This window comes from Gammaproteobacteria bacterium (assembly GCA_029882975.1).
GTDB lineage: Bacteria > Pseudomonadota > Gammaproteobacteria > SZUA-152 > SZUA-152 > JAJDNG01.
Genome location: JAOUJW010000011.1, coordinates 1 through 57,671, shown reverse-complemented (window position 1 = coordinate 57,671; position 57,671 = coordinate 1). Strand labels below are relative to the sequence as shown.

At 45.1% G+C, this 57,671-nt stretch carries 61 protein-coding genes (1 of these 61 running past the window's edge); 51 read left to right on the top strand and 10 right to left on the bottom strand.

The window, feature by feature from the left end; translation table 11 throughout:
- The 42 genes from rpsA to truD form a co-directional block, all read left to right on the top strand.
- On the top strand, positions 1-1,177 hold the 3' portion of the coding sequence (rpsA, locus tag OEY58_10010; protein ID MDH5325784.1) for a 30S ribosomal protein S1. 503 nt of this gene lie to the left of the window's left edge; 1,177 of the gene's 1,680 nt are visible here — the last part of the coding sequence; its start codon lies beyond the left edge, outside the window; the stop codon is at positions 1,175-1,177.
- Between the two features lie 121 nt (positions 1,178-1,298).
- Positions 1,299-1,625: an integration host factor subunit beta gene (gene ihfB, locus OEY58_10005; protein MDH5325783.1), complete on the top strand. Its 327-nt coding sequence runs from the start codon at positions 1,299-1,301 to the stop codon at positions 1,623-1,625.
- Between the two features lie 161 nt (positions 1,626-1,786).
- Positions 1,787-2,080 carry a LapA family protein gene (locus OEY58_10000; protein MDH5325782.1) on the top strand — a complete coding sequence of 98 codons (294 nt, stop codon included), beginning with the start codon at positions 1,787-1,789 and terminating at the stop codon, positions 2,078-2,080.
- The gene (gene lapB / locus OEY58_09995; protein MDH5325781.1) at positions 2,077-3,252 is read left to right on the top strand and encodes a lipopolysaccharide assembly protein LapB; all 1,176 of its coding nucleotides are present in this window, start codon (positions 2,077-2,079) and stop codon (positions 3,250-3,252) included. Before OEY58_10000 ends, lapB begins: the two co-directional genes overlap by 4 nt.
- Positions 3,253-3,350: 98 nt before the next feature.
- Positions 3,351-4,076, top strand: a complete 726-nt coding sequence (pyrF, locus tag OEY58_09990; protein MDH5325780.1) for an orotidine-5'-phosphate decarboxylase — start codon at positions 3,351-3,353, stop codon at positions 4,074-4,076.
- Positions 4,073-5,551, top strand: a complete 1,479-nt coding sequence (locus OEY58_09985; protein MDH5325779.1) for a mannose-1-phosphate guanylyltransferase/mannose-6-phosphate isomerase — start codon at positions 4,073-4,075, stop codon at positions 5,549-5,551. The genes pyrF and OEY58_09985 overlap by 4 nt, the downstream gene beginning before the upstream one ends.
- A 274-nt stretch (positions 5,552-5,825) precedes the next feature.
- Positions 5,826-6,986, top strand: coding sequence for a methionine adenosyltransferase (gene metK, locus OEY58_09980; protein ID MDH5325778.1), 1,161 nt, complete (start codon positions 5,826-5,828; stop codon positions 6,984-6,986).
- A gap of 81 nt (positions 6,987-7,067) precedes the next feature.
- Positions 7,068-8,468, top strand: coding sequence for an adenosylhomocysteinase (gene ahcY, locus OEY58_09975; protein MDH5325777.1), 1,401 nt, complete (start codon positions 7,068-7,070; stop codon positions 8,466-8,468).
- Positions 8,469-8,630: 162 nt separating this feature from the next.
- Complete coding sequence (gene metF / locus OEY58_09970; GenBank protein ID MDH5325776.1) at positions 8,631-9,482, top strand: methylenetetrahydrofolate reductase [NAD(P)H]; 852 nt, start codon at positions 8,631-8,633, stop codon at positions 9,480-9,482.
- Positions 9,483-9,575: 93 nt separating this feature from the next.
- Positions 9,576-10,643, top strand: coding sequence for a dTDP-glucose 4,6-dehydratase (rfbB, locus tag OEY58_09965; GenBank protein ID MDH5325775.1), 1,068 nt, complete (start codon positions 9,576-9,578; stop codon positions 10,641-10,643).
- Positions 10,640-11,521 carry a glucose-1-phosphate thymidylyltransferase RfbA gene (gene rfbA / locus OEY58_09960; protein MDH5325774.1) on the top strand — a complete coding sequence of 294 codons (882 nt, stop codon included), beginning with the start codon at positions 10,640-10,642 and terminating at the stop codon, positions 11,519-11,521. The genes rfbB and rfbA overlap by 4 nt, the downstream gene beginning before the upstream one ends.
- Entirely contained in the window at positions 11,518-12,084 is a 567-nt protein-coding gene (gene rfbC / locus OEY58_09955) for a dTDP-4-dehydrorhamnose 3,5-epimerase (GenBank protein MDH5325773.1), read from the top strand. The genes rfbA and rfbC (OEY58_09955) overlap by 4 nt, the downstream gene beginning before the upstream one ends.
- Entirely contained in the window at positions 12,081-12,980 is a 900-nt protein-coding gene (gene rfbD / locus OEY58_09950; GenBank protein ID MDH5325772.1) for a dTDP-4-dehydrorhamnose reductase, read from the top strand. Before rfbC (OEY58_09955) ends, rfbD begins: the two co-directional genes overlap by 4 nt.
- A 47-nt stretch (positions 12,981-13,027) precedes the next feature.
- Positions 13,028-13,795 carry a glucose-1-phosphate cytidylyltransferase gene (gene rfbF / locus OEY58_09945; protein ID MDH5325771.1) on the top strand — a complete coding sequence of 256 codons (768 nt, stop codon included), beginning with the start codon at positions 13,028-13,030 and terminating at the stop codon, positions 13,793-13,795.
- The gene (gene rfbG, locus OEY58_09940) at positions 13,792-14,865 is read left to right on the top strand and encodes a CDP-glucose 4,6-dehydratase (GenBank protein MDH5325770.1); all 1,074 of its coding nucleotides are present in this window, start codon (positions 13,792-13,794) and stop codon (positions 14,863-14,865) included. The genes rfbF and rfbG overlap by 4 nt, the downstream gene beginning before the upstream one ends.
- A gap of 8 nt (positions 14,866-14,873) precedes the next feature.
- The gene (gene rfbH / locus OEY58_09935; protein MDH5325769.1) at positions 14,874-16,187 is read left to right on the top strand and encodes a lipopolysaccharide biosynthesis protein RfbH; all 1,314 of its coding nucleotides are present in this window, start codon (positions 14,874-14,876) and stop codon (positions 16,185-16,187) included.
- A 30-nt stretch (positions 16,188-16,217) separates the two neighbouring features.
- The gene (locus OEY58_09930; GenBank protein ID MDH5325768.1) at positions 16,218-16,943 is read left to right on the top strand and encodes an FkbM family methyltransferase; all 726 of its coding nucleotides are present in this window, start codon (positions 16,218-16,220) and stop codon (positions 16,941-16,943) included.
- Entirely contained in the window at positions 16,940-18,154 is a 1,215-nt protein-coding gene (locus tag OEY58_09925) for a WcaI family glycosyltransferase (GenBank protein ID MDH5325767.1), read from the top strand. The genes OEY58_09930 and OEY58_09925 overlap by 4 nt, the downstream gene beginning before the upstream one ends.
- A gap of 91 nt (positions 18,155-18,245) precedes the next feature.
- Entirely contained in the window at positions 18,246-19,247 is a 1,002-nt protein-coding gene (gene pseB / locus OEY58_09920; GenBank protein ID MDH5325766.1) for a UDP-N-acetylglucosamine 4,6-dehydratase (inverting), read from the top strand.
- 18 nt (positions 19,248-19,265) lie between these two features.
- Positions 19,266-19,898, top strand: coding sequence for an imidazole glycerol phosphate synthase subunit HisH (gene hisH, locus OEY58_09915; GenBank protein ID MDH5325765.1), 633 nt, complete (start codon positions 19,266-19,268; stop codon positions 19,896-19,898).
- Complete coding sequence (locus OEY58_09910) at positions 19,898-20,650, top strand: imidazole glycerol phosphate synthase cyclase subunit (protein MDH5325764.1); 753 nt, start codon at positions 19,898-19,900, stop codon at positions 20,648-20,650. Before hisH ends, OEY58_09910 begins: the two co-directional genes overlap by 1 nt.
- On the top strand, positions 20,647-21,774 hold the full coding sequence (locus tag OEY58_09905) for an N-acetyl sugar amidotransferase (protein ID MDH5325763.1): 1,128 nt from the start codon (positions 20,647-20,649) through the stop codon (positions 21,772-21,774). The genes OEY58_09910 and OEY58_09905 overlap by 4 nt, the downstream gene beginning before the upstream one ends.
- A gap of 11 nt (positions 21,775-21,785) precedes the next feature.
- Positions 21,786-22,400 (top strand): pseudaminic acid biosynthesis-associated methylase, encoded by a 615-nt coding sequence (locus tag OEY58_09900; protein MDH5325762.1) that lies wholly within the window; start codon positions 21,786-21,788, stop codon positions 22,398-22,400.
- 4 nt (positions 22,401-22,404) lie between these two features.
- A complete protein-coding gene (pseC, locus tag OEY58_09895) occupies positions 22,405-23,562 on the top strand; it encodes a UDP-4-amino-4,6-dideoxy-N-acetyl-beta-L-altrosamine transaminase (GenBank protein ID MDH5325761.1) in 1,158 nt (385 codons plus the stop codon).
- Positions 23,559-24,260 (top strand): pseudaminic acid cytidylyltransferase, encoded by a 702-nt coding sequence (gene pseF / locus OEY58_09890; protein ID MDH5325760.1) that lies wholly within the window; start codon positions 23,559-23,561, stop codon positions 24,258-24,260. Before pseC ends, pseF begins: the two co-directional genes overlap by 4 nt.
- On the top strand, positions 24,260-25,777 hold the full coding sequence (gene pseG, locus OEY58_09885; GenBank protein ID MDH5325759.1) for a UDP-2,4-diacetamido-2,4,6-trideoxy-beta-L-altropyranose hydrolase: 1,518 nt from the start codon (positions 24,260-24,262) through the stop codon (positions 25,775-25,777). The genes pseF and pseG overlap by 1 nt, the downstream gene beginning before the upstream one ends.
- A 78-nt stretch (positions 25,778-25,855) precedes the next feature.
- Positions 25,856-26,902 (top strand): pseudaminic acid synthase, encoded by a 1,047-nt coding sequence (gene pseI, locus OEY58_09880; GenBank protein ID MDH5325758.1) that lies wholly within the window; start codon positions 25,856-25,858, stop codon positions 26,900-26,902.
- 55 nt (positions 26,903-26,957) lie between these two features.
- Positions 26,958-28,226 (top strand): hypothetical protein, encoded by a 1,269-nt coding sequence (locus OEY58_09875; GenBank protein MDH5325757.1) that lies wholly within the window; start codon positions 26,958-26,960, stop codon positions 28,224-28,226.
- On the top strand, positions 28,186-29,058 hold the full coding sequence (locus OEY58_09870; GenBank protein ID MDH5325756.1) for a hypothetical protein: 873 nt from the start codon (positions 28,186-28,188) through the stop codon (positions 29,056-29,058). The genes OEY58_09875 and OEY58_09870 overlap by 41 nt, the downstream gene beginning before the upstream one ends.
- A gap of 34 nt (positions 29,059-29,092) precedes the next feature.
- The gene (locus OEY58_09865; GenBank protein ID MDH5325755.1) at positions 29,093-30,055 is read left to right on the top strand and encodes a glycosyltransferase family 2 protein; all 963 of its coding nucleotides are present in this window, start codon (positions 29,093-29,095) and stop codon (positions 30,053-30,055) included.
- Positions 30,056-30,251: 196 nt separating this feature from the next.
- Positions 30,252-30,797 carry a dTDP-4-dehydrorhamnose 3,5-epimerase gene (gene rfbC, locus OEY58_09860; protein MDH5325754.1) on the top strand — a complete coding sequence of 182 codons (546 nt, stop codon included), beginning with the start codon at positions 30,252-30,254 and terminating at the stop codon, positions 30,795-30,797.
- 11 nt (positions 30,798-30,808) lie between these two features.
- Entirely contained in the window at positions 30,809-31,708 is a 900-nt protein-coding gene (locus OEY58_09855; protein MDH5325753.1) for an NAD(P)-dependent oxidoreductase, read from the top strand.
- A 103-nt stretch (positions 31,709-31,811) separates the two neighbouring features.
- Positions 31,812-33,167, top strand: coding sequence for an undecaprenyl-phosphate glucose phosphotransferase (locus tag OEY58_09850; protein MDH5325752.1), 1,356 nt, complete (start codon positions 31,812-31,814; stop codon positions 33,165-33,167).
- 15 nt (positions 33,168-33,182) lie between these two features.
- Positions 33,183-33,569: a VanZ family protein gene (locus OEY58_09845; protein ID MDH5325751.1), complete on the top strand. Its 387-nt coding sequence runs from the start codon at positions 33,183-33,185 to the stop codon at positions 33,567-33,569.
- 54 nt (positions 33,570-33,623) lie between these two features.
- The gene (locus OEY58_09840) at positions 33,624-34,124 is read left to right on the top strand and encodes a hypothetical protein (GenBank protein MDH5325750.1); all 501 of its coding nucleotides are present in this window, start codon (positions 33,624-33,626) and stop codon (positions 34,122-34,124) included.
- Between the two features lie 152 nt (positions 34,125-34,276).
- On the top strand, positions 34,277-35,926 hold the full coding sequence (locus OEY58_09835) for a CTP synthase (GenBank protein ID MDH5325749.1): 1,650 nt from the start codon (positions 34,277-34,279) through the stop codon (positions 35,924-35,926).
- Between the two features lie 30 nt (positions 35,927-35,956).
- Positions 35,957-36,784, top strand: coding sequence for a 3-deoxy-8-phosphooctulonate synthase (gene kdsA, locus OEY58_09830; protein MDH5325748.1), 828 nt, complete (start codon positions 35,957-35,959; stop codon positions 36,782-36,784).
- Between the two features lie 79 nt (positions 36,785-36,863).
- On the top strand, positions 36,864-38,156 hold the full coding sequence (eno, locus tag OEY58_09825) for a phosphopyruvate hydratase (GenBank protein ID MDH5325747.1): 1,293 nt from the start codon (positions 36,864-36,866) through the stop codon (positions 38,154-38,156).
- 190 nt (positions 38,157-38,346) lie between these two features.
- Positions 38,347-38,652: a cell division protein FtsB gene (gene ftsB, locus OEY58_09820; protein MDH5325746.1), complete on the top strand. Its 306-nt coding sequence runs from the start codon at positions 38,347-38,349 to the stop codon at positions 38,650-38,652.
- Positions 38,653-38,668: 16 nt separating this feature from the next.
- Complete coding sequence (gene ispD / locus OEY58_09815; GenBank protein ID MDH5325745.1) at positions 38,669-39,418, top strand: 2-C-methyl-D-erythritol 4-phosphate cytidylyltransferase; 750 nt, start codon at positions 38,669-38,671, stop codon at positions 39,416-39,418.
- A gap of 33 nt (positions 39,419-39,451) precedes the next feature.
- Positions 39,452-39,931 (top strand): 2-C-methyl-D-erythritol 2,4-cyclodiphosphate synthase, encoded by a 480-nt coding sequence (ispF, locus tag OEY58_09810; GenBank protein MDH5325744.1) that lies wholly within the window; start codon positions 39,452-39,454, stop codon positions 39,929-39,931.
- Positions 39,924-40,970, top strand: coding sequence for a tRNA pseudouridine(13) synthase TruD (gene truD, locus OEY58_09805; protein ID MDH5325743.1), 1,047 nt, complete (start codon positions 39,924-39,926; stop codon positions 40,968-40,970). The genes ispF and truD overlap by 8 nt, the downstream gene beginning before the upstream one ends.
- Positions 40,971-41,093: 123 nt before the next feature.
- On the opposite strand, the gene OEY58_09800 is transcribed toward truD, so the two are convergent.
- A complete protein-coding gene (locus OEY58_09800) occupies positions 41,094-41,663 on the bottom strand; it encodes a Smr/MutS family endonuclease (protein MDH5325742.1) in 570 nt (189 codons plus the stop codon).
- A 165-nt stretch (positions 41,664-41,828) separates the two neighbouring features.
- Between OEY58_09800 and surE the strand changes: the two genes are divergently transcribed.
- The 5 genes from surE to rpoS all read left to right on the top strand — a co-directional run bounded on the left by surE (position 41,829) and on the right by rpoS (position 45,832).
- Positions 41,829-42,587, top strand: coding sequence for a 5'/3'-nucleotidase SurE (gene surE, locus OEY58_09795; protein MDH5325741.1), 759 nt, complete (start codon positions 41,829-41,831; stop codon positions 42,585-42,587).
- A complete protein-coding gene (locus OEY58_09790) occupies positions 42,584-43,249 on the top strand; it encodes a protein-L-isoaspartate(D-aspartate) O-methyltransferase (GenBank protein ID MDH5325740.1) in 666 nt (221 codons plus the stop codon). Before surE ends, OEY58_09790 begins: the two co-directional genes overlap by 4 nt.
- Positions 43,246-43,827 (top strand): DedA family protein, encoded by a 582-nt coding sequence (locus OEY58_09785; GenBank protein MDH5325739.1) that lies wholly within the window; start codon positions 43,246-43,248, stop codon positions 43,825-43,827. The genes OEY58_09790 and OEY58_09785 overlap by 4 nt, the downstream gene beginning before the upstream one ends.
- A 158-nt stretch (positions 43,828-43,985) precedes the next feature.
- Positions 43,986-44,789: a peptidoglycan DD-metalloendopeptidase family protein gene (locus OEY58_09780; GenBank protein MDH5325738.1), complete on the top strand. Its 804-nt coding sequence runs from the start codon at positions 43,986-43,988 to the stop codon at positions 44,787-44,789.
- A 26-nt stretch (positions 44,790-44,815) separates the two neighbouring features.
- The gene (rpoS, locus tag OEY58_09775; GenBank protein ID MDH5325737.1) at positions 44,816-45,832 is read left to right on the top strand and encodes an RNA polymerase sigma factor RpoS; all 1,017 of its coding nucleotides are present in this window, start codon (positions 44,816-44,818) and stop codon (positions 45,830-45,832) included.
- An 18-nt stretch (positions 45,833-45,850) separates the two neighbouring features.
- Here the strand turns inward: rpoS and OEY58_09770 are convergent, their stop codons facing one another.
- Genes OEY58_09770 through OEY58_09760 form a run of 3 tightly spaced genes read right to left on the bottom strand, consistent with a single transcriptional unit; the run spans position 45,851 to position 48,216 of the window.
- Complete coding sequence (locus OEY58_09770; protein MDH5325736.1) at positions 45,851-46,252, bottom strand: Mth938-like domain-containing protein; 402 nt, start codon at positions 46,250-46,252, stop codon at positions 45,851-45,853.
- A gap of 24 nt (positions 46,253-46,276) precedes the next feature.
- Positions 46,277-46,702, bottom strand: a complete 426-nt coding sequence (locus OEY58_09765; GenBank protein MDH5325735.1) for a DNA polymerase III subunit chi — start codon at positions 46,700-46,702, stop codon at positions 46,277-46,279.
- Positions 46,699-48,216, bottom strand: a complete 1,518-nt coding sequence (locus OEY58_09760) for a leucyl aminopeptidase (GenBank protein ID MDH5325734.1) — start codon at positions 48,214-48,216, stop codon at positions 46,699-46,701. The genes OEY58_09765 and OEY58_09760 overlap by 4 nt, the downstream gene beginning before the upstream one ends.
- Before the next feature lie 198 nt (positions 48,217-48,414).
- Here OEY58_09760 and lptF point away from each other — a divergent pair, with 198 nt between their 5' ends.
- Both lptF and lptG read left to right on the top strand, forming a co-directional pair.
- On the top strand, positions 48,415-49,548 hold the full coding sequence (gene lptF / locus OEY58_09755) for an LPS export ABC transporter permease LptF (protein MDH5325733.1): 1,134 nt from the start codon (positions 48,415-48,417) through the stop codon (positions 49,546-49,548).
- A gap of 2 nt (positions 49,549-49,550) precedes the next feature.
- The gene (gene lptG / locus OEY58_09750) at positions 49,551-50,615 is read left to right on the top strand and encodes an LPS export ABC transporter permease LptG (GenBank protein MDH5325732.1); all 1,065 of its coding nucleotides are present in this window, start codon (positions 49,551-49,553) and stop codon (positions 50,613-50,615) included.
- Positions 50,616-50,706: 91 nt separating this feature from the next.
- Here lptG and soxB read toward each other — a convergent pair whose 3' ends face one another.
- The 6 genes from soxB to OEY58_09720 form a co-directional block, all read right to left on the bottom strand.
- Positions 50,707-52,428 carry a thiosulfohydrolase SoxB gene (soxB, locus tag OEY58_09745; protein ID MDH5325731.1) on the bottom strand — a complete coding sequence of 574 codons (1,722 nt, stop codon included), beginning with the start codon at positions 52,426-52,428 and terminating at the stop codon, positions 50,707-50,709.
- A 202-nt stretch (positions 52,429-52,630) separates the two neighbouring features.
- Positions 52,631-53,467 carry a sulfur oxidation c-type cytochrome SoxA gene (gene soxA / locus OEY58_09740; protein ID MDH5325730.1) on the bottom strand — a complete coding sequence of 279 codons (837 nt, stop codon included), beginning with the start codon at positions 53,465-53,467 and terminating at the stop codon, positions 52,631-52,633.
- Positions 53,468-53,527: 60 nt separating this feature from the next.
- Positions 53,528-53,845, bottom strand: a complete 318-nt coding sequence (gene soxZ / locus OEY58_09735; GenBank protein MDH5325729.1) for a thiosulfate oxidation carrier complex protein SoxZ — start codon at positions 53,843-53,845, stop codon at positions 53,528-53,530.
- Between the two features lie 40 nt (positions 53,846-53,885).
- Positions 53,886-54,350 (bottom strand): thiosulfate oxidation carrier protein SoxY, encoded by a 465-nt coding sequence (soxY, locus tag OEY58_09730; protein ID MDH5325728.1) that lies wholly within the window; start codon positions 54,348-54,350, stop codon positions 53,886-53,888.
- 33 nt (positions 54,351-54,383) lie between these two features.
- Positions 54,384-54,761, bottom strand: a complete 378-nt coding sequence (gene soxX / locus OEY58_09725) for a sulfur oxidation c-type cytochrome SoxX (GenBank protein MDH5325727.1) — start codon at positions 54,759-54,761, stop codon at positions 54,384-54,386.
- Between the two features lie 377 nt (positions 54,762-55,138).
- Positions 55,139-56,554 carry a M48 family metalloprotease gene (locus OEY58_09720; protein MDH5325726.1) on the bottom strand — a complete coding sequence of 472 codons (1,416 nt, stop codon included), beginning with the start codon at positions 56,552-56,554 and terminating at the stop codon, positions 55,139-55,141.
- A gap of 299 nt (positions 56,555-56,853) precedes the next feature.
- On the opposite strand from OEY58_09720, the gene OEY58_09715 reads away from it, so the two are divergent.
- Entirely contained in the window at positions 56,854-57,084 is a 231-nt protein-coding gene (locus OEY58_09715; GenBank protein MDH5325725.1) for a sulfurtransferase TusA family protein, read from the top strand.
- Between the two features lie 38 nt (positions 57,085-57,122).
- A complete protein-coding gene (locus OEY58_09710; GenBank protein MDH5325724.1) occupies positions 57,123-57,590 on the top strand; it encodes a DsrE/DsrF/DrsH-like family protein in 468 nt (155 codons plus the stop codon).
- Positions 57,591-57,671 lie beyond the last annotated feature (81 nt).

Sequence of the window (57,671 nt, the reverse complement as noted above, 5' to 3'; positions counted from 1 at the left end):
ACGCCGTGCAGTCGTAGAAGCAGAGAGCAGCGAAGAGCGTGAAGCGCTGATCGAAAGCTTGCAGGAAGGCCAAGTGGTCAAGGGTATTGTTAAGAACCTGACCGATTACGGTGCATTTATCGACTTGGGCGGCATCGATGGCCTGTTACACATTACCGATATGTCTTGGAAGCGTATTAAACATCCTAGCGAAATCGTTAATGTCGCCGATGAGATTGACGTCAAGGTGCTGAAGTTTGATCGCGATAAAACTCGCGTTTCTTTGGGGCTGAAGCAAACCGGCGAAGATCCTTGGGAAGACATTACCCGACGTTACCCCGTGGGCACCCGCTTGTTTGGCAAAGTGACCAATTTGACTGACTACGGCTGCTTTGTGGAAATCGAGGAAGGCGTTGAAGGTCTGGTGCACGTGTCTGAAATGGATTGGACCAACAAAAACGTCAGTCCCGGTAAAGTGGTACAAGTGGGCGAAGAAGTGGAAGTGGTGGTTCTGGATATCGACGCCGAACGTCGTCGCATTTCCCTGGGCATGAAGCAGTGCAAGATGAATCCTTGGGAAGGATTTGCGGCCGGCAACAACAAAGGCGATCGCATTGTGGGTACCATTAAATCCATTACGGATTTTGGTATTTTTATCGGTCTGGACGGCGGAATTGATGGCCTGGTGCATTTGTCGGATATTTCCTGGAACGAAACCGGCGAAGATGCCGTACGTAATTATAAGAAAGGCCAGGAGATCGAAACGGTCATTTTAGCTATCGATCCGGAGCGGGAACGCATTTCGCTGGGCGTCAAACAGCTGGAACAGGACCCATTTACCAATTATTTGGCCGAACATACTAAAGGAAGTATCGTAAAAGGCGATATAATTGAAGTAGATGCAAAAGGTGCTGTGGTTCGCTTGATGGAAGGCGTGGAAGGTTATCTCCGGGCTTCCGAAATCAGCCGGGATCGCATTGAAGATGCGCGTACCGTGCTCAAAGAAGGCGAAGAGGTCGAAGCTAAATTTGTTGGTGTTGACCGTAAAAACCGCACTATTAATTTGTCCATTAAAGCTAAGGACAGTGCCGAGGAAGCGGAAGCCATTGAGGATTACACCCGTAATTCGGACCAGGGTGGTACCACCACATTGGGTGATCTCCTTAAGGAACAAATGGAAAATAAAGAAAGTTCGTAGCAAAATCTCGGAAGTGTTCTACAGTTAGTAATTATGGATAAGGTTATAGCTGTTTAATTATTAAGCTTCGTTGATTTGGCACCCTGTGGGTGCCAAATCAGCTCATCTGAGGGCTGATGAGATGACAAAATCTGAACTCATAGAACGAATCTCGAAAAAGCAACCGCATTTGCCGTATAAGGATGTGGAGTTGTCTGTTAAAACGCTGATTGAGCAAATGGCGCAAAAACTGGCAACGGGAAACCGGATTGAAATTCGCGGTTTTGGCAGTTTTTCATTGCATTTTCGCCCACCTCGCATTGGGCGGAATCCAAAGACCGGTGAAGCGGTAGCCCTGTCTGGCAAATATGTTCCCCATTTCAAACCCGGTAAGGAATTGCGTGAGCGGGTCAACAATGTGGAGCAAAAGTCTACGAGCGAAACGCCGGTGGCACAACCGACTATTTAAGAATTCCCTTAATCGGGTTTTTGAGACGGTACAAGGGAATCCTTGTACCGTTTTTTTTTATGGTGTCTGCAGTTATTGTTCCTGGGGAAATATAGTTTCCCGGCAAGTTACATTATAATGTCAATCTCGGGTAAGTTATCGGAAAATAGTGACCAGATAAAATGAAGCGGATAATTCTGTTATTTGTACTGTTAGTGATAGCCATAAGTACCATTTCTTTTACTTTAACCAACTCGCAACCGGTTATGCTGAAGTATTATTTTGGAGAAAAAGAAACCGACCTGTTGGTGGTGATTGTATTCAGCGTGGCAATAGGTGCCGTGCTGGGGGTTTTGGCCACGATGGGTTTGGTGTTGCGGTTGAAGCACGATTTGGTTAAATTGAAAAAAACCGTCAGGGTCACAGAGAAAGAAGTGGAAAATTTACGCTCATTGCCTCTTAAGGACCCGCATTGAGCATAGAGTTACTGCTGTTATACCTGCTGTTACCCGTGGCGGCTTATTCGGGTTGGCGAATCGGTCGTCGCAAGCAAAATCCTATCCCGGCCCAAAAATCCAACGTATTTTCCGCTGAATATTTTACAGGCTTGAATTTTCTACTGAACGAGCAGCCGGATAAGGCGGTGGATGTCTTTATCAAAATGCTGGAGGTTGACAGCGAAACGGTGGAGACCCATCTGGCTCTGGGCAATTTATTCCGCCGTCGAGGGGAAGGGGATCGCGCCATTCGCATTCACCAAAATCTCATTGCCCGGCCCACACTAAGCAAAGAGCAAAGAGCCCAGGCACTATTCGAATTGGGCAACGACTACATGCGGGCGGGATTTCTTGATCGGGCTGAGAATCTATTTCTGGAACTGATTGAAGGTAAGAGCCACAAAATAGAAGCATTGAACCATTTGTTGGATATCTATCAACAAGAGCAGGATTGGGAAAAAGCCATTGTTACCGCAAAAAAAATCGAAGCCAATACCGGCGTGCACACAGGGGCTGTTGCCGCCCATTTTTGTTGCGAACTCGCGGCTCACGCGCAGGCCGCGGGTGAAACCCGGCAAGCCGTTAAGACCCTGAAACGGGCCCTGGCAAATGATAAAGGCTGCGTCAGGGCTAACATTTTATTAGGGCATATTGAAAAAGAAAATCATAATTACAAAGGGGCAATTAAGGTATTCCGGCAGATTGAACAGCAGGATCCCGTTTATTTGTCGGAAGTTCTGGGTGCGATGTACGAATGTCACCAGGCTTTGGGTACTCTGGCTGAATACGAGCGTTATTTGCACCGAATTCAGGGGAAATATGAGGGAGTTTCTGTAGTGCTCTTTCTGGCAGAGCTGACGCGGTTGCGATATGGCGAAGAAGAAGCTGCATATAAAATTATTGAGGCCTTACGCAAAAGGCCGTCGATTAAAGGACTGCATCGGTTGATTGAACTGAATCTGGTGGGAAGTGAAGGGGCTGTACGCGAGAACCTTCTTATTCTTCAAGATCTGACTTCCAAACTGTTACAAGACAATTCGGTATATAAATGTCAAAATTGTGGCTTTAAAGCCAAAACTTTGCATTGGAAGTGCCCCACCTGTAAAACCTGGGGCAGCATTAAGCCCATTGTGGGAGTGGAAGGTGAATAGGGTTTCACGCTGGCGCTTGAGTTAAGTGTCTAGAATTTAGTTTAGTCGGAAATAATACTCTAAGAACAAAGTAACGAAATCAGTATACAGGTTATTACATGAACCAACAGATTATGAATCCCAGAATTATTGTGGCTTTGGATTATGCGGATGCCGCGACGGCTTTGAAAACCGTGTCCAGCTTAGACCCGAGTTTATGCCGCTTGAAAGTGGGGAAAGAGCTTTTTACGACGGCGGGTCCCCAATTTGTGGAGCAGATTCAGAAACAGGGTTTTGCTGTGTTCTTGGATTTAAAGTTTCACGATATCCCCAATACTGTCGCCAAGGCGTGTCAGGCAGCGGCGCAATTAGGTGTGTGGATGGTCAATGTGCATGCTGTGGGCGGTCGGAAAATGATGCAAGGTGCAGCAGAGGCAATCGCCGGCAGCTCGCAAAAGCCACTACTCATTGCCGTTACGGTCTTAACCAGCATGGATGAGCAAGATCTACAGGAAATTGGATTTTCCGGCAGTCCTCAGGAAAGAGTAAGCGTCTTGGCTCAGTTGGCCCAGGAGTCCGGTTTGGATGGGGTGGTATGTTCCCCCTGGGAAGTTCAGAGCTTACGGGAACAGCGGGGAGCTCGGTTCACCCTGGTGACGCCGGGAGTCCGACCGGCCGGTGCTGCTCATGACGATCAAAAACGTATCATGACACCGGCAGATGCCATTCAAGCAGGGTCGGATTATCTGGTGATTGGTCGACCGATTACACAAGCTGCCGATCCATTGCAGGCACTACAGGCTATTCATCAAGAAATACAGACGGCGCATGGAGAAGGGTTGTGAATCTATTACCTGTCATTTTATCGGGAGGATCAGGCACCCGGCTCTGGCCTTTGTCTAGAGAACAATATCCAAAACAGCTGCTACCCTTGGTGGGCGAATTTTCCTTGCTACAAGATACCGTCAACCGTGTGAGGGGAATGACATTGGGTGGCACCGAAGTGACAGCGCCTTTGGTGGTGTGTAATGAAAGGCACCGATTTTTGGTGGCAGAGCAATTGCGACAATTGCAGCTTAATCCAAGTGCAATATTGCTCGAGCCCTGTGGCCGAAATACGGCTCCGGCCCTAACTCTGGCTGCGCTACACGATTTGGCGAAGCCGGGAAATGGAGAAGCAAGTATTTTGTTAGTGATGCCCGCCGACCATGTCATCAAAAACCAAAAAGCCTTTCAAAAAGCGGTCGTTGCGGGATTTGAATTAGCTGCAGACGAGGCTTTGGTGACATTTGGTATTGTTCCGGACAGCGTTCAAACCGGATACGGTTACATTCATCAAGGACAACCGGTCCATCAGTGTGATGCCAATGCCTATTTCATCGAGCAATTTGTCGAAAAACCCGATGAAAAAACGGCACGTTCCTACGTGGATAGTGGTGAGTACTTGTGGAACAGCGGTATGTTTATGATGAAGTCGCGTTTGTGGTTGGAACAAATGGCGCAGTTCCGACCGGACATGCTTCAAGCTTGTGAAGTGGCTTACAAAAATGGGGTTAAGGATTTGGACTTTTTCCGTGTTGCTACGGCAGAGTTTCAAGCTTGCCCCTCCGACTCCATTGATTATGCGGTTATGGAACCTTTAACGCAGACAACACAGAGCAGCACTTCTGAACTCCGAAACAGAGGTGTGGTTATTCCCCTGGATGCGGATTGGTCTGATGTCGGGGTATGGTCTGCCATGTGGCAGGTGCAGCAACAGGACAGTAATAGCAATGTTCTCAAAGGCGACGTTATATGCCATGAGGTGCAAGGCAGTTATATTCATTCGCAAAGCCGTTTAGTGGCCGGCGTAGGTTTGACGGATCTCATTATTGTGGAGACCGAAGATGCGGTGCTGGTGGCTCACAAGGGTTGTACTCAAGACGTGAAGCAAGTAGTGGAAACACTGCAACAACAAGATCGATCTGAACGTATTACACACCGTCAGGTTTATCGGCCCTGGGGGTTCTATCAAGGGGTGGTGGAAGGCGAACGTTTCCAAGTGAAGAAAATAGAAGTCAAGCCGGGAGCGTCGTTGTCACTGCAAATGCATCACCACCGGGCGGAACATTGGATCGTCGTGAAAGGAACCGCCAAAGTAACGCGGGGCGACGAAAGCTTTTTGTTGTCCGAAAACGAGTCCACCTATATTCCTTTGGGGGTAAAACACCGCCTGGAAAATCCCGGCACACTGCCCTTACAGATCATCGAAGTACAGTCGGGCAGTTATCTGGGGGAAGACGATATTGTGCGTTTCGAGGATGTGTATGGCCGTGAATGATGGAAAATTGACCAACTTAGTGGATTGTTTTATAAACGCGTGTTTTCTCGACGTTTTAGCGACAGATTAGATTATAATTGAAGCAATTCCTAATACAGGTTAGAATTGCCGGATTTTTCGTGGCCGTCTGGCCTTGGATTGTAGGTAGCTTTGGCTGGAAACTGATGAACCCTCAGCGTGGACTGAGCCTTCAGCGGATGCAGAGCCTCCCTGCTGTCTTGTATTTTTTAGTGGCCCCTGTGGGAACAGTGGCGAAATGGAATGAGGATACCTAATGGCGAATTCACATGTTTTCACCTCCGAGTCGGTGTCGGAGGGGCATCCGGACAAAGTAGCCGATCAGATTTCTGACGGGGTTTTGGATGCTATATTTGAACAAGATAATAAAGCCCGCGTTGCTTGTGAAACCCTGGTGAATACCGGGATGGTGGTTATATCCGGGGAGATCACCACATCGGCATGGGTGGATATCCAGGATGTGGTTCGCCAAACGATCAAACGTATCGGTTACAACAGTTCTGACATGGGGTTTGATTGGGAATCCTGTGCGGTTCTTACCTCAATCGATAAACAGTCCGCTGACATCGCCATGGGTGTGGATGACAGCGAGGATCATGAGCAAGGCGCCGGTGACCAGGGTTTGATGTTTGGTTACGCCAGTAACGAAACCGATGTGCTCATGCCGGCTCCTATCACGTATGCTCATCGTCTGGTAAAACGCCAGGCCGAAGTACGTAAGAACGGTGTGTTGACCTGGTTACGCCCCGATGCCAAAAGCCAAGTGACTTTTCGTTATGAAGACAACAAACCTGTGGGTATTGACGCCGTGGTGTTGTCCACACAGCACACGCCCGATATTTCCCAAAAAGACCTCCAGGAAGCCGTTATGGAGGAAATTATCAAACCCGTATTACCGGCAGAATGGCTGAGTGCTGACACTAAATTCCATATTAATCCCACCGGACGGTTCGTCATTGGCGGACCTGTGGGAGACTGCGGTCTTACCGGTCGTAAAATCATTGTGGATACTTATGGCGGCATGGCGCGCCATGGCGGAGGCGCATTTTCCGGTAAAGATCCTTCTAAGGTGGATCGCTCTGCCGCCTACGCCGGACGTTACGTAGCCAAAAACATCGTTGCGGCCGGTCTTGCGGATCGTTGTGAGATCCAGGTCTCCTACGCCATCGGTGTCGCCGAACCCACTTCCATCAGCATTGAAACGTTTGGTACCGGTAAGATAGATGACAAGAGAATCGTTGAATTAGTACACGAGTTTTTCGATCTGCGTCCTAAAGGCCTGGTTAAAATGTTAGATTTGCTGCGACCTATCTATGGCCCTACAGCGGCTTACGGACACTTTGGTCGTGAAGAAGAGAACTTTACTTGGGAAAAAACCGATAAGGCAGCAGCATTGAAAGATGCCGCCGGAATTTAAGAAACCTCATCAGTCGGAAGTTTCAAACCATTTAAACAGGAAAGCAGGAGTTACCAAATAATGAGCCAACCCGTAGAAAACATGAATCCTGACTATAAAGTCGCGGATATTTCTCTGGCAGACTGGGGTAGAAAAGAAATCGCCATTGCCGAGACAGAAATGCCGGGGTTGATGGCCTTACGTGAAGAGTTTAAAAAAGACCAGCCGTTGAAAGGTGCGCGCATATCGGGCAGCTTACACATGACCATTCAAACCGCGGTTTTGATTGAGACTTTGGTGGATTTGGGGGCGGAAGTACGCTGGGCATCCTGTAATATTTTCTCTACCCAGGATCATGCCGCGGCAGCCATTGCGGCAGCCGGCGTTCCTGTTTATGCCTGGAAGGGTGAAACCATTGAAGAGTATTGGTGGTGTACAGAGAAATGTCTGACCTGGCCCGATGGCGGCGAAGCCAATATGATTTTGGACGATGGTGGTGATGCCACACTATTGGTTCACAAAGGTGTGGAGTTTGAAAAAGCCGGTGCGGTTCCCGATGCAAAACCCGGTGATAATGAAGAGTGGGTGGCGATACTGGATGTACTGCGTCGTAACCTGGAGTCGGATAAAGGTAGATGGGCCCGGATGGCCCAAAGCGTAAAAGGCGTCACCGAAGAAACCACCACCGGTGTACATCGTTTGTACCAAATGCAAGAGCGCAATGAGTTGTTGTTTCCGGCCATGAACGTCAATGACTCGGTCACCAAGTCCAAATTCGATAATCTGTACGGTTGTCGAGAATCTTTGATCGACGGGATTAAACGTGCGACCGATGTCATGATCGCCGGGAAAATCTGTGTGGTTTTGGGCTATGGGGATGTGGGCAAAGGCTGTGCTCAGGCGTTCCGAGGCATGGGTGCCACCGTATGGGTAACGGAAATCGATCCAATTTGTGCTTTACAAGCAGCAATGGAAGGTTACCGTGTAGTGAACATGGATCAAGCAGCCACGTTGGGCGATATTTTTGTCACGACGACCGGTAATGTTAACGTTATCAATCACGCTCATATGCAGGCGATGAAAGATGAAGCCATAGTTTGCAACATTGGTCACTTTGATTCGGAAATTGAAATATCCGCTTTAGAAGGTTACCAATGGGAAGAGATCAAGCCTCAGGTTGATCATGTTATTTTCCCTGACGGCAAAAAAATTATTATCCTGGCCAAAGGTCGGCTGGTGAATTTGGGTTGTGCTACCGGGCATCCCAGTTTCGTTATGTCCGCCTCGTTTACCAATCAGGTTATGGCGCAAATGGAGTTCTGGAACCATTCCGAAAAGTACGAAAACAAAGTCTATGTTTTGCCCAAGCAATTGGATGAAAAAGTCGCTCGCCTGCACTTGCAGAAAATTGGTGTTAATTTGACCCCGCTTACGCAAGAACAGGCCGACTACATTGGTGTGCCGGTGGAAGGACCCTACAAGCCTGATCACTATCGGTACTAAAGACAGAAAGTTCGTGTATTTTATTTGTGTTTTTGTGGTCTAAACTAGTTTAAGAAACGGGAAGGGGGGTTACATCCCCCTTCTGTTTTTCCAATGGCACTTGTTTGGAGTCGACCAAGTTGGTTTGATTGGTTGGATGTTACTATGCATTCCCAGAATGAAATGCAATCCCAGAAAAAATATAACCGCACGTTCAGCGTGGAATTTTTTCCGCCCAAAACCCCGGAAGGCCGGGATAAATTGCGGGCGGTACGCGAAGCGCTGGCTCCATTGAATCCCAGTTATTTCTCCGTAACCTTTGGCGCCGGAGGCAGTACCCAATCGGGCACGTACGAAACCATTAAGGATATCATCGCGGCCGGTTTTCAGGGTGCGCCCCATTTGTCCTGTATTGGTTCAACCCGGGACGGTATTTCTGCAACCTTACAGCAATATGTTGATCTGGGTGTAAAACGTATAGTGGCCTTACGCGGTGATTTGCCGTCCGGAATGGGTGGTATTGCCGGCGAGCTGCGTTACGCGAACGAACTGGTGCAGTTTATTCGGAAGCACAGTGGTGATCATTTTCATATTGAGGTGGCCGCTTATCCCGAGTTTCACCCTCAGGCCAGATCCGCTCTAGAGGATTTGGAGAACTTCAAGCGTAAAGTACAAGCGGGAGCCAATAGCGCCATCACCCAATATTTCTATAATGCGGATGCGTATTATCGCTTTGTAGACAGTTGTGAAACCATGGGGCTGGATATTCCCATTGTACCGGGCATCATGCCCATTACCAACTTTACTCAGCTGGCTCGTTTTTCCGATGCTTGCGGCGCGGAAATCCCCCAATGGATTCGCCGTCGGTTACAGGCTTTCGGAGACGATATGGAATCCATAAGAGCCTTTGGTTTTGATGTGACGCTGGTTTTGTGTCGCAACCTGTTGGAAAACGGCGCTCCAGGACTACACTTTTACAGCATGAACCGGGATCAACCCACAGCCAAGTTGTGGCAATCGCTGGGTTTGTCTTGAGCTGCAGAGCCTATTCCATCGCGAGCGTGATTCGATAGTGGGATATACAATAACACGAGATTCGATAACAGGAGTTATCCGATAAAGAGTCCTATGCACAAAATACTCATTACAGGCGGAGCCGGGTTTATCGGGTCAGCGTTGGTTCGTTTTTTAATCGAAAAGACCGAAATACACGTTATCAATGTGGATGCCTTGACCTATGCGGGAAATCTGGAATCCCTCAGTTCAGTGGAGCGCAGTCCACGTTATTGCTTTGAACACGTGGATATTCGCGATGCGGATACTTTGTATCCCTTATTGGCGAAACATAAACCGAATGCCGTGATGCACCTTGCCGCCGAGTCTCATGTGGATAGATCCATAGATGGCCCGGCGGATTTCATGCAAACCAATATTATTGGTACCTATAATCTATTACAGGCGAGCTTAAAGTGGTGGCGCGAATTACCTGCGGACAAGCAGCCGCATTTTCGGTTTCATCATATATCCACCGATGAAGTGTACGGTTCTTTAGGGGATACGGGCCTGTTTCATGAAACCACAGCTTATCAGCCCAACTCACCGTATTCCGCCAGCAAGGCGTCATCAGATCATTTGGTGCGGGCTTGGCATCATACATACGGATTGCCGGTGGTTACCAGCAATTGCTCCAATAATTACGGACCGTACCAATTTCCGGAGAAATTAATTCCCCTGGTTATCCTCAACGCACTGGACGGAAAGCCGTTACCTATTTACGGTAAAGGTGACAATATTCGCGATTGGCTTTATGTGGATGACCACGTGGAAGCCTTGCTCGCGGTGTTAGAAAAAGGCCGTCCCGGAGAAACCTATAATATTGGTGGCCACAACGAAAAGACCAATTTGGAAGTGGTGCAAGGCATATGCACATTGTTGGATGAGTTGCTGCCGGAAGCTGTACACAAACCGCACCAATCTTTGATTACCTATGTTACGGATCGGCCCGGCCACGACAAGCGTTATGCCATTGACGCAAATAAAATAGCCGACGAACTGGGTTGGCGACCGCAAGAAACGTTTGAAACCGGTTTGCGCAAAACCGTACAGTGGTATTTGCAAAATCAACAATGGTGTCGTCATGTTCAGGATGGCAGTTACCGACGCGAACGTTTGGGGATTGGAGAGTCCGCACTATGAAACCACGCAAAGGGATTATTCTAGCCGGAGGCAGTGGTACTCGTTTATACCCCGCTACTCAGGTGGTATCCAAACAGCTGTTACCGGTGTACGACAAACCCATGGTGTATTATCCCTTATCCACCCTCATGTTGGCGGATATACGCGATATCTTATTAATTTCCACTCCCCAGGACACGCCTCGGTTTCAGCAGCTTTTAGGTGACGGGTCTCAATGGGGTATCAACATCAGCTACGCGGTGCAAGCGCAGCCCGAAGGTTTGGCGCAGGCTTTTATCATCGGAGAGTCCTTTATCGATGGCCACCCCAGTGCATTGGTTCTGGGCGACAATATTTTTTACGGCCACGATTTGGCCGTGTTGCTGGATCAAGCCACGCGGCGAGACAGCGGTGCCACGGTATTCGCCTACCAGGTTAAAGACCCCGAACGCTATGGTGTGGTGGAGTTCGCCGACGATAATAGGGCCATTAGCCTGGAAGAGAAACCGCAGCAACCCAAATCACGGCATGCGGTCACGGGGTTATATTTTTACGATGAAAAAATCACGGATATCGCCAAATCCCTAAAGCCATCGGCGCGGGGAGAATTGGAAATCACCGATGCCAACCGAGAGTATTTACGTCAAGGTGCTTTGGAAGTGGCTATTATGGGACGTGGCATGGCCTGGTTGGATACCGGGACTCACGATTCATTGATGGAAGCCTCCGCATTTATTGAAACCATCGAAAAAAGACAAGGTCTTAAAGTTTCCTGCCCGGAAGAGGTGGCTTATCGCCAGGGGTATATTAACGCCGCGCAAGTGGAAAAGCTGGCCCAACCCATGCTCAAAAACGATTACGGACGTTATTTGCTGGATATGTTGAGTTATAGACCATGAAGGTGATTCAAACTGCATTGCCTGGTGTGTTGATTATTGAGCCTAAAGTGTTTGGTGATGCGCGCGGTTTTTTTATGGAAACCTACCAAGCGCAACGTTACCAAGAAGCGGGCATAGCGACGGATTTTATCCAAGATAATTATTCCCGTTCCAGTCAAGCCGTTTTGCGTGGCTTACATTATCAATTGAAATATCCGCAAGCTAAATTGGTCAGTGTCGCTCGCGGTGAAGTTTTCGATGTGGCGGTGGACATACGAGTAGGTTCGCCAACATTCGGTCAGTGGGTGGGAGTGAATCTCAGTGAAGAGAATTATCGCCAATTGTATATTCCGCGTGGTTTTGCCCACGGGTTTTGCGTATTGAGCGAAACAGCAGACTTTGTTTACAAGTGTGATGGATTTTACAGACCGGACGATGAAAAAGGACTAATCTGGAACGACCCGGAGGTGGGTGTTGATTGGCCGATTAAATTTCCCGCCTTATCAGAGAAAGATAAAGCCAACTTAAGCTTGGCTGCATTAAAGCAGCACAAATTCTTGCCCGATTACCAGGAAGTTTTATGAAGATCTGGTTAAGCGGTGCCAATGGTCAACTGGGTTGGGAAATCAATCAAATGGCTCAGCTTATGCCGCAATACCAGGTTTTGGCTTTGGACCGGAATCAACTGGATATTACCGATCAAAAAGCCGTAAGGGCATCCATGCAGTCATTCCAGCCGGATATAGCCATTAATGCTGCCGCTTACACAGCCGTGGACAAGGCCGAAACGGAAGTGGAGCTTGCCTATGCAGTGAATCGAGATGGTCCGGCCTATATTGCTCAAAACTGTGCTGAGTTAGGTATACCCATGATTCATATCTCCACGGATTATGTTTTTGATGGCGCCAAATCCGAACCTTATGTAGAGACTGATCCAGTAAACCCAATCAATGTTTATGGCAAAAGTAAACTGGAAGGGGAGTTGGCTGTTGCAAAGCATTTAAGGGAGCACATCATTCTTCGTACCAGCTGGGTGTTTGGTAGGCAAGGCAATAACTTTGTAAAAACGATGATTCGGTTGTTAATGGAAAAGGACGAGTTTGGAGTCGTTAAAGACCAGCAAGGGTGTCCAACCTATACTGGGAATCTGGCTAGGGCAGTTTTAAAGGTCTGTGAATCTGATGACCGATTACGATTTGGAGTTTTCCATTATTGTGATAATCCGGAAACAACGTGGTATGAATTTGCAGAATTTATTAGATCTGCGCTGAGCCAGAAAATTGAAATTAGTAACAAATGTATCAGGCCCATTTTAACAACTGAATATCCAACACCCGCAAAGCGTCCAAAGAGTTCATGTCTGCGATGTGATAAATTTGTTGAAACGTATGATTATAAAATTGACAGCTGGAATTTGGGTATGTTGGATGTAGTGGATACCGTCGTAGCTAGCTTAGGCGAGCGGGGAAGATCGTCCTAATATGCGTATTGAAACTTTGATCGAAAATATGTCGTGTGGATATTGATATGAAGGCAGTGATATTGGCAGGCGGACTGGGTTCTCGAATTAGCGAGGAAACAGAGGTTAAACCGAAACCTATGGTGGAAATAGGCGGTAAACCCATTTTGTGGCACATTATGAAAATCTATTCCACTTACGGGATCAATGATTTCATTGTGTGTTTAGGTTACAAAGGGTATGTGGTCAAAGAATATTTCGCTAACTATTTTTTACATATGTCAGATATAACATTTGATATGGTAAAGAATAAGATGGAAGTTCACAATAATAATTCGGAGCCTTGGCGAGTTACTCTGGTGGATACGGGCGAGCAAACGATGACCGGTGGGAGGCTTAAAAGAATTGCACCCTATATTGAAGATGATACCTTTTGTTTTACCTATGGGGACGGCGTGGGGAATGTCAACATCGAAGAACTCATTCGTTTTCACAAATCAAGTGGCGCGTATGCAACGGTTACAGCAACTCAGCCACCTGGACGATTTGGTTCATTGAATATTGACAAACATAAGGTTGTTAATTTTCAGGAAAAACCTCAAGGCGATGGGGCTTGGATAAATGGTGGCTTCTTTATTCTTTCTCCTAGAGTTTTTGACTATATCGATGAAGACAATACCGTTTGGGAACAAAGTCCGATGCAGAGACTGGCACACGATGGTCAGTTGTCAGCATACGAACACAATGGATTCTGGCAGCCGATGGATACCCTTCGTGATAAGCATTACCTGGAGCGTTTGTGGCGCTCCGGAAAGGCTCCGTGGAAGGTGTGGTGATGGATAATAGTTTTTGGCATCAGAAAAATGTCCTGATCACAGGCTTTACCGGGTTCAAAGGAGGGTGGTTGACACTTTGGCTGCAATCGCTTGGTGCGAAAGTATCGGGGTATTCTCTAGACCCACCTACGACTCCGTCGTTATTCTCCTCTGCCGGAGTAGGGGATGACATGGTGGATATGTGCCAGGGTGATATAGGTGATTTGAAAAATTTACTCTCTTATGTTGATAAGGTTAAACCACAGATAATATTTCATTTAGCGGCACAACCTCTGGTTAGATATTCCTACGACAACCCGGTAGAAACCTATGCAAGCAATGTATTAGGAACGGTGCACTTGCTTGAATCAGTTAGATTGACCGATAGTGTCAAGGTTGTAGTAGTCGTTACGAGCGACAAATGTTACGAGAACCGAGAGTGGGTTTGGGGATACCGGGAAGACGAGCCAATGGGAGGTTATGATCCTTATAGCAATAGTAAGGGATGTGCAGAATTGGTCACAGCGGCCTACCGAAACTCTTACTTTAATAAGGCGCTATATGAAACTCATGGTGTTGGTCTAGCGACAGTTCGTGCAGGTAACGTGGTGGGAGGTGGGGACTGGGCTAGAGATCGATTGGTTCCGGATGCCATCAAGTCCTTCAAAGACGGACAATCCGTTACCATTCGAAACCCAATGGCAGTTCGACCATGGCAACATGTCTTGGATCCTTTGCATGGATATATCGTATTGGCGGAAAAATTGTGGGTTGAAGGTGATCAATTTTCTGAGGCTTGGAATTTTGGTCCGGACAGCGAAAGTGAAAAATCTGTTGGTTGGATGGTAGATAAGTTAGTAAATCTATGGGGTGGTCCGGTAGCATGGAATAAAGATAAGTTGGATCAGCCGCATGAAGCTTGTTTTTTAAAGTTGGATAGTGCTAAGGCCAAGTCCAGATTAGGTTGGAAACCAAAATGGAATCTGGATATTGGGCTCAAAAATGTAGTTGAATGGTATAAAGCATATTATGACGGAGGAAACATGAAAGAACACACCTTGTCTCAAATAAAACAGTATATGGAATCCTAGGGCCAGCTATGAATCCATTAGAACTCAAAGATCAGATACTTAGCTTAGTGAGTCAATATGCGCAACTGGTTTACGATCCAAAAGAATTTATACCGGGAGTAAGTGTTGTTCCTCCATCTGGTAAAGTTATTGGTGAGGACGAGCTGAGAAATATGGTTAGCGCTTCATTGGATGGGTGGCTAACTACAGGGAATTTTAATCATGAATTTGAATGTAAGTTGGCTAACTATTTGGGGCTGACGCATGTCTTAACAACTAATTCTGGTTCGTCAGCAAATTTGTTGGCATTTGCAACACTCATGTCAGAAAAGCTGGGTGATAGGGCGTTGCGCCCAGGTGACGAAGTGATCGCGGTAGCTGCCGGTTTTCCAACTACCGTCAATCCGATACTGTTATATGGGTTGGTGCCGGTTTTTGTTGATATTGATATTCCGACCTACAATATTGATGCAACACAAATTGAATCGGCTATTACAGAAAAAACTCGTGCAATTATGATTGCACATACGCTGGGTAATCCATTTGATTTACAAGAAGTTGTTCGAATTGCTAAGAAACACAATCTGTGGTTGGTAGAGGATTGTTGTGATGCTTTGGGATCAAAATTCAGTGGGGAGATGGTTGGCACTTTTGGCGATATAGGGACGGTAAGTTTTTATCCGGCTCATCATATAACTATGGGTGAAGGCGGTGCCGTGTTTACAAACAATGGTGAGTTAAAGCGCATATGTGAGTCTATACGTGATTGGGGTCGAGATTGTTATTGTGAGCCTGGAAAAGATAACACATGTAAGAAGCGATTTGAATGGAAATTAGGCGATTTGCCACAAGGTTACGATCATAAATATATCTATTCGGATCTTGGGTTCAATTTAAAAATAACTGATATGCAAGCTGCTTGCGCCTTAGCCCAAATGGATAGGTTGGATGAATTTGTGCTGAAACGCAAGTCCAATTTCGCCTATTTAAAAGAGCGGATGAGTTCGCTAGAAGAATTTTTCATATTGCCGGAGGCAACAAAGAATAGTGACCCGGCTTGGTTTGGTTTCCCAATTACGTTGAGGCCGGGAGGTCCGATAAATAGAGTTGATTTGTTGTCGTATTTGGATCAATATCAAATTGGCAGTCGCTTGTTGTTTGCCGGGAACCTTATTCGACAACCGTATTTTAAAAATAGAAATTATAGAAAAGCAGGTGATTTGGGAAACACAGACCTAGTTATGACCAATACATTTTGGACCGGTTTATATCCGGGGTTGAGCGAATCGATGCTGGATTATTCTGTGTCAAAGATGGAGGAGTTCTATGGCCTCAATTTTTAGTTTTCTTACTGTATAGTGTTTGGTTTTTAAATGTCATTTCTATCGAAAATAGAAAAGGTGGTGAAAAACATTGCCAACCCCGATTACTGGTTGGCTAACAAGCGAGGTGTGTTCGCTGCAATTGAGCATGTTTCAGTGCTGAATAATATGAATTGCAATACAGTAATAGATGTCGGTGCAAATAAAGGTCAGTTTGCATTGGTGGCCAGGTCTCGGTTCCCTGAAGCCAGGATATATTCGTTTGAACCGCTGGAGGATGCTAGGAAGATTCTGCAAAGTTTGTTCGATAGTGATAAAAATTTTGATGTATCCGAATTTGCTTTAGGGGAAGATGAGGGTAAATCAATATTCCATGTGTCAAAGCGAAGGGATTCTTCTTCCTTGCTGGGAATTTCAGAAAAACAATCAGAATATTTTCCTGGAACGGAAGAAATAGGCCAAATTTATATAGAAGTGAAGCAAATGGATTCGATAATTTCGAATTTGGAGATTATACCGCCTGTACTCCTTAAAATTGATGTTCAAGGAGGTGAGCTGGGGGTGTTGCGAGGCGGCAGCGATTTCTTACATACAGTTAGCCATGTTTACGTAGAAGCTTCTTTCGTTGAATTGTACAGCGGCCAAGCTTTGGTTCACCAAGTCATCGAGTATTTGTCTCAATACGATTTTATTTTGACAGGAGTGTACAACGGCTCATTCGATAGTAATGGATTAGCTATACAGGCAGATTTCTTGTTTCAAAAGAAATCGATATGAAAATACTGTTGGTTTCTCTAAATTATACTCCTGAACTTACAGGGATTGGCAAATACAGCGGAGAATTAGTTGAATGGTTAGTATCAAAAGGACACGAGGTAACAGTAGTCACTACACCACCATACTATCCAAATTGGGAAGTATGGTCAGGTTTTCGAAAGTTTTGGTATTCTGAGGCAAGGCATCTTTCAGAGTGTGTGATTCGATGCCCGATTTGGGTTCCTAAGAATGTAAATGGAATTAAGCGAATTTTTCATTTGCTCAGCTTCGCAATTAGTTCATTGCCGATTATCCTATTGCAAGCTCGGAAAGAAAAGAATGTTGTTTTCCTAACCGAACCACCTTTGTTTTGTGCGCCTGTAGTTCTATTCGCGGCTCGATTTTTTAAAATCAAAACCTGGTTGCATGTTCAAGATTTGGAAGTTGACGCAGCTGTGGATTTAGGGATCATTAAAAATAAAGTTGTCGTAAGTATGGCTTATTGGTTAGAGAGAAATCTAGTGCGCAAATTCCATATTGTATCTACGATTTCCAAAAATATGCAAAAAAGAATAGAGGCTAAAGGTGTTAAAGTAGACAATCAAGTGTATTTCCCAAATTGGGTTGATTGCGAAACAATTAAACCGATGGAAACAATATCGGACTTAAGGCAATCATTGAACTTGGAGGAAGGGGCAGTTGTTGCAGTATACTCTGGAAATTTTGGTGAGAAGCAAGGGTTGGAAATAGTTATTGATGCAGCAAAGGAATTAAAAAATAGAAACATCGTATTCTTAATGTGTGGACAAGGCGCGGTTTACAAAAAGTTACGTCAGTACGCAGGCGATCTACCGACAGTGTATTGGCTGCCACTCCAGCCTGTAGAAAAATTGAATGATCTTCTGAACACGGCAGATATTCATTTATTGCCACAACGTGACGATGTAGCAGATTTGGTAATGCCGTCCAAGCTATCGGGAATTATGGCCAGTGGTAAACCATGCGTTGCGACGGCTAAGGAGAACACCCAGGTGTGGAGGATTTTACAGGGCTGCGGTATAGTAACGCCACCCGCAGATCTTGAAGCGTTTGTCAGGGCTATTTTGGAACTTTCGAATAATCAAGAGCTTAGGAATGATCTGGGTAGAAATGCCAGACATTATGCTGAAAGTAATCTTGATAAAGAAACTGTACTGACGAGTTTTGAGTCTAGGTTGAGTTCAATGATTTGAGCAAAAAACGACCAACCTTAGAAGGTATAAACGATGTGCATAGTTGGTTATTAGAAATTTTACAAACTCGAAATTGAAGGTTTTATAAGAAATGTTTGATGGCAGCGTGATTCTTATTACTGGTGGGACGGGTTCCTTCGGAAAAAAATATACACAAACCTTGTTGGGTCGATACAACCCAAAGAAGATTATCATTTTCTCCAGAGACGAATTAAAGCAATTCGAGATGCAGCAAACTTATAACCAAGAATGTATGCGGTATTTTATTGGTGACGTTCGTGATGCAGAAAGGCTATATCAGGCAATGAAAGGGGTGGATTATGTTATTCATGCAGCAGCATTGAAACAAGTCCCTGCTGCCGAATACAATCCCATGGAATGTATAAAGACCAATATTCATGGCGCAGAAAATGTAATAAAAGCAGCAATTGAAAACAATGTAAAAAAAATTATTGCCCTGTCATCTGATAAAGCTGCCAATCCGATTAATTTGTATGGAGCAACTAAACTAGCATCTGACAAATTATTTGTGGCGGCAAATAATATAGTAGGGCCAGGTCACACGAGATTTTCAGTTGTTCGATATGGAAATGTGGTTGGTTCAAGAGGTTCAGTGGTACCTTTTTTCAAGAAGCTGATTCAGGACGGAACATCGTATCTTCCTATAACGCATCAGGATATGACGAGGTTTTGGATTACCCTCCAACAGGGGGTGGATTTCGTTTTGAAGAATTTCCAGCGTATGAAAGGAGGAGAAATATTTGTGCCAAAAATTCCGTCTGTTCGGATTGTGGATTTAGCAACGGCAATGGCACCTGATTTGGAACACAAGATTATTGGGATTAGACCGGGAGAAAAACTTCATGAAATTATGTGTCCCGCAGATGACTCTCATTTAACAATCGAGTTTGATGATCACTATGTGATTGGGCCAAGTATAACTTTTATGGAAGGTAGCAATGATTTTAAAGTAAATGCTTTGAAAGCGGTAGGGAACTTAGTTGATCAGGGTTTTGAATATCATTCCGGAACGAATTCCGTATTTCTTTCGGACAAGGAAATACTTGAATATGATCGGTTGGCACAAGAGTAAACGAGTTTTAATTAATACATGAATAGTGTATCGGTAGGTGTGATAGATTATGGCGTTGGAAATATATTTTCCATTGTCAATGCACTTCAAGCTTTAGATTGTAATGTGGTGGTCGCAACGAAGCCTCATGAATTAGTAGGGATTGATAGGATAGTATTGCCGGGTGTTGGTGCTTATCCTAAAGGTATGAAAAACCTTAATAGTTTAGGGTTCTCAGAACATGTAAAAAGTCATGTTGATCAAGGAGGGTTGTTGTTAGGTATATGTTTGGGGATGCAATTAGCTCTTTCTGAGGGTTATGAGGATGGTAGAACTTCAGGATTGGATTTGGTGCAAGGTAACGTAGTACCGCTAGAATCTTCCGGTAAGTGTCGAGTCCCTCATATGGGGTGGAACAATATGGAGGGTTTTAACGGGTTGGAGCAAACTTTGTTTGAGGGGGTGGAGCTGGGGTCTTCATTTTACTTTGTGCATAGTTATCATTCCGTTGTAAGAGAGGATGTGCAATGCTCTTATGTTCGTTTCTGCAATAAGAATATAGTAGCGGCATTCCAGAAAAAAAATGTTTTCGGGGTGCAATTTCATCCGGAAAAAAGCCAAAAAGCCGGATTGAAATTGCTGAAAAACTTTGTTCATCTCAAGAATATATAATGCTCAAAATACGTATCATTCCAATCTTGCTTGTTCGCGGGAGTTCCATTGTTAAAACTGTGCAGTTCGATGATGCGCGCATGGTGGGTGATTCCATCACTAATGTTAAAGTATTTTCCAGTCGTATGGCTGATGAAATGGTTATCGTCGATATAGATGCCTATAAATCCGGACGAATTAATGAAGACTTGATTAAGAGGTTAGCAGCTCAATGTGTAATGCCATTGTCAGTAGGAGGAGGGGTTCGCTCTGTTGAAGACGCGGACAGACTGTTTAGATCAGGTGCTGATAAAGTGGTGATAAATAGCGCTTTCTATAGTGATCCGAGTTTAATTGAAAAAGTATCGAAGAAATACGGTCGTCAAGCTGTTGTATTTTCCTTGGATGTTAAAAAAGAAAATTCTGTCTACTATGCAGCATCGCAATCAGCCAATATAGTTCATGATGTGGGCGCAGTGGAGACAGCTCAGAAAGTGGTGTCTATGGGGGTAGGAGAAATTTTGCTAAATTCAGTTGACAACGACGGAAAAATGAATGGTTACGATTTGGGGCTGATAAAGAGTGTGTCCCAGTCAGTAGATGTCCCGATAGTTGCTGCGGGTGGTTGTGGAAGTAAAGAAGATTGTGTAAAAGCGATAAATAGCGGTGCAACAGCAATTGCGGCGGGCAGTATATTTTACTGGATTGGAGAAAGTATTATAACTATTAAAAAACATATGAGTGAACAAGGGCTGCCAATGAGGTTGATATGAATATTTTGTACTGTAAAAAGTGTCTTTTTCCAAATACAAAACCTGATTTGTTTTTTGACTCGGAAGGAATTTGTGATGCTTGCAAGTCTGCCGAAAGAAAACATGGCATAGAAGATGCGATTGATTGGGAGCAGAGAGATAAATCGTTCAAGGAAATAATCTCCGACGCGAGGAGTAAATCGCGGGGATGGTACGATTGCGTTATACCTGTTAGCGGGGGTAAAGATAGTACTTGGCAGGTATATGCGATGAAAGTTATTCATGGCATGAGACCGTTGGCAGTAACGTTTGATCAATTTGATCAAACGAATACCGGTCTGCACAATTTGGAGGTGCTAAAAGAGATAGGTGTCGATCATGTTCATTTTACTCTTAACCCCAAAATAGTTCGAGCTCTAGTTAGGAAAGGATTTGAAATAGTGGGGGATCACTATTGGGTTAATCACGTAGGGATTTACACAGTACCTTTTCATGTGGCCGCCAAATTCAATATTCCTTTAGTCATATTTGGTGAGAATCCTCAATTTGAATATGGTGGGCCGACTCAAAGTCGCGATAGCATGATTATCGATAGACGATGGCGGCAAGAATTTGGATTGATGCGAGGTTTTCGTGAAGAGGATATGGTAGATGAAGAAATTAGCATGGAAGATTTGTGTATGCTCCAGTTTCCATCCGATGAAGACATTCAAAAACTAGGAATATTGGGCTTGTTTTATGGCTACTTCTATAAGTGGGATGCAAGTGTACATTTACAAGTGGTGAAAAAGTTGGGTTGGCAAGCTTTGGTTGAGCCTCCTCAAGGGGCGTGGGTTGATTATGAGAATTGTGATATGAAATATATTGATATCCGTGAGCGGGTTAAATTTCTAAAGTTTGGCTATGGGCGAGCAACCGATCAGCTTAATATAGAGATTCGAAACAATCGTATATCTCGTTCTGAAGCGCTCGAAATAGCAAAGAACATTGATGGTGGAGTAGATTCTGATAACGTAAAAGAATTTTGCGATTTAATAGGTATCAGTTTGGAAAAGTACGAGAAAATAATGGATTCCTTTGTGAATCATGATTTGTTTGAGAAAGATTCCAAAGGTGAGTGGGTTTTAATACGAGATCGAACTTGAGGTATTATGATGTGAAGACAGGTCAAGAAAAATTTTGGCAAGGTGAATTTGGGAAAGAGTATATTTCCCGAAATATTGGTGCAAAACTAGCAGCAGCCAATTTGTCTTTTTTTTCAGAGGTAATTCGACGTACGGGTAATCTGGGAAATATTCTGGAGATGGGTTGCAACGTCGGTATGAATTTGCGCGCATTGAGGTCACTATTACCAAGCTGTAAATTAACAGGTATAGAGATAAACGAGGAAGCAGCAAAGATATTACGTGAATGGGGCGAAGCTGAAGTTGTTGTTGATTCTGTCCTGGATGTTACGCTAGATACTACATATGAGCTAACTTTTACCAAGGGTTTGTTGATTCATATAAATCCTGATTATGTAAATGAGGTATATAAAAGGCTTTATGAGTATTCTACAAAGTATATACTTATTGCCGAATACTACAATCCAACTCCTGTTGCGCTGGAATACCGCGGACACAAGGATAGGTTATACAAGCGTGATTTCGCAAACGAAATAATGACACTGTATAGTGATCTGACTCTCAAAGACTATGGTTTTTTATATCGAAATGATCCAGTGTATCCCCAAGACGATATAACTTGGTTCCTGATGGAAAAAGGTAAATGAGAAAATGATACCTTATGGTCGTCAACACATTTCTGATGAGGATATTGAATCGGTTGTCAGGGTTCTGAAGTCAGATTTTCTTACGCAAGGCGAGGCGGTTCCTCAATTCGAAAAATCTGTGAAAGAATACACAGGTTCAAAATACAGTGTAGCGGTTAACAGCGGCACTTCTGCGCTACATATTTCTTGTTTGGCGCTAGGTGTCGGTAGAGGTGACTGGGTTTGGACTTCACCAATTACATTTGTGGCATCCGCGAATTGTGCTCTATATTGTGGCGCAAATATAGATTTCGTAGACATTGACTCAGTTACCTGCAACATTAGCGTAGAGCTCTTACGAAAAAAGCTTATAAAATCAAGCAAAACCAACTCACTTCCGAAAGTTTTAGTTACGGTTCATTTTTCCGGTTTGTCATGTGATATGAAAGAGATTTATTCGCTATCAAAGGAGTATGGGTTCCATGTGATCGAGGACGCATGCCATGCCTTAGGAGGTAAATACCTAGATAAGCCAATCGGAAGTTGCGAATTTAGCGATATTGCGGTTTTTAGCTTTCATCCAGTAAAATCTATCACTACCGGTGAAGGCGGTATGGCTGTAACAAATAATGAGCAACTATTTGATAAAATGTGCTTGCTACGAAGTCATGGTATTACAAGAGATTTAAATATAATGACAGAATCGAGTCATGGACCATGGTACTACGAGCAAATACATTTAGGTTATAACTATAGGATGACGGATATTCAGGCAGCCTTGGGAGAGAGCCAGCTTAATCGGTTGGATGAATTTATCATGAGGAGGCATTCGCTGGCAAATCGCTATGATGAAATGCTAGAGGGTTTGCCGATAAGGTGTCCATACCGACCAAGTGACAGCTATTCAGGGATGCACCTATATGTTATTCGATTGGACCTGAAGAGTATGAATAAGTCTCACAAAGATGTATTTATGCAGCTACGAAGCTTGGGTATATCTGTGAATTTGCACTACATACCAGTACATACACAACCATATTATAGAGAATTAGGTTTTAAGAAGGGGGATTATCCCGCGGCGGAAACCTACTCTCAAGAGGCAATTAGCTTGCCGATGTTTCCTGGTCTTAAGGAGGATGAGCAGGATAAAGTTATTACGGCTTTAAAACAAAGTGTATTATGAATATTGCTTTGATACCAGCAAGGGGGGGTAGTAAACGAATACCAAGGAAAAATATAAAAGATTTTCATGGGAAGCCAATCATCGCATGGTCTATACAAGCGGCTATAGATTGCTCCTGTTTTGATCGGATAATAGTTTCTACGGACGATGAAGAAATTGCCCTTGTTGCCCAAAGTTATGGGGCGGAGGTGCCTTTTATACGGCCACATGACTTATCAGATGATTACACAGGAACTGTGGATGTGATAAAGCATGCGCTGACTTGGTGCGATGATAGCGGTATTTCTGTTGATTACATCTGCTGTATCTATGCCACAGCACCGTCTTTACTACCGGAGTATTTGAAGGAAGCTTACAACAAATTGATCACTTCCGGAAAATCATATGTTTTTCCTGTTACCACCTTTGCTTTTCCAATACAAAGGGCGCTTCGAATAGAATCAAGCGGCTGTGTGGAGGCAATTTGGCCTGAAAATAATATGATCAGATCTCAAGACTTAGAGGAGACCTATCATGATGCCGGCCAATTCTATTGGGGAACCAAGTCTGCATTTTTGAATAACGTAACCATATATTCTAATGAGTCTATACCCATAGTGTTGCCCCGACATATGGTCCAGGATTTGGATACTTTAGAAGACTGGGATAGAGCGGAATTGATGTTTCAGTCCATGTGCTTTAAAAGCGCCGACAGCTGATGAACGTAGCGTTTCGTGTTGACGCTAGTATAGCCATCGGTTTGGGGCATCTTATGCGATGTTTGACATTAGCCGATGCGATAAATGAAGCTAAAATATACTTCATCTGTCGAGAAACACAGTTGGATCTAGATTACTATATTACAAAACATGGCCATACACTCATTACCCTTCCGGATATCAATAGAACGAAGTTTCAGGTTAGCACACTGGAATCTTACAAAGATTGGCTTGGCGTTTCATTTTCAGAGGATGCATCGGACACAATAGATGCAGTGGCTGCTTTGAATATTGATTGGTTCATTGTCGATCACTACGGAATCGATTATCAATGGCACGCGATGCTACGACCGCACGTGCAAAATATTATGGTTATTGATGACTTGGCAAATAGAAGATTGGATTGCGACATATTAGTAAATTCAGCGTTGGATGTCGATAGTGGGGATTATCGTTTGTATATAGATAAACCATGCCTGTTTAGGCTTGGTCCTAAATACGCGTTGCTTCGGTCTGAGTATTTAGCACTAAGAGAAAAAGCTCTCAGAAAAAGAAAGATGTATAACGGCGTAAAAACTCTATTGATATTCATGGGGGGGATGGACGAAAGAAACTATGCGCTAAAAGTACTGCAGTTGTTGGTTAAGATGAAAGGACTGAGTATAGAAAAAATTGTTGTTGTTCTTGGTAAGGGGGCTCCACATGTCGACGAAATAAATGATATTTCACGTGAATATCCCGTCGCTATGGAAGTGTTGGTTGGAGTGGATAACATGGCGGAGTTAATGTTGCAAGCAGACTTATCAATTGGATCTGGTGGTACAGCTTCTTGGGAGAGATGCGTGTTGGGTCTGCCTAGTCTGGTGACGTTTATCGCGGAAAACCAAAAAGAGAATATTTGTCAATTACAAGCCCGAGGCGCTGTTCGTTTGTGGGAACAATTGGAGGATTTGAAAGAAATTATTGAAGACGTGGTGTCTGATAAAAGCAAGTGGTATTCAATGTTTGAAAACTCCATAGACATATGCGATGGGCTTGGCGCTACACGATTGGTAGATATACTTAGTATGACATGTCGAAGTGCCAATGCTAAAGATGTAGATCTATTATACAAATGGACTAATGACCCTGTCGTTCGAAGTTCGGCATTTAAAACCGACATGATTGAAAGGGGAGCACATGAAGATTGGTTTGAAAAAAAACTTAAAAACAATAATTGCTTGCTATATATATTTGAGTGCAACAGCATTCCTGTTGGCCAAGTCCGTTTTGATATAATCGATTCAGTGGCAGAGATTAGTTATTCCGTTGATGCGAATTATAGAGGTGCAGGGATAGGGCAGATTATTTTATGGTCGGCACTAAAAAAATTAAAGGAGGAGAGTAGGGCGATTGAAAAAATAAAGGGGCAGGTAAAAACACAGAATATTGCCTCCAATAAAATATTCAATTCATTGGGTTTTGAGTGTGTGTTTTCAGATAGCGAACGGAATGTATATCAACGTTCTACCTTATAATGGCCTGGAATATTGTGAACGTTAAAGAGTAAATAGTACAAAAGCAATATTTGTGAAGTCGATGAGGAAAGTGTGCGTATGAAGTCTATAGAAATAAACGGAAGAGCTATTGGGTTGAATGAACCACCGTATATCATCGCGGAATTGTCGGCGAATCATAATGGAAAATTACAAAGGGCGTTGGAAACAGTAGAAATGGCGGCCAAAATGGGGGCGGATGCCGTTAAACTGCAAACCTATACTGCAGATACAATTACTATTGATTGTAATAAACAAGATTTTCAGATTCATAGTGGATTGTGGAATGGCTACAATTTGTATCAGCTCTATAAGCAGGCACAAACACCCTATGAGTGGCACAAGGAGTTGTTCGATCATGCGTCAAAAGTAGGTATAACTTGTTTTAGCACCCCTTTTGATGAGTCGGCTGTGGATTTTTTGGAGGATTTAAATGTTCCTGCTTATAAAATAGCTTCTTTTGAAGCGATTGATTTACCACTGATTAAATATGTCGCGCAAACACGGAAGCCCATGATCATTTCGACCGGTATGGCAAGTTATACCGAAATACAAGAAGCCGTTGAAGTAGCTAAAGAGAATGGATGTGACGACCTTATACTTCTGCATTGTATTAGTAGCTACCCCGCGCCAATAGAACAATCAAATTTACGTACAATAAATGATTTGTCTCAATCATTTGGTGTGATTGCCGGACTTTCGGATCATACTTTGGGAACAACGGTATCTGTTGTAAGTGTTGCTCTGGGGGCATGCGTAATAGAGAAACATGTTACCTTAGATAGGGCAGATAAGGGGCCTGATAGTGAATTTTCACTTGAGCCAGATGAACTAAAAATTTTGTGTGTAGAGGCGAAGAATGCATGGAAAGCTCTAGGGGAAGCAAGCTATGAGAGGAAGCCTGCTGAAATAGAAAACGTAAAATTCAGGAGATCCATCTATGCAATAAAAGATATTAAGAAAGGGGAATTGATAACAAAAGATAACGTTCGACGAATAAGGCCTGGCATGGGGCTGGCTCCGAAATTCTATGAGGAAATTTTGGGTCTATATGCAAAAGTAGACATTGAACGAGGAGAGCCTATGTGCTGGGAGTATATTAAATAATTTTGAATTTTGAATGTTGTGTGAAATGTATGCTTATTATTTGTGATGAAACTGAATGAAGCTCTTAGAGTTTAAAAGTGGAATAGTTGGAATATTATTAAGGTTGCTTACGTTAATAAGCAAGTTTATTTTAGTCGTTCATCTAGCCAAGTATTTGAGCCCCGAAGAAATGGGGGTGTACGGCGTTTTTGTGGCAACTGTAGGCTATGCTTTGTATTTCCTCGGGCTGGATTTCTACGCCTACGCGTCTCGTGAAATGCTCGCGTTGGATAAAAGTGAGTGGGCTTTCGTTATCAGGGATCAAGTGGTTTTTTATGTAATCGTGTATTTAGTTGTGTTACCTTTTCTGGTCTTGGTGTTTTTTGCAGGATTACTAAAGTGGGAGGATATTGCTTGGTTTTATTTGATTCTATCAATAGAGCATCTATCTCAAGAATCCTATAGGTTGTTGGTTGTGATACATAGGGCTAATTTTGCCAACTTGGTACTGTTGCTCAGAGGTGGAGCTTGGGTGTACGTGGTTGTTGGGTTGATGTATTCGGATGATAGTTATAGGCAGTTAGATACTGTTTGGAGTGGGTGGTTTATCGGGGCAGTATTAAGCATGCTTTTGACCGCTCGTATTTTGTATAAGGATTTGGATTGGTGTGGGGTGCGGGGACGGAGCATAGATTGGTATTGGATTCGCAGGGGTTTGAAGAATGCATTACTTTTTTTTGCGGGCACTTTAGCTTTAAGAGGAATATTCATTGCAGATAAATATTTCTTAAAGATAAATATTGGGGACGCGGCTGTAGGTGTGTATGTGTTTTTCATGGGTATGTCTAGTGCGATATTGTCCTTTATCGAAGCAGGCGTTGTTGCTCAACAGTATCCAAAAATAGTTGCAGCATATAATAGAGGCGAATATTCAGAATACAAGAGCAAAATGAAACGGATGGCAAAAGAAATATTGTTTGCTGTGGTAGTTCTGTCTATAGGGGCGATTGGCTTGATATACCCAGTGCTGGAGTTTGTGGGTAAGAGTATATATTGGCAGAAAATAGAGATTTATTGGGTTCTCGTAGTTTTTAATTGTGCGATGTGTTTCGGGCACATAGCCTATTTCCCGCTGTATGTGCGTAGGTTAGACGTAAAGATATTGATAAGCAACTATGTAGGGTTATTATGTGTGTTGGTATCATTGGTTGTATTAACGCCTAAGCTAGCCGCATTAGGGGTTGCTTTGTCAATGGTGCTATCTATGGTTTCTATTTCGTTAACTCAAACAGTTTTCATATTCTATGAAAGAAGTAATTCGAAAAGTTCTATCTTGGCTAGATAAAGTCGGTAATTCCATTTTTTCTCTAGCATTGGTCGTGGTGATGTCGAAGAGAGGAGTGGATGGCGGAAAAGCTATGCGGAGGGAATGTATTATCCTGGGTAATGGGCCGTCCCTTTCGATTGATTTGGTCAATAATCCTGGTCTTTGTGCTGGGAAGGATATTGTTTGTGTCAACTATTTTGCTTTGTCGGAAATCTATGAGGAAATAATGCCAAACCACTATGTGGTTTTAGATCCGGATATTTGGGATGATAATTTAAAGCAGGGCGTAGAAGATCGAGACAAATTTATAGAATACATGTGCAGTAAAACCAAATGGGAGTTAAATTTTTTTATCCCTGTAGAGGCTAGGCGCAGCAAAGTATTCAGTAAGCTGAGCACGAACTCGAATATAAACATTAACTTGTATAATAGAACGCCAGTGGACGGGTTTGGGTGGTTGGTTAACGGGATATATAAAAGAGGGCTTGGGATGCCGCGGCCCTATAATGTGCTGGTGGCGTCAATTTTTTTAGCAATTAATATGGGATATGAGAAGGTATATTTTGTTGGGGCGGATCATTCTTGGCATGAGGATATTCTCGTGGGAAAGGATAATGTGCTTTATGTGAGGCAACATCATTTTTATGATGACGCCGAAAATGTCGTGTTGACGCCATTTTTTAACGCAGGAGATAAAGGTGTGTTTGATATGCATCAGGTATTTTCTGGTTGGGCTAAGCTGTATTATAGCTATAAATTATTGCGGCATTTCGCAGATAAAAGTGGTGTATCTGTATTAAATGCTAGTTCAAAATCCTATATAGATTCGTTTGATAGAACGGAACTTTAATTATGTGTTCAATAATTACAATTAAGTGGATGATATGATACCGTTTTTAACCATTGCTGTTCCAACATTCAATAGGGAAGACAAATTGGGTAGGTTGTTCCAGCAATTCCTTGAAATGGACCTTTCTAAAGAGGTTGGTGGGCTAGGTATAGAAATATTGGTGGCAAACAATGCATCTGAGGATAATACGTATCATGTGGTACATGATTATAAGGAGGCATTAGAACGAAAAGGATTTTATTTTTCTTATGTAGAACAAAAAGAAAATATTGGCCTGGATGCAAACATGTTGAGTTGTTATACGGAGAGTAAGGGGGAATATGTTTGGTATTGCAGTGATGATGATGTAATTATAGAAACATTGAACGATATAGTGTTGGATATACAAAAGTATCGGCCAGGGGTTTGTATTTCTAATTTCAAGGAGGGTGGTTACGGAGAATCTAATTTGGTATTTGATTTCGATGGGTTTATAAAAATTGAAGAAAAAGAAGAGGCGATAGTACGTGACATTATTAAGTTTCCCAAGATAACAGCATATATAGCCAAAAGGGTTGAAATAGAAAAATATCGAGACTTTTTAGTTGGTCTTAGTGGTTCCTATTATTTATTTGCAGCATTGATGATGTTGATAGTGTTGGGGGAATCGCACAAATTGGTGCTAAGAAAAAAAATCGTTGCCATGTCTGATGACGACCATAGAAACCTTAGGTACTCGCCAAGAATATTTGCGAACAGATATAAAATTGCCAACCACACATTGGTATACCTAGGAAAAACTGAGTTAGCTAAGAAATTTGAAACTAGTTCACAGTTATCGGTGATTTGGTGTATTTATTTTATATTTTTGCACTGGCGGGGGAAGTATAAACTTGAGCCCAAAATATTACGAGAAGATATCATTTATGTGCTGTTGAATATATACCGAATTCCGTTAATACTATTCTGTCGGGTATGTTACAAAAAGGTTATTGCTAAGCTAATAAGCAGTCATTGATGTAATATATACAAATATGCATTAAATGTGAAATGGTCTAACTCTATCGAGTGTAGGGGGTTGTGTGATTAAAAGAATACGATTGTTACCAGGGAAATTAGAGCCCGAATAGAAAGATTGTTATAGAGACATTAGGAAAACTACAAGTGACTAGTGGAAAGAATCTGGATGTATAGAGTATACAGGTAAATAAATAATGGGGTTTGAAGAGCTTGACATTAAAGGTTGCTTCTTGGTTCATACGAAACCATTTTCAGATGCAAGAGGGTCGTTCGTAAAAGTGTATAACGATGAAGCTTACAAAGAATTGGGCTTCATTATGGAGTTTAAAGAAGAATATTATTCAGTTTCCCGAAAAGGAGTTGTTAGGGGGATGCACTTTCAATTACCGCCATATGATCATGAGAAATTTGTTTATTGTCCGAAAGGAAGGGTTTTTGATGTTTTTTTGGATCTACGAAAGAGTTCGGAAACGTTTCTTAAGCACGGTATAGTTGAGCTTAATAACATAAATTGCAGTGCATTGATCTTACCAAAGGGAATTGCGCATGGTTTTTGTGCGTTAGAGGATAGGTCAATTATGGTTTATAAGACAAGCACGGTATACCGGCAGGAATGGGATAATGGTATTTTGTGGAACAGTTGTGGAATTAGGTGGCCCGAAATGCATAATCCTGAATTTATTTCGCAAAGAGATAGAAGTTTTGAAAAACTATCTGATTTCTATTCACCTTTTATATAAGCTACTTAGAAATGAAAAATAAAATATTAATTACAGGCGCCACTGGATATATAGGTAGTCGCTTAGTGGGCTATTTATTAAAAAGGGGGTACGAGGTAAGTGTGACTCTTCGCGCAGGCTCTGATTTAACAGGTTTAGGGGGAAAGGTAGTAGAGCAGAATATTATAACGTTATATGAGAATGAAACGGCAGCGAGTTTGGCAAGTAGATTTTGTGAATTGAAACCTGATTTGGTTGTGCATTTGGCATCGCATTATGTAAGTGAGCATAAGTTAGAGCATGTTGAGTCGCTAATTGATTCAAATGTACTGTTTGGCTCTCAATTGCTGGAAGCTATGGATAGAAGTTCATGTAAAAATTTACTTAATATTGGAACTTCTTGGCAACATTATAACAATAATGTGTACGAACCGGTAAATTTGTATTCAGCGACAAAACAAGCCTTTTTGGATATTGCAGCGTATTACCATAAAGCTAGGGGTTTTAAGATAATTGATTTAAAACTGTTTGACACGTTCGGGCCAAATGATTCTAGAAAAAAATTAATTCCGCTTTTAATAAAAAACTTGGGGTTGGATACGGAAATTAAATTGTCACCTGGAGAACAACACATTAATCTGGTGTTTATTGATGATGTATTAAATTGTTTGGAGATGGGGGTGAGTAGATTACTCAGTGAGAGCCAGAATGATATGGAAGAGTATATGGTTAGTGCGGAAAGTACGATTTCCATAAAAGAACTTGTGAAAACTATAGAGAAAGTATCTCAAAAAAGCTTATCAGTTCAGTGGGGTGCGAATCAGTACAGGAATCGAGAGGTTATGCGTCCGTGGGATAGAGGTTTGATTCTACCAGGTTGGTCTCCAAAGGTAAGTTTGGAAGAAGGGCTACAAAGAGTAATTAACTGCTGATAAATGAGTGATTCGATATTTTACAAGAGCTACTTGGTAAACAAAAATGATTCCTAGGGGAGTATTACAAGAGTACGCGAGCACATTGTCGTTTATCTCCAAAATGTTGGATGTAATATGCGTTTTGCTAAGCGCGTGCGTAGCTCACTATTGGCGCTTCGGAAATTTAGATTTTTCAATTAGTTATCAAGCAGCGCTTTTGATCGCCGCAATGTTGACCTTTATCGTGTTTTCCGCATCCGGTATATATACTTCCTGGCGTGGCAAAAACTGGGTTTACCAGGTTCGAGTGGTAATGTTAGCTTGGATAGTAGTGCTTACTCTCTTGGTCGTAATATCTGTGTTTACTAAGACAAGCATAATATTTTCTCGCCAATGGATGATTATGTGGGCTTTCAGCGGCGGTGTATGCTTGGTGGTGTTTAGAATCGGTTTTTACGAATTATTAAAAGCAATGCGAAAACGCGGTTGGAACCATAAACGCATAGTGATTGTGGGTATAGGGGAGTTAGGGTTAAATGTAGCGGAAAAAATTCGCAATGCTGCATGGACAGGTTTGGATATTGTGGCATTTGTAGGTCCCGAAAATTCAGAGTATGGGCTGTCGGCCATAGATAGTATACCTGTAGTACCTAGTTCCGCTAATTTGTTTAAATTGATAGAAGAAAAAAAAGTCAACGAAGTCTGGTTAGCATTGCCTTTACGCGAAGAAGAACGAATGGTCGAAATATTAAGTGCTTTACGCCACAGCACAGTCAATATCCGCTTCGTGCCTGGTATATTTGGGTTTCGCTTGTTAAACCACTCGATTACCGAAGTGGCCGGTTTGCCGGTCATTGATTTAAGTGCCTCGCCCATGGTGGGGATGAACCGCTTTATTAAGGAGTTGGAAGACAGATTACTGGCATTACTGATTTTATTGTTGGTGAGTCCTTTGTTGGCAATCGTCGCTTTGGGTGTGAAACTGACTTCGTCGGGGCCAGTGTTTTTCAAGCAAATGCGCCATGGTTGGGACGGGCGTCCGGTAAAAATTTATAAATTTCGGACCATGACAGTACATGAGGAAGCCGATGGAGAGGTTACTCAGGCGACCAAAGGCGACACTCGTATTACACCCTTTGGGGCTTTTTTACGCCGAACCAGTTTGGATGAATTACCGCAATTTATGAACGTTTTGCAGGGGCGAATGTCTATAGTAGGACCCAGGCCTCATGCTTTGGCCCACAACGAGTTTTATAAAGATCAGATTGATGCCTATATGTTACGCCACAAAGTAAAACCCGGTATTACCGGCTGGGCGCAGGTCAACGGTCTGCGAGGTGAAACCGATACCTTGGACAAGATGAAACGGCGCGTGGAATATGATCTTTATTACGTGGAAAACTGGTCCTTGTGGTTGGATTTGAAGATTATTTTGATGACCCTTTATACCGGCTTTATTCACAAAAACGCCTATTAAACGATTATATATAAAGTGGAATTGCGATTACGAAAAATTTGGCTGGGTTTGGGTATCGCCTTGGTAGCGACGATTATTTTTCTTAGTCTCAGCTCCAACCCACCCAAGATTATCCATTTCCAATTCGGGGACAAAGTGGGTCATTTCCTGGCTTACTTGACCCTCATGGCTTGGTTTGGGCAATTGTATTTCAAACGCGTGTCTCTATTGATATTGGCCCTGCTGTTTGTTTCCATGGGAATCGGTTTGGAGATTCTGCAAGGTATGAGTGGACGCCGTTTTTTCGAGATCGCCGACATGGCGGCGAACACCATCGGTGTATTGGTGGGGTGGTGGTTAAGTGAAAATATTTTAAGCGGTTTGTTCGCCAAAGTGGAAGCTCGGATTGTTTTTAGACAGTAATAGATTTTTGCTGCCTCGGTTTATTCACAACAATAGTTCCAAAAACAGGTCAAAATGGTTCAAATCGTTCTAGTTATTGTGGTGTATGTGTTGGGTCCGGCCCTAATTTTAACCTGGGCGGTAAGGCGCTTTCGTTCCGGTGTTAAACCGGAGTTCTCCGAAGTGGTGGCTGTCACTTTTGCTGTAGTATTGCTGGGATTGCTGATTTTTTCCAATCTTAAATTCGTCAGTGACCAGGATGCGGATGAAACCCAGCAGGTGGTGTCAGCGTTAATATCGCGCTACGATTTTCCCGTGCAGGCCAAATATCAGGCTAGACCGGCTGTGGATGGTATAGCCCATCGGCGTTACTTGGAGATTCGGGTCTATGGAGTCGCGGCGCCTAAAGAGCAAGAGAAAATACAGGAGATTGTAAAAAAACTGCGCAAACAAGTTGCTAGTAAGCCCATCGTGGTCAATTTTTTTAAGGAAGAGGTGTGGCAGGAAAACCCGGACGGTTCCCGCTTGCCATTACGTGATCAGGAACAATTAATGAAGAAAATCCGGTTAGAATAGTCGCTGGAAATTTGTCCCTATAGAGCAAACTGTGAGCTGTGGCCATTGAGCCAACCCCCGATTTCTGGTAACTTGTAGTCCCTTCAAAATTTAGAAATTTTCCCCAAAATTCATCCCCTTCAACACTGGGTGTTGAGGGTTAACAGGTTGATATGACAAAATTTATTTTTATTACGGGCGGTGTGGTGTCTTCCCTGGGTAAAGGCATTGCATCGGCGTCTTTGGCTGCGGTGTTGGAAGCGCGTGGTTTAAAAGTAACCATGATGAAACTGGATCCTTACATTAATGTGGACCCCGGTACCATGAGTCCTTTTCAGCACGGCGAAGTGTTTGTGACCAATGATGGCGCCGAAACCGACTTGGATTTGGGGCATTACGAACGCTTTGTGCGAACCACTATGACCCAACGGAATAATTACACCACTGGTCGTATTTATTCCGATGTGATCCGTAAGGAACGTCAGGGGGATTATCTCGGCGGCACGGTTCAGGTCATTCCGCACATTACCGATGAGATCAAGCGCCGGGTTATGGAAAGCGCCGGAGATGCGGATGTTTCCATGGTGGAAATTGGCGGTACGGTCGGGGATATTGAGTCTTTGCCCTTTCTTGAGGCCATACGGCAAATGGGTGTGGAGCTGGGGCACGATCGCACCTTGTTCATACACCTGACCTTATTGCCCTATATACCCACCGCAGGGGAGCTTAAAACCAAGCCCACGCAGCACAGTGTTAAGGAATTGCGCAGTATCGGCATCCAGCCGGATGTGTTGATTTGTCGCGCCGATCGTCCCGTACCGGCGGACGAGCGTCGTAAAATCGCCTTGTTCACCAATGTGGAAGAGCGGGCTGTGGTTTCCGCTATTGATGTGGACAGTATTTACAAAATTCCCATGATGCTGGAAGAGCAGGATCTGGATGATATTGTGGTAGAAAAGCTCAAGCTGGAACACATTCCAAAGCCGGACTTATCGCAATGGCAGGCGGTAGTGGATGCGCTGGACAATCCCACCGGCGAGGTGGACATCCACATGGTGGGTAAATACATGGACTTGACGGAAGCGTATAAATCCTTATCCGAGGCCTTGGTCCATGCGGGAATTCACACCCGTACCAAAGTGAATATCAAGTATATTGATTCCGAGCAGATTGAAAAAGAAGGCACCCGCTGCCTGGAAGGGACTCAGGCCATATTGGTTCCCGGTGGTTTTGGTGATCGCGGTGTGGAAGGTAAAATTGAGGCGGTTCACTATGCTCGTACTCATAATATTCCCTATCTGGGTATATGTTTGGGTATGCAGGTCGCAGTTATTGAGTATGCTCGCAACGTGGCGAAACTGGACGGAGCTCACAGCACTGAATTTGACCCCGAATCCGAGCATCCGGTAATCGCTTTGATTACGGAATGGACCACTGAGACCGGCAAAATCGAAAGACGCACCGAATCGTCGGATTTGGGCGGTACCATGCGCCTGGGCGGTCAGGCCTGTCAGTTGATGCAAGATTCCCGGATTCGCGAATTGTACGGTAAGGACGTCATTGTGGAGCGGCACCGGCATCGCTATGAATTCAATAATCGCTACCTCAAGATATTAGAGGAGGCCGGTTTGGCCATTACCGGAAAGTCATCGGATAACAACCTGGTGGAGGTGGTGGAAATTCCGTCTCATCCTTGGTTTATTGCCTGTCAGTTCCATCCCGAGTTTACCTCCACACCGCGCGATGGCCATCCCCTGTTTAGTTCCTTTGTGGATGCGGCACGGCAGTTTCGACAGACCCGAAATTTAGAAAAGACGGCTTAGACCAGCGTAAATACAGAGGCAAAGCGTGCGATGAAATTATGCGATTTTAAAGTGGGTGTGGATCAGCCTTTTTTCCTTATTGCCGGTACCTGCGTTATCGAGAGCGAGCAGCTGGCTTTGGATACGGCGGGCTATTTGCAAGAACTCTGCGCTAAGCTGCAAATTCCCCTGATTTACAAGTCCTCATTTGATAAGGCCAATCGTTCGTCCAGCAAGAGTTACCGTGGTCCGGGCATGGAACAAGGGCTTAGAATCCTGGAAAAGGTGCGACAGCAGATTGGTGTTCCGGTGTTGACGGATGTGCATGAAGACACGCCTCTGAACGAAGTGGCTCAAGTGGTGGACGTGATGCAGACCCCGGCCTTTTTGTGTCGCCAGACCAATTTCATCCAGGCAGTGGCCCAACAGGGTGTACCGGTGAATATTAAAAAAGGTCAATTCATGGCGCCCTGGGATATGCAGAATGTGGTGGACAAAGTCAGGGAAGTGGGTAACGAGCAGGTAATGGTGTGTGAACGGGGGGTTTCTTTTGGCTACAATACCCTCATATCCGATATGCGTGGTTTGGTGATTATGCGCCAAACCGGCTGTCCGGTGGTTTTTGATGCGACTCATTCGGTACAGCAGCCGGGAGGGCAGGGAACCCGTTCCGGTGGGCAGCGCCAGTTTGTGCCGGTCCTGGCTCGTGCGGCGGTGGCGGCCGGTATTTCCGGTTTGTTTATGGAAACCCATCCCAACCCGGATCAAGCCTTGAGTGACGGGCCCAATTCCTGGCCACTGGACAAAATGGAAGCCTTACTGGTTTCTCTAAAAGAAATTGATACTGCCGTCAAAGCGTCTGCCTTGGCCCTGGATTGAGGCAGTTCCCGGCTGGAATACAGCAAATGAAAGTGCAATAAGCAATAAACAGCAGCAAATGAAAATAATGGAGTAAAGAGTGAGTAATAAGACAAATATTTCCGAAATTCGTGCCCGAGAGATTATTGATTCCCGAGGCAATCCCACGGTGGAAGCGGATGTGATTCTGGCTTCCGGCGTCATGGGACGTGCGGCGGTACCTTCCGGTGCGTCTACCGGATCTCGCGAAGCGATCGAACTGAGGGATAATGATAGCAGTCGTTATCTGGGCAAAGGGGTTCGTACGGCGGTAGCCAATGTGAATGGTGAAATTCGTGATGCCTTGGTGGGTATGGATGCCACTCAGCAAGCACAGTTGGATGAGAAAATGATTGCCCTGGACGGTACGGACAACAAAGCCCGTTTGGGGGCCAATGCCTTGTTGGCTGTTTCCATGGCAAGTGCCAAAGCGGCCGCCGCCGCTGTTAATCTGCCCTTGTATCGCTACTTGAATCCCGGTGATGAATATCAAATGCCGGTCCCCATGATGAATATCATCAATGGCGGTTCTCACGCCGATAACAGCGTGGACTTACAGGAATTTATGATTATGCCTGTGGGGGCTCCCAGTCTTAGTGAAGCCGTGCGTTACGGTGCGGAAGTATTTCATGCTCTGAAAAAAGTATTAAACAGCCGGGGGTTGAACACCGCGGTTGGAGACGAGGGAGGTTTTGCACCGGATTTACCTTCCAACGAAGCGGCGATTGAAATCATTCTGGAAGCGGTGGAAAAAGCCGGCTACAAAGCCGGTAAAGACATTTATATCGGTATTGATGCGGCGTCTTCTGAATTTTATAAAGCGGGCAAATACGAGTTGGCTTCGGAAGGTAAAAGCCTGAGTTCAGAACAAATGGTGGATGTGCTGGAAGCCTGGGTCAATAAGTTTCCTATTTTGAGTATTGAAGACGGCCTGGATGAAAATGACTGGGACGGATGGGGTGGGTTGACTCAACGTCTGGGCGGCAGAATTCAATTGGTAGGTGATGACTTGTTTGTTACCAATACTAAGATTTTGCAGGAAGGCATAAGCAAAGGTATCGCCAATTCCATTCTCATTAAGGTAAACCAAATCGGTACTTTGACAGAGACCTTGGCGGCCATAGAATTGGCTAAATCCTCCGGCTACACGGCTGTGATTTCACACCGGTCCGGTGAAACAGAGGATGCAACCATTGCGGATCTGGCTGTGGCTACCAACGCCGGTCAGATTAAGACCGGTTCCTTGTCTCGTTCCGATCGTATTGCCAAATACAATCAGTTGATTCGAATTGAGGAAGAACTGGGTGCCAAAGCCGTTTATCCCGGTAAGGCTGTATTCAAACAATTGAGCTAGTCCGTGCCGGGGCATGACGTCCCGGCGGTTGCCATGCCTGTTCATTCCTGGATGAGCAGAGATGAGGGAATAATGGTTAAGTGCGCGAAAAATTCAGGGAATATCGGGAATATTTCCAAATTTTTCAGAAGCAATTGACGATTTTGCCCTTATATTATGCCATTCATGGAGTGGATCAGAGGTTCCCTAAATGAAAGCACTCATCACCATACTGGTATTGCTACTGGCCGTTTTGCAATTCAAGTTATGGTTTGGGGATGGCAACCTGCGGGAAGTGTGGCTATTGCGTGACGCCATAGAGGCGCAAAAAGTGGAGAATCAGGAATTGCGCAGACGCAATGCGGCTTTGGAAGCTGAAGTACAGGATTTGAAAAAGGGCTTGGAAGCCGTGGAAGAGCGTGCCCGCAGTGAGTTGGGTATGATTAAAAAGGACGAAACTTTTTTTCAAGTGATTGAACGGGGTTCTTCCACCACACCTGTTCCTGGACGTAAATAAGAGGTCCGTCGGTTTTATGGAGAGCAGGCAAGGCCGGCGTTTCTGGGGGGTGATACCTGCGGCTGGTGCGGGTAAACGCATGGGATCCCAAGTACCCAAACAGTATTTGCCTCTCGCGGGTAAAACCGTGATGCAGCACTCCGTTGAAGCTCTATTACAACATCCGGAACTGAATACAGCGGTCGTTGCCGTGTCTCAGGACGATTCCTATTGGTCAGAATTGGCATTGGCACTCCCGGGGAAAACCGTGCACCGAACAGAGGGTGGGCAGGAGCGCTGCCACTCGGTATTGAATGCATTGGAGGCGCTGGGCAGCTTGGGCGCAGAAGCTACGGACTGGGTCTTGGTGCATGACGCTGCTCGACCTTGTGTGCGCGCTGAAGACATTCAAACCCTGATTCAAACTTTGCAAAACGACCCGGTGGGCGGCCTGTTGGCGGTCCCCGTCAGCGACACTATCAAACGGGCTGTGGTATGCAATGCGGATAAAACCGGTACAGAGGGGCACAGCAGAGTAGAAACCACGGTGGAACGCAGCGATTTGTGGCAGGCACAAACCCCGCAAATGTTTCCTTTGCGTGCCTTGACCGATGCGCTACACCAAGCCTTGCAGCAAGGCTACTTAGTGACTGATGAAGCGTCCGCCATGGAATTCGCGGGTCATCAACCGCGACTGGTTCCAGGACGCACCGACAATATCAAAATCACTCGCGCTGAGGATTTAGCCCTGGCGGAATTTTATATACATCGGCGTAACGATTCTTAGAAACTACAGAAATTTGCAACGACAGGAATACCCATGCGAATAGGACACGGTTTTGATGCACACCGTTTTGGCGACGGGGACAAGGTTATTTTGGGTGGTGTCAGCATCGCTCACGACAAAGGTCTGCAGGCCCATTCCGATGGTGATGTATTGCTGCACGCTCTGTGTGATGCTCTATTAGGAGCAGCCGGTTTGGGTGATATAGGTCGCCATTTCCCCGATACCAGCGCCGAGTACGAGAATATCGACAGTCGTATTCTGTTGCGTCACGTCATGCAGGAACTGAGTTCACGACATTGGGGCGTGGCCAACTGTGATATGACACTGGTGGCGCAACAACCTCGCCTGGCGCAACACGTACCCGCTATGTGCAACAATATCGCTACCGATTTGGGCATAAAGCCGGATTGTGTCAATGTGAAGGCAACCACTACCGAGGGCATGGGCTACACCGGTCGTGCCGAAGGAATAGCGGCACATGCCGTGGTGTTGCTGGTAAAAACGGATGTCTGATCCGCTCCTGGAGCAATTCCAACATCACCTCCAAGAATTGGCCTTTGCCTTTGGTGCGCCTCAAGCGAAAGGTCGCTTACGATGCAGTCCCACGGATTTTAAAGTGTGGGAACAACTCTCTTTTACTCCCAGTGGTGACGGTGAACATTGGTTTTTCCAAATCGAAAAAACCGGGTTGAATACCGAGGAGGTGGTATCCCACTTGGCCAATCAGTTAAAAGTCAGCAAAGTGGACATAGGCTATGCGGGTCTAAAAGACAAACATGCCGTCACTACACAGTGGTTCAGTGTCAAGCTGGCAGGTAGAGATGTACCGGCAGCAGCACAAATTGATACGGACCAGTTGCAAGTGCAGCAAATGTTGCGCAACCAGCGCAAACTGAAAACCGGCGCTATTGCGCAAAACCGGTTTGAAATTCGCGTTAATGAACTTCAGGGCGATCGGGAATGGATTTGCGAGCGTGTCAACACTATCCGCGAGCGTGGTGTACCCAATTATTTTGGTGAGCAACGTTTCGGTCACAATGGGCAGAACCTGTTTCGGGCCAGGGAGATGTTGCAGGGAAGAAAAGTCAAAAGTCGCCATTTACGCGGGCTGTACTATTCCGCCATCCGTTCTTTTTTGTTCAACCGGGTATTATCTCATCGTGTGGAGCAACGGTGTTGGAATCAAGCCTTGCCGGGCGACGCCATGTCCTTGGATGGCAGTCGTTCCAGTTTTATTGCCGAGCATATCGACACAGAAATTGAGCGTCGCCTCACGGAGTTTGATATCCATCCCAGTGGCCCCTTGCCGGGGACTTGCGGTAAGAGTGGTTTGGCGAGCGGGCAGGCAGCGGAATTGGAACAAGCCATATTAGAGCCGTATCAGGAGCTTTGTTCCCAGTTACAAGCCAGTGGCTTAAGCCAGCAGCGGCGCGCCTTACGCCTGGTGGTGCCCGATATTGAGCTGAGCCTTCAGGATGATGTTCTGCAACTGGCTTTCAGTCTACCCTCCGGTGCTTACGCCACCACAGTATTGAGAGAGTTAGTGTCGTAGTATTGTAGATTGCTGCGCCCTACCTCCATCCCTGGAGTCGTGCGTCGAATCACCATCGCTGAGTTTGCATGCCGCTGGAATTTTTGTAGGGCGGGTTAGCTTACGTAAGCCGGTGAGAAAGAATCAACCGCTCTTGCGCAATAACACATACAGTGCCCCCGTATCTCCGTCTTTAGGCATGGCGGAATGGAAGGCCAGAATGCGTTGATCGGAGCGAAGCCAGTGGTTAACCTGCTGTTTTAGAACCGGTTGATTATTTTCGGAGCGGTGACCACGGCCATGGATCACTGTCACGCAACGGTAACCCTGTTCACTGCAATGGATCAGGAACTCGGTTAATTGATGTGCGGCGGCATCGATGTTGGTGCCGTGTAAATCCAAAATTGCTTCGCACTGTAGCTGTCCCTGCTTGAGTTGTTTCAGCTTCCTCGGTTGTACGCTGCTGTCAGCGTAGTGAATGATTTCATCAGGCCGGGTCGGTGGAGCGTATTCTGCATGGGTAAAACCCGTTGATATTGCGGCGGCCGTGGCCTGCAGTGGACTTTTTGGTCGGATTTTGCCGCGATACGGTGCAACTTTGTCATGAACCAGGGGTTTTACGCCCTCCATGGCTTGCTGAAACAATTCTTGTTCATCCTTGTTTTGGTCGGTAGTGTCCGTTTTCGATGAATTTTGACTGGGTTTTTTACTCATAAATAGCTCATTATCAAAATTTTTACCAAATTGTACTGCAATAATCGGAATTATTTCCTAAGATAAACAACGTCGTGCAATAACTTGTCAGTTCAGTCTCTTAACTTTAAACTGCGACATTTGAAACGGGACAGTTTAACCGGCTTATATGCTTAATCGGTACCCATGCGAATATTAATTAGCAATGATGACGGTTACCAGGCCCCCGGAATCCAATGTCTGGCGCAAGCGTTGCAGTCGGTGGCTCAAATCACAGTCGTCGCACCCGACCGCAATCGCAGCGGAGCCAGTAACTCTCTTAGCCTTGATAGTCCCATACGTGCTACCACCATAACGGATAATATCGTGGCTGTGGACGGAACCCCTACAGACTGTGTGCATTTGGCTATTACCGGTTTGTTAGAACACGAACCGGATATGGTGATTTCGGGTATTAATGCCGGTGCCAATATGGGGGATGATGTACTTTATTCCGGTACCGTTGCCGCGGCCATGGAAGGTCGATTTCTGGGTTTACCAGCATTGGCTGTATCCCTAAGCGGGGAAAAATTTCAACATTTCGATACGGCGGCGAAGGTCGTATTGCATTTACTGAAAAGCCTAAACCGACAGAAACTGGCGGCAGATACCATTCTCAATATCAATGTACCTGATATTCCCTGGGAAAAACTTAAAGGAATTGAAGCCACGCGTCTGGGGCGACGCCACAAGTCTGAACCGGTCATAAAACAACTGGACCCCAGAGGCCGCCCCGTATATTGGGTCGGGCCCGTGGGCGCGGAGGAAGACGCCGGTCCGGGAACGGATTTTTATGCAGTGAATCATCATATCGCTTCGGTAACCCCGATCAAAGTGGACCTGACCCAATACGATACCATTGAAACCGTGTCGCGCTGGTTGGAGGAGAACAAACTGACATTATGAGTACGAATACACGTCACCGCGGAATTGGTATGACATCGCAGCGCACGCGCGAACGCTTGGTAAAACGTCTGCATCAACAAGGTATCAGCCACCCGGAGGTGCTTGATGTGATTCGTACATTACCACGGCATATTTTTGTAGATGAGGCTTTGGCCAGCCGCTCTTACGAAGATACTGCATTGCCAATCGGATACAGTCAAACTATTTCCCAGCCTTATGTGGTTGCAAAAATGACCCAAGAACTATTGGAGTCTGGGCCTGTCAACAAAGTGTTGGAAGTGGGTACGGGATCCGGATATCAAGCTGCTGTATTGGCCAAGTTGGTCAGCCAGGTGTTTACGGTAGAACGGATTCGACCATTGCTCAACGCGGCCAGACAGCGGTTTTCCGAATTACGGCTGTATAACATAAAAAGCGACTATTCTGACGGTAGCTGGGGCTGGGATGAACATGCCCCTTTTGATGCCATCATTGCAACTGCCGCGCCGGCAGACATTCCCCAGGCATTGTTGGAACAATTAGTGGACGGGGGGCGTTTAATTGCACCGGTGGGAACAGCGGGAAGTCAGGAACTGTTGTTGGTTACACGGAGCAACTCGGGTTTTGAAACCCGCTTGTTGGAAAAAGTCAGTTTTGTTCCCATGTTGGAAGGAATTCAATGAAATTGTTTTCACCCTTGTATGAAAGAGCCATGCGGTGGGCTGCGCACCGTCATGCTCAATGGTATTTGGCAGTGTTGAGTTTTGCTGAATCATCTTTTTTCCCCATTCCTCCTGATGTGATGTTGGCACCGATGGCTTTAGCCAACACACGGCGCGCCTGGTACTTCGCATCATTGACTACAGTAACATCCGTGCTTGGTGGCGTATTAGGTTATCTCATTGGTGCATTTGCATTTGATGTGATTGAGCCGGTAATAATCACTTGGGGCTACATGGAAAAATATCAATTGGCGGTGAATTGGTTTACAGACTATGGAGTCTGGGTAATTTTCATAGCAGGGTTTTCACCCATTCCCTACAAAGTGTTTACCATAGCCTCCGGTGTAGTGGCTATGGCTTTTGTGCCCTTCCTGTTAGCTTCCATTTTAGGAAGGGGGGCTCGGTTTTTTCTGGTTGCCGGACTCATGGTATGGGGTGGCAGTAAAATGCAGGAAGTGTTAAATCGTCATGTTGATCGCATTGGTTGGGCAACAGTAGTTTTAGCTGTGTTAGGGTTTGTGATTATGGAACTGCGGTAAACAGGAAAAGACCGTCCTAACATAATGAATGGCGATATGAATATAACCTTTTCTGATTTCAAAGGGGTTATAACCGTATGAGACAGGTTGTTTTTTACGCCAAAAAACCAAAAAAGTCCTGGATAAGCCAAATTCATTGGACAAGTGTTGCGATTGTCATGATAATCGCTAGTGTACCAATGGGTTGCGGGGCACATGTCTTTCATGTTGTCGAGAGGGGAGAAACTCTGTATTCCATTGGTTGGATGTATGGTTATGATTATCATACTTTGGCGGAATGGAATCAGATTCAAGCGCCATACACGCTAAGAGTTGGACAACGCTTAAGAGTTAATCCAATGTCTCATGCGCAACCGGCATGGGCCGGAGCGGACAAGAAGCACATCACAGAAACCGATGTCAGTACTAAAGGACACTGGGTAAAAACCGATAAGCGAATTAAATACAACGCAGAGGTGTATAAATCCGGGGAAGAGCTGAAACAGACAAAGCAACAGGTTTCACAACAATCTGTCAACAATGTTAACTATAGTGTTAAAAACAGTGTTAAAGCCAGTGTAGAAAACACGATTCAGTGGTTATGGCCCACACGTAGTGGCCGCATTGTTAATACATTTAAGGCAGGCAATCCTGGCGAACGAGGATTGGATATTGTGGGAACGGAAGGTCAATCTGTGTATTCAGCATCATCCGGTAGAGTCGTGTATAGCGGAAGTGGTTTGCCACGGTATGGGAAGCTCATCATAGTCAAACATAATGATATGTTTTTAAGTGCGTATGCGCATAATAAGGAATTGTTGGTTAAAGAAGGTGATGAGGTTGGTAACGGACAGCAGATAGCCGTAATGGGAAACACGGGTAGTCAGAATCGCAGTAGATTGCATTTTGAAATTCGCCATCACGGGAAACCGGTTGATCCCTTGCTTTTTTTACCTACACCAATTCCGAAACAATTTAATTGAAAACTATTGTTTAAAGAGTTGTGCATATGTTGGAAAATAAAGACGAACCAGAAACTGACCCTGAATTGGATGATATCGTGGATAGTGAAGATTTAGTATTAGACGATGATGAAACCGATGTTTTAGTGGATGAAGTCGAAGAGACTGAGGTTGAGGAAGAATCAACACCGGCAAAATCCAAAGTATACGCCAGGGGGGAAGTCACCGAGCGAGATCTGGATGCGACCCGAATCTATCTCAGTGAAATCGGCTTTTCACCCCTGCTATCAGCCAAAGAAGAAGTATACTATGCGCGGTTAATTGCCAAAGGCGATGAAGACGCCCGCAAACGCATGATTGAAAGTAATCTGCGTTTGGTGGTGAAAATTGCCAGGCGATATTTAAATCGTGGTTTGGCGCTTTTGGATTTGATCGAAGAAGGTAATCTGGGTTTGATTCGTGCCGTTGAAAAATTCGATCCGGAACGCGGCTTTCGCTTTTCCACCTATGCGACCTGGTGGATACGCCAGACTATCGAACGGGCTATCATGAATCAGACGCGTACCATTCGTTTACCCATTCATGTGGTTAAAGAGATAAATATCTACTTGCGCGCGGCAAGGCATTTATCCCAGTCATTAGATCACGAGCCCAGTCCGGAAGAAATCGCACAAATGCTGGATAAGCCCATAAGCGATGTTAAACGTATGCTGGGTTTGAACGAACGCGTGACATCAGTGGATGTGCCCCTGGGGCGCGATAGTGATAAATCCATATTGGATGCAATTCCTGACGAGCAAAATGTCGATCCTTCCGTTTTGTTACAGGACGAAGATATTCAGTCCTGCTTGGACTTGTGGTTGGGACAGCTCAATGACAAGCAGCGTGAAGTGGTGGAATACCGCTTTGGTTTGCACGGTCGTGAGGTTGCCACTTTGGAAGAAGTGGGTAACGAATTGGGGGTCACCCGTGAACGGGTGCGACAGATTCAGTTGGAAGCGTTGAAACGCTTGCGTGAAATCATGGAACGCGAAGGCTATTCGGTAGATAACATACTGAAATAGTATGAGTCTTTGAGTTGTTTAAGGCAGCAGGATAGCTGCAGCGACATGCCGTCCTTCGTGCATGAGAATGTTATAGGTTCGACAAGCCGCCGCTGAATCCATAACTTCCAGGCCGATACCTAAATCGGAGAATTCGGCCATCACATGGGCCTGAGGGAAGACTAAACGCGAACCTGTGCCCAATAGCAGCAATTCCGGATCCAGCTCTTTGAGTTGAGTTAACAGCGGTTCTGACAACTCTTCCACATGGCGTGCCGGCCAGTCGCTAATCAAGCGGTTAGGCATAATCACGAAACTGTTCGATAAGGTCCGTTCCTCAAATCCGACACCGTTGCCGGCCGGTGACATAACGGTGATTTCATGAGCATTGACACTGCGAATGGTGTAACTTGAGGGGTCCAGTTCCTGATTGATTCTCATTGTATTCTCGCTAACGGGTTGTGGTCAGTTAATTTCATGGGTGTTGATGGAGTAGCCGCGGTCCTTGTAAAACTTGTAGTTTTCTCTGGCAGCTTGGCGTAACGCATCATCTCCGTGAACAAATTCAACCACACGGTCAAATTGGCTGAAAAAACCGGGAATTTCGGCGGATAGATTAATCATCACATCCGCATGAATTTGAGCATTGTACCCGAAGCCAATCAGGATGGGGGAGGCAGGTGGGTTGGTTGGCTTATCTGACGTGATTTCGTGGGGTAAAAAGCTACCCTGCCGGAAAGTCCACAGCATCTCGTCCAAGCGTAGCGCCTGTTGTTCTGAGCCGGTATGGATGTATATGGAGTGGGATAGGTGGTACACCTTGTCCACCAATTTACAGACGAATTGTTCACTGGGCTGTTCGCCCAGGATATAAAAATCGATTTGAGTCATGACTTTTTCTTACTACCCTGTTCTTCGACACATTGGTCAATCAGGAACTGTGTCAGTAGGGGTACCGGTCTGCCGGTTGCGCCTTTTTCCGCGCCGGAGATCCAGGCGGTGCCGGCAATATCCATGTGGGCCCAGTGATATTTTTTGGCGAAACGTGATAAAAAACAAGCAGCAGTTATGGTGCCTGCGTCTCGACCGGCGACATTGGGGATATCAGCAAAATTACTCCTCAATTGTTCCTGGTATTCATCCAGCAATGGTAAACCCCAGGCCCGGTCACCGCTCGCTTTACCCGCATTAAGCAATTCGTGGATCAGAGGATTGTGATTCCCCAATATTCCCGTTACATGGTGTCCCAGGGCGATAACGCAGGCACCGGTTAGCGTGGCGATATCCACAACTTTATTCGGTGAATAGCGTTCAGCATATGTCAGGGCGTCGCACAAAATTAAACGGCCTTCCGCGTCAGTGTTTAGTACTTCTATGGTTAAGCCGGACATGCTGGTGACGATGTCACCTGGATTGGTGGCATTTCCGTCCGGTTTGTTTTCACATGTGGGCACAAGGACTACTACATTGAGAGGCAGATTGAGTTCAGTGCAGGATTTCATCACACCAAATACGGCAGCGGCACCACACATGTCGTATTTCATTTCATCCATGGCTGCAGACGGTTTTATGGAAATTCCACCGCTATCGAATGTGATGCCCTTTCCCACTAAAACTACCGGTTTTTGGGTTTTGGGGCCGCCCTGATATTCAAAAACAATAAATTTGGGAGGGCGGCGACTGCCTTTGGCCACACACAAAAAAGCACCCATCTGCAGTTTTTCGATGGCGGCTTGATCATGAACTGTGACTTTCAGTTTGTCATGGGTTTTTGCCATATCCTTGGCTTGTGAGGCCAGGTAGGAAGGGTCACAGACGTTCGGGGGCAGGTTGCCCAGGTCTTTGGCCAGTTTGACCCCGTTAGAAATGGCAATGCCCTCGCGTACTGCTTTTTCGCCTCCGGCTAAATCACTGCGTTTAGGTACACAAAAGATGAGTTTTCGCAGTGGGCGGCGCTGATCGGCTTTTTTGGATTTAAATAGCTGAAATTCGTATAAGGCACTGTTGCTGATTTCCACTGCCTGGCGCACGTTCCAAACCATATCCCGGGTTTTAACGTTCAGTTCCGTCAGATAACAGGTACCTTCCATGGAGCCGGTTTCATTAAGAATGGATGCGGCCTTGGAGATGATTTTCCGATATTGACTGTCTCCCAGTTCGCGTTCCCGCCCGCATCCCACCAACAATATGCGTTCAGCCAAAGTGTTGGCAACATTGTGTAGTAGCAGCGTTTGGCCGATTTTTCCTTCAATATCTCCACGTCTGAGTAGGCTGGATAGAAACCCGTCGGTGGCTTCATCCAATTGTTCGCCTGCGTTGCTAAGACGCCTGGGCTCAAAGACGCCGACAACAACACACGCAGTACGTTGTTTCTCGGGGCTGCCGCTTTTAACACTAAATTCCATGCCTTGTTCCTTTATGAATTCACACCTTGGTTGTATGATTGGCTTCGTGAAACCCACAAACACAAGTCCGGGGTTCGCCCAAATACCGCACACACGCATAATAGTTTAATCCATGTACTATTGTGGACAAAGTTTTTAGTGCGGAAAAAGTTTTTGTAGCGGCGATTTTGATAAATTTTTACCCGGATCAGGGTATACTTGCCGTCATCTGCTGGGGTCGGGTTCAAATCATTGGTTATAGAGCGCTATTTAACAAAGGAAATCCTGCATAATCTGCTTGCCGTGTTGGCAGTGATTTTGTTGATTTTTATGGGGCGGTATTTTGCCCGTTATTTGGGTTGGGCTGCAGAGGGGTTTATATCCGGATCCATCGTGTTTGATTTGCTGGTGTTACGTACTTTAAGCGCCATGAACCTCATCATCCCATTTGGATTGTATATTGCGATTTTCCTGGCCTTTGGACGTTTGTATAAAGACAGCGAGATGACGGCTCTATCAGCCTCTGGTATAGGGCCTCAGCGTATTCTTCGTTCCATGTTCTGGCTGACGTTGTCGGTTTCAGCCGTAGTTGCCGTGTTGTCATTGCTGGTTTCCCCTTGGTCTTTTGAAAAAGCTTTACAGATACAGGAACGCGCTGAAGCCAGTGGTCGACTGGAGGGTGTTTTGGCCGGTCACTTTAACCGGGTGAATGCCAAGCGTAAGGCAGTGATCTATGTGGAAGGGGTGTCCGAGGACCGTAAGCGTATTAGTAATGTATTTGTTCAAATGAGCGATGGAAACACCTTGGATATTTATTCAGCCAAAAGTGCCTTTTATGATCGTTCTGACACTACCGGGGAACGTTATATCGTACTGTCGGAAGGACATCGGTATGTAGGGATTCCCGGAGAAGCGGATTTTCGAATTCAGAGTTATGAAAAAAGCGCTTTTCGGGTAGAGCCCCCCAAGATTGTGGAAAAAAACCGTACCCAACGCGCGTTGAGCTCTACCGAATTGATGCGTTCGACCGATGTGAAAGACCGGGCGGAATTTTACTGGAGACTGTCCTTACCCTTGTCAACCTTTTTATTGGCCATGTTGGCCATGTTGCTCAGCAAAACCTCACCACGCAGAGGTCGTTTTGCCAAGTTGTTTCTCGCGATTCTGGTGTTGGTGATTTATAACAATATGGTTACGGTTTCGCGTTCCTGGGTAGAGCGGGGTGTGTTACCGCCGGAACTCGGTATGTGGTATGTGCATATCATTGCTTTTACGGCCATTGTATTTTTCCTCTATCGCCAGATTGGATTCAGTTGGATGCGTCAACGCAAACAAATCCTGCGGACATCTTGATTATGAAAATACTGGATCGGTACATTGGCTGGAGCGTTATTATCAACATGGTCGTTGTCATGGTCGTGTTGCTGTCCTTGTTTACCTTCGTCGGGTTTTTCGAAGAGGTGGATTATATCGGCAAGGGCCGTTACGGTGTCAGCGAAGCCATATTGTATATTGTCTTAAGTTTACCCAGTTTAATTAGCCAACTGATGCCAATGACGGCTTTGCTTGGCTGTACCGTGGGATTGGGAATGCTGGCGGGTAATAGTGAGCTGGTGGCCATCCGCAGTGCCGGGGTATCGTTGCGACGCATAGTTTGGTCGGTAATGAAAGTGGGTATTCTGGCCATGGTCTTTGTGGCTGTAGTGGGCGAATGGGTGGGGCCGCACAGTGAGCGCTTGGCTCAGACTCTACGTTCTGTGGCCCTGTCCAATCAACTGAGTATGGGGGGCAAGCAGGGGCTTTGGGCAAAGGATGGAACCAATATTATCAATGCCAGAAAGTTTCTCCCAGGGGAACGTCTGGGCGAAATCTACATTTATGAAATGGATGATCAACATCGTCTGATACGGTTAATACAGGCGCAAACGGCTTCCTACCGCAATGAACGCTGGATTCTGGAAAATGTTCTACAAAATGAACTCAAAGAAAACCAAGTCATTACCGCAGCAAAAAAGGAACTGGCCTGGGATACAACGATCAGTCCGGATTTACTCAGTGTAGTTACCGTAAAACCCAATACCTTGTCTACCTGGGGCTTGTACCAATACATCGAATATCTACAGGCGAATGGATTGAGTTCCAGTAATTATGTTCAGGCTTTTTGGTCTAAACTGGCTTCCCCGTTAGCAACCGGTATTATGGTGTTATTAGCCATACCCTTTGTATTTGGTCCTTTGCGCTCGGTCAGTGTGGGCCAACGGGTATTGGTAGGAGTATTGACGGGTGTGGCATTTCATCTTCTTACCCAAACATTTGCTTATGTGGGGTTGGTTTTTAAACTGAACTCAGCCTTTAGTGTCTTTTTGCCACTGATTCTGGCGGCGATGGCGGCTTATTGGCTGTTTAAAAGAGTCTATTGATCTGCTGTTTGTAATAAAAAAACGGTGGGCTTGCCCACCGTTTTGTTTTACGACTCACCTGCCTGGGTTACAGGATAGGTTACAGGATAGGTTACAAGACCATACCGTCATTGTCCTTAATGCCTTTGATTTTTGGCAGGTTAAGTTCCTTGATGCTGACGGTCTTTTTGGCCACGAGGTACTCTTCAACCACATCCCAAATTGGTTTGCCCTCCAGCGGTCTGGCCACGCTGGCCCAGCCCGCCACAGAATATTTTTTATTGGGGTCCAGTTTCTTACCTTTCAGTTCCATATCGGTAATGCGCTTGCCTATTTTTGCTGTAGGATCCATAGCAAATTTCAAACCGCCAACACGAACCATGTCACCGCCTTGTTGAAAATAGGGATCTTCATTAAAGAGATTGTCACCCACATCTTCCAGAATATCCTTGATTTGCTGGCCGGTAAACTGGTTCAGTGTGGCCGTGGGGTAGGTTATGGCAGTTTGTGTCATCACGTGTTCGCGTGTAATAGGTTCGCCTGGAAGTACGCTCACACCCCAACGAAAACCGGGTGAAAACGCAATCTCAGCACCTTGCACATCCATCATCGCGTCCATAATCAGTTGGTCAAAAGTACCATTGAAATTGCCGCGACGGTATAGCAACTCGTCACAAACCGCTAATTTTTGGTTCAGTTTCTTCTCGTATGGGGCTCGGACTTTCTTAATGTATTTGGACATTTCCTGATCCGGTTCCAGGTAATTGGAGAATACCGGTAACAAAGAAAATGCAAAGTTTCTGACCTTGCCATTTTTAACTTCAAAATCCATGACCGAAAGGAATTTTCCGTTGGAGCCGGAATTGACAACCAGGGTAGTACCCCCTTTGTTTTTTACCTGTACAGGTCGCGGAATAGCGTCATGGGTGTGGCCGCCGAAAATGACATCGATGCCGGAGACTCGGCTGGCCATTTTAATATCCACATCCATGCCATTGTGAGATAGAACCGCAACTACTTGGGCACCCTCGGCCCTGGCTTTGTCAACCGACTGTTGCATCTTGTCGTCACGGACACCAAAACTCCAATCGGGAACCATAAATCGCGGATTGGCAATTGGTGTATAAGGAAAGGCCTGGCCAATGATGGCTGTGGGAATTCCATTAATTTCTTTGATCACGTAGGGTTTGAATACATTTTCTTCCCATTCGTTATCAATAATGTTTTGTGCAACAAAATCGATGTGTCCCTCGAAATCTTTTTCCAAAACTTCTTTGACCCGATCCGCACCAAATGTGAATTCCCAATGGCCGGTCATCACATCAACACCCAGCAGTTTACAGGCATCCACCATATCCTGAGCATTGGTCCACAATGAAGTGGCTGAACCTTGCCAGGTATCACCGCCATCCAGTAATAGTGATCCTGGACGCTGACCGCGGACATGTTTCACCAAGCTGGACAGGTGAGCGAATCCGCCTACCTTCCCAAAGCGTTTGGCCGCTTCAACGAAGTCAAGATAAGTAAATGCATGGGCTGCCGCTGTACCTTCCTTGATGTTGTAATATTTCAGAAAATTCTTACCGACAACATGAGGGGGGTTCCCATTCATGCTGCCAACACCGATATTGATATTGGGTTCACGAAACCAAATGGGCAGTAACTGCGCATGACAATCGGTAAAATGCATCAACGAGACATTACCGAACTTGGGTAAGTTATACATATCGTCCGGCGCTTTATTGGTCAAACTCTTGGCTTGTCCCGGTAAATGTACACCGGCGAGGCTGGCTACGCTCAGCATTTGCAAGAATTCTCTACGAGATATATTCATCCCAAACCTCCAGGGAAGTAATTGAATTTTTATTTCTAGGGTACGGCTAAGTACGGGCAGCGAGCATTGTATCCACAACTTTGGAACGTTTCTAGTATCATCACCCGTTTGTTTTTATCTACTTATGACGAAGTTGTAAATAAAAAACCCGGTTGGAGTCTACGCTCCAACCGGGTTTTTTTACAAAGCCTGCAACACTGTATTATTTTCGAACTCCGGGACCATTGAAAGTAATTCCGTTGCTCATATAAGTAAGAAAATACTCCAGATTGCTGTACTCTTCACCTTGTGCTTTAAACGGTTTGGCACGTACCTGTTTGTTACAGCCGGTTACACGACGGTGCAGTGAACCCATGCCGCCCCACTTGGACCGATAGACCGGGAAGTGAGAAGTGTGGCCCAGACCCGGGCTCAACAAATCGGCGCGGATACGGTTACCGGCATTATCAATGTGGCAGTGAGCACAGGAAACATTCAATTGGCCGCGACGGGCATAATAGAATTGTTTGCCTTGATTGTAAGCCTCCAACGCCCGTTGATCGTGCGGGATTTTTACATCGATTTTCTTGCCACGAGTGGTATATGCCATGTACGCAGAAATGGAAACCAGTTTACCTTTTTTGTATGGTAAGGGTGCTTCACCATTTTTAACTCGACAGTCGTTAATGGCTTTTTCCATGGTTACAATTTTCCCCGTATCTTTGTCAAACTGGGGATAATCGTTGCGTACGCCTATACCACCGTTACGAAAACAACTGGCATAGGTTTTACCATTTTTAAAAGGAGTGTTAAACAGCTCTTCACCTTCTTCAACCGCAAGCTCATACGGGGGAAATTCCTCGATGGCTTCCCATTGTTCTCGGGATGCGGCATCAATGGCATATACGCCATTAGCGTATTCTTCCAGTGGTACATTGGGAAAACGTTTAAAGAAATAGTCTCGAAATGCTTTTAGATCCGATGCTGGATCTGCCTGTACTATCATCGGCGCGGCGGTAATTGTAACAGCCGCGACCGCAGTCATCAGAAGTCTCTTCATTGTTTGCTACTCCTCCTCGGAATTGGCTTGTCCTGGGCGGTACCCCGCCTCTGGTTATCGTTATTTAATTTTCGCTGTTCCAGAAGCGTTTTTACCTGTGTTGTCAACCCAGCTCACATTGACATCGTCTCCAGCAGATCCCCCTTTGAATCGGATGGAAAGGTAGGGGTTTTTGGAAACAGCGGGGCCCCAGTCAGCGGTAGCGACAACTTTACCTTTATGCTCACATTTGACTTCCTGGATAAAATGTTCCGGGATTTTTTCCCCGGTTTTTTTATCTTTACGCAACCCGGTTTCCATCGGGTGGCTCATCAGCGCTTTCACTTCAGTCACGCTGCCTTTGAGTTTGGCTCGAATACGAATGCTTTTTTTAGCCATTGAAATGTTCCTCTGTCTTCGATGTTCAGTAAATACGGAATTAACCGCCGCAACCGCCGATGGTTACTTTCACGGTCTTGGAATTGCTGTACAGCTTGCCGCCGGATTTAACAATTGCAGTAATCGGCGAGGTTTTACCCATTTTAATTCGCGTGGAAGCAAAACCGGTGGCATTGCTGGCCAAGTTGAAGTTGCACACCAGAGGTTGTGGGTTTTTTTCTACCAACACCGTAATGGCTTCGACATTGGACATTTTAGTGGAAATGGTAATAGGTACAACGGCACCGTTTTCTGCGATGTCTGGAGCTTTAATTTTGATGTCGCCGCTTTGTTTTGTATCACTGGTGCCGTGCAGCTCGGAAAGAGCTTCGCTAACGGTTTTGGCCTTAAAAGATGCAGACGGCCACGCGGCCAGTACCATGCGTGGAGTCAGCAGGCCGGCACCAATAGCTGTGCCTACCATACTTCCGGCAATTGTGCCTTTTAAAAACGTTCTACGTTTCATACTCTGAAATCTCCTGTAATAACTATAAATTTCTTATAGGGTATAAATGAATTCAACAACCAAATCCAATTCTTTCTCAGTCAGGATTTTGTGTTTACCAAACGGAGGCATAATGGTATTTGGAGATGTCACAGTGGCATCCCAGATTTTGGCGCGTAGCTTGGCCTTATCCGGGTAGCGCGCTTTCATAGCAATTAACTCCGGACCGATATTTCCCGGCAGTTCCCCACCTTTGATTTTGTGGCACGCGAGGCAGTTGCCTTTTTTACGATCAAAAGCCACTTGCTTGCCATCATCGGCCATGGAATCTGCGCCCACGGCAATACTGGGTGTCAGGCAAATACCGCTTAGGGTGAACATGGCACCAAAAGCAGCTATCAGTTTAACAGCGGATTTCCGCGTTGCTCGCATCACTTCCTCCTTAATTACTCACTTTTATTGTTCGATTGACGGATGGAGTTGCATGAGACGGGTCCAGACACGATAGGGTAAATAGTCTGCGACTCTGTCTTAGTACTCCACCAGTCCAACTCACCGGCTTTAATTACATTCCCAAAGGGAAATGACATGGCTGTTATTGTTACTAAACGTTATAGTGTCGCCAAGTCCGTCTCATTATGATTGCTTCTTATTACTTGCTATTCATGCGTATCTTGGTAGTCAGTACAGGAAATACCCCTACTTTATACTGAATCCCAGTCGCTACGCATAAGACCCTAACATTTACGAGTTTCATCCAGTCGGTCAGACAGTACTATATTTCACCCAACAAAATCAAATATACGAACTCAATTATTATACAAGAATGATAAATGGGCAGGTTTTGGCGGGGGTGGTTGATTTGCGATCACTTTTTCCTTTAATTGTTGTATTTTCGCTGTCAATCGCAGCTTTTCGGTACGGTTGTTTTCCGCCAATTTCAGGGATGACTTAAGATGTTTTATGGCGCCATGAATATTTCCAATCAGTCGATAGTGATCCGCCATGGCTTCATGGGCTTCTTTGGGTTGATTTAACCCGGTACAGGCTTGGGCTTTAAGTTTATATAGTGCTGCATTGTCGGGGGTTTGGCGCAATTGTTTATCCAGTAATTGCAGGGCCTGATGGGCTTGTTGATTTTTAATCAAAGAAGAAACATGGAGTGACGTCAAAGGTAGGGCATTGGGATAAAAAAGACGGGCCGTATCTAATACTTTAATCGCATTATTATATTCCTTTTGCTGATATTCGATTTCAGCCTGAGTAATAAGATAAGGCAGGCGCGGACGGTCTTTACGTATGATGTCATTGATCAATTTACGAGCAGTAGAATACTGTTCATTTTTTAGATGAATAATAGCTTGTTCATATTGCTCCACAAACACGGCTTTGCTGTTTCGTGTGGGAAGGCCGCTTTGAGAGGATTTTTTTTTGCTGTGATAGTGGTAATACAAACGGGCTGTAGTCAACGAATAGTTCGTGGCATCCTGCGCCTGCAGGGGTTGAATTTGGGCGGCCAATTCCTGGCTGTCGGCAATACGTGAGGCGGTGATGGGGTGGGTCCGTAAGAATTCCGGTAGACCCGTATCGGAATACTGGTGTTGTTGTTGTAGTGTTTTAAAAAACGTCGGCATGGCTTTGGGGTCAAATCCGGCTTGTGACAGCAGCCGAATACCGATGCGGTCGGCCTCATGTTCATAGTCGCGGGAATAACTTAATTTGCTTTGTACTGTTCCGGCGATTGTGCTCGCCAGCACCGCATTACCTACCTGGGCATCGCCAACGGCCATTGCTGCGAAAATAGCCAAAATGGAAGGCCAGGTCATTTTGCTGCCTCGATCCATGCTGCGTAGCAAGTGGCGTTGGGTTACATGGGCTATTTCATGCGCCAGAACCGAAGCCAGTTCGTCCTCACTATGGGTGGCGAAAATCAATCCGGTGTGGATACCAATGTAGCCGCCAGGTCCGGCAAAGGCGTTGATTGAAGGGTCCTCAACAATGAAAAACGTAAAATTTTGTTTTTCTTCCATATGTGCTGCCAATTTATCCCCTAAATTCTGAATATACTCAGTACTCAAAGGATCATCCGCCAGTTTTAAGGAATTTTGGATGTAATTTAGAAATTCATCCGCTAAACGCTTTTCTTCCTCGCGGGACAACACTACATCAGCGCTACTGCCCAAATCAGGTAATTCAGACGCAACGACGGGGATCACGGAAATCATGAAAATCTGTGCGCACAAGGCAATCAGGGTGCAGTGTAAAATTTTGGATTTTATGTTTAGCATTTTTCTAGGTCGTAAGTGGGGCTTAATAAATTGTCCCCCAGATTTGCTTTCTTTGACAGCTCCGGTGGAAATAGTTTTAATTCCAACTTCTTATATTTATCACAAAGTAAAACCTGGTTGCCAACCGCGCGGCAGCTGTTGCAATTTTCACTAATTTGGAATATAAGTTGTCAATTGAATACTAATGAATCACAAAAATTAGACGATAATGCTAGTAATGACATAAGGAGTTTAACATGGCAGATTTTGATCAAGAGTTGGATGCAAGCGGTTTGAATTGTCCTCTTCCCATATTGAGAGCAAAAAAGAGCTTGGCAACAATGGAATCCGGACAAGTTCTAAAAATTATTGCAACAGATCCGGGATCGGTTAAAGACTTTGAAGCCTTTGCCAAACAAACCGGCAATGAGTTATTAGACTCCGGTGAAGACGGTGGGAAGTTCAACTTCCGTATCAAAAAAGCTTAAGCATTTTACCCTTAAACGATTTATAAGGTGGGACATGCATGTCTGATAAAAAACTGGCAATTATTGCAACCAAGGGATCCCTGGATTGGGCTTATCCTCCGTTTATATTGGCGTCAACTGCAGCGGCTTTAGGGTATGAAGTAGAGATATTTTGTACATTTTATGGTTTGCAGTTACTACGGAAAAAACTCAATTTACAAATGTCATCATTAGGGAATCCGGGCATGCCCATGCCGATGCCCATGCCAGTTTTGTTTCAGGCCCTGCCCGGTATGCAGGCCATGATGAGCACCATGATGAAGCAAAAAATGAAAGCCAAAGGTGTGGCCAGCGTAGAGGAGCTTCGGGATTTGTGTGTTGAAGCGGGAGTGAAGCTCATTGCTTGTCAAATGACCGTGGATTTGTTTGAATTTCGAAACGATGAATTTATCGACGGAATCGAATATGGCGGTGCGGCTACTTTCTTCGAATTTGCCGGACAATCGGATATTTGTTTGTTTATTTAGTCGACACCACAAGAAATACAAAAAACCCGGCAATTGCCGGGTTTTTTGTGCATGTAAGAAATTTTTATAAAGCCGGAGGCG

Excerpts from the sequence above, each read along its gene's own strand:
- pseG (MDH5325759.1), top strand. The coding sequence starts at position 24,260 with ATGAACGTAGCGTTTCGTGTTGACGCTAGTATAGCCATCGGTTTGGGG.
- surE (MDH5325741.1), top strand. The coding sequence starts at position 41,829 with ATGCGAATATTAATTAGCAATGATGACGGTTACCAGGCCCCCGGAATC.
- OEY58_09770 (MDH5325736.1), bottom strand. The coding sequence starts at position 46,252 with ATGAGAATCAATCAGGAACTGGACCCCTCAAGTTACACCATTCGCAGT.
- OEY58_09760 (MDH5325734.1), bottom strand. The coding sequence starts at position 48,216 with ATGGAATTTAGTGTTAAAAGCGGCAGCCCCGAGAAACAACGTACTGCG.
- ispD (MDH5325745.1), top strand. The coding sequence starts at position 38,669 with ATGGAGAGCAGGCAAGGCCGGCGTTTCTGGGGGGTGATACCTGCGGCT.
- OEY58_09930 (MDH5325768.1), top strand. The coding sequence starts at position 16,218 with ATGTCATTTCTATCGAAAATAGAAAAGGTGGTGAAAAACATTGCCAAC.
- OEY58_09765 (MDH5325735.1), bottom strand. The coding sequence starts at position 46,702 with ATGACTCAAATCGATTTTTATATCCTGGGCGAACAGCCCAGTGAACAA.
- soxY (MDH5325728.1), bottom strand. The coding sequence starts at position 54,350 with ATGAAACGTAGAACGTTTTTAAAAGGCACAATTGCCGGAAGTATGGTA.
- metF (MDH5325776.1), top strand. The coding sequence starts at position 8,631 with ATGCAATCCCAGAAAAAATATAACCGCACGTTCAGCGTGGAATTTTTT.
- rfbD (MDH5325772.1), top strand. The coding sequence starts at position 12,081 with ATGAAGATCTGGTTAAGCGGTGCCAATGGTCAACTGGGTTGGGAAATC.
- pseB (MDH5325766.1), top strand. The coding sequence starts at position 18,246 with ATGTTTGATGGCAGCGTGATTCTTATTACTGGTGGGACGGGTTCCTTC.
- OEY58_09910 (MDH5325764.1), top strand. The coding sequence starts at position 19,898 with ATGCTCAAAATACGTATCATTCCAATCTTGCTTGTTCGCGGGAGTTCC.
- lptG (MDH5325732.1), top strand. The coding sequence starts at position 49,551 with ATGAAAATACTGGATCGGTACATTGGCTGGAGCGTTATTATCAACATG.
- metK (MDH5325778.1), top strand. The coding sequence starts at position 5,826 with ATGGCGAATTCACATGTTTTCACCTCCGAGTCGGTGTCGGAGGGGCAT.
- truD (MDH5325743.1), top strand. The coding sequence starts at position 39,924 with ATGTCTGATCCGCTCCTGGAGCAATTCCAACATCACCTCCAAGAATTG.
- OEY58_09840 (MDH5325750.1), top strand. The coding sequence starts at position 33,624 with ATGGTTCAAATCGTTCTAGTTATTGTGGTGTATGTGTTGGGTCCGGCC.
- ihfB (MDH5325783.1), top strand. The coding sequence starts at position 1,299 with ATGACAAAATCTGAACTCATAGAACGAATCTCGAAAAAGCAACCGCAT.
- rfbA (MDH5325774.1), top strand. The coding sequence starts at position 10,640 with ATGAAACCACGCAAAGGGATTATTCTAGCCGGAGGCAGTGGTACTCGT.
- rfbC (MDH5325773.1), top strand. The coding sequence starts at position 11,518 with ATGAAGGTGATTCAAACTGCATTGCCTGGTGTGTTGATTATTGAGCCT.
- OEY58_09855 (MDH5325753.1), top strand. The coding sequence starts at position 30,809 with ATGAAAAATAAAATATTAATTACAGGCGCCACTGGATATATAGGTAGT.
- OEY58_09865 (MDH5325755.1), top strand. The coding sequence starts at position 29,093 with ATGATACCGTTTTTAACCATTGCTGTTCCAACATTCAATAGGGAAGAC.
- OEY58_09720 (MDH5325726.1), bottom strand. The coding sequence starts at position 56,554 with ATGATTTCCGTGATCCCCGTCGTTGCGTCTGAATTACCTGATTTGGGC.
- ispF (MDH5325744.1), top strand. The coding sequence starts at position 39,452 with ATGCGAATAGGACACGGTTTTGATGCACACCGTTTTGGCGACGGGGAC.
- OEY58_09835 (MDH5325749.1), top strand. The coding sequence starts at position 34,277 with ATGACAAAATTTATTTTTATTACGGGCGGTGTGGTGTCTTCCCTGGGT.
- ftsB (MDH5325746.1), top strand. The coding sequence starts at position 38,347 with ATGAAAGCACTCATCACCATACTGGTATTGCTACTGGCCGTTTTGCAA.
- soxZ (MDH5325729.1), bottom strand. The coding sequence starts at position 53,845 with ATGGCTAAAAAAAGCATTCGTATTCGAGCCAAACTCAAAGGCAGCGTG.
- OEY58_09875 (MDH5325757.1), top strand. The coding sequence starts at position 26,958 with ATGAAGCTCTTAGAGTTTAAAAGTGGAATAGTTGGAATATTATTAAGG.
- OEY58_09905 (MDH5325763.1), top strand. The coding sequence starts at position 20,647 with ATGAATATTTTGTACTGTAAAAAGTGTCTTTTTCCAAATACAAAACCT.
- OEY58_09870 (MDH5325756.1), top strand. The coding sequence starts at position 28,186 with ATGAAAGAAGTAATTCGAAAAGTTCTATCTTGGCTAGATAAAGTCGGT.
- OEY58_09780 (MDH5325738.1), top strand. The coding sequence starts at position 43,986 with ATGATAATCGCTAGTGTACCAATGGGTTGCGGGGCACATGTCTTTCAT.
- rfbH (MDH5325769.1), top strand. The coding sequence starts at position 14,874 with ATGAATCCATTAGAACTCAAAGATCAGATACTTAGCTTAGTGAGTCAA.
- OEY58_09850 (MDH5325752.1), top strand. The coding sequence starts at position 31,812 with ATGTTGGATGTAATATGCGTTTTGCTAAGCGCGTGCGTAGCTCACTAT.
- OEY58_09785 (MDH5325739.1), top strand. The coding sequence starts at position 43,246 with ATGAAATTGTTTTCACCCTTGTATGAAAGAGCCATGCGGTGGGCTGCG.
- rpoS (MDH5325737.1), top strand. The coding sequence starts at position 44,816 with ATGTTGGAAAATAAAGACGAACCAGAAACTGACCCTGAATTGGATGAT.
- soxA (MDH5325730.1), bottom strand. The coding sequence starts at position 53,467 with ATGAAGAGACTTCTGATGACTGCGGTCGCGGCTGTTACAATTACCGCC.
- pseC (MDH5325761.1), top strand. The coding sequence starts at position 22,405 with ATGATACCTTATGGTCGTCAACACATTTCTGATGAGGATATTGAATCG.
- pseF (MDH5325760.1), top strand. The coding sequence starts at position 23,559 with ATGAATATTGCTTTGATACCAGCAAGGGGGGGTAGTAAACGAATACCA.
- OEY58_09790 (MDH5325740.1), top strand. The coding sequence starts at position 42,584 with ATGAGTACGAATACACGTCACCGCGGAATTGGTATGACATCGCAGCGC.
- OEY58_10000 (MDH5325782.1), top strand. The coding sequence starts at position 1,787 with ATGAAGCGGATAATTCTGTTATTTGTACTGTTAGTGATAGCCATAAGT.
- OEY58_09925 (MDH5325767.1), top strand. The coding sequence starts at position 16,940 with ATGAAAATACTGTTGGTTTCTCTAAATTATACTCCTGAACTTACAGGG.
- pyrF (MDH5325780.1), top strand. The coding sequence starts at position 3,351 with ATGAACCAACAGATTATGAATCCCAGAATTATTGTGGCTTTGGATTAT.
- pseI (MDH5325758.1), top strand. The coding sequence starts at position 25,856 with ATGAAGTCTATAGAAATAAACGGAAGAGCTATTGGGTTGAATGAACCA.
- rfbF (MDH5325771.1), top strand. The coding sequence starts at position 13,028 with ATGAAGGCAGTGATATTGGCAGGCGGACTGGGTTCTCGAATTAGCGAG.
- soxX (MDH5325727.1), bottom strand. The coding sequence starts at position 54,761 with ATGCGAGCAACGCGGAAATCCGCTGTTAAACTGATAGCTGCTTTTGGT.
- kdsA (MDH5325748.1), top strand. The coding sequence starts at position 35,957 with ATGAAATTATGCGATTTTAAAGTGGGTGTGGATCAGCCTTTTTTCCTT.
- soxB (MDH5325731.1), bottom strand. The coding sequence starts at position 52,428 with ATGAATATATCTCGTAGAGAATTCTTGCAAATGCTGAGCGTAGCCAGC.
- OEY58_09710 (MDH5325724.1), top strand. The coding sequence starts at position 57,123 with ATGTCTGATAAAAAACTGGCAATTATTGCAACCAAGGGATCCCTGGAT.
- rfbC (MDH5325754.1), top strand. The coding sequence starts at position 30,252 with ATGGGGTTTGAAGAGCTTGACATTAAAGGTTGCTTCTTGGTTCATACG.
- ahcY (MDH5325777.1), top strand. The coding sequence starts at position 7,068 with ATGAATCCTGACTATAAAGTCGCGGATATTTCTCTGGCAGACTGGGGT.
- rfbB (MDH5325775.1), top strand. The coding sequence starts at position 9,576 with ATGCACAAAATACTCATTACAGGCGGAGCCGGGTTTATCGGGTCAGCG.
- OEY58_09715 (MDH5325725.1), top strand. The coding sequence starts at position 56,854 with ATGGCAGATTTTGATCAAGAGTTGGATGCAAGCGGTTTGAATTGTCCT.
- OEY58_09800 (MDH5325742.1), bottom strand. The coding sequence starts at position 41,663 with ATGAGTAAAAAACCCAGTCAAAATTCATCGAAAACGGACACTACCGAC.
- hisH (MDH5325765.1), top strand. The coding sequence starts at position 19,266 with ATGAATAGTGTATCGGTAGGTGTGATAGATTATGGCGTTGGAAATATA.